This window comes from bacterium, assembly GCA_014360495.1.
Taxonomy (GTDB): Bacteria; Armatimonadota; JACIXR01; order JACIXR01; family JACIXR01; genus JACIXR01.
In genome coordinates, this window is sequence record JACIXR010000007.1 from 57,672 (window position 1) to 115,342 (window position 57,671).

A 57,671-nucleotide genomic window follows, 5' to 3' on the forward strand; every position below is an offset into this window, starting at 1 on the left:
CGATGTCCTCGCCCAAGAGATGAGGAAAATCATATCAACTCTTCTGAAAGAAGGGAGGGAAATCATACGAGAGGAATGGGTTGCGGAAAACGGAAAAGCGAAGGGGGAGATAAAGGTCGCCAATCTACCCGAAGGGGAATATATCCTCCAATTGAGAGCCTATGATGAAAAAGGGAATCTCATCGCCAGCCAAGAAGAAAAAATCGCAATCCCTCCGAAACCGTCCTGGCTTGGCTCCAAGGCGGGAAGGACAGACGAGGTCTTGCCCCCCTGGACGCCTATAAAGGTAAAGGGAGATGAAGCGGAAGTGTGGGGAAGGAAGTATAAGTTCTCTAAAACCGGTCTTCCTTCCTCCATCATCTCAAAAGGCAAAGAGCTCCTTTCCGAGCCCATCCAGTGGGAGATTGAAGCCGAGGGGATAAGGATAGATTTAAAGGGGTCCAAATCGGTTGTAGAACAAAAACCCTCAGTTTATACCCAAATCTACTCCACGCCCACCTATTCCTGCAAAGCTACGCTTGAATACGATGGAATGATTAGATTTGATGTCTCCTTCCATTCCCCTACTGGCGATTCTTTTATCCTGAAGAAGCTTCGCTTATTCATCCCCCTCAAAACCGCCTACGCTAAATACCTCCATTATTCTCCCGGTATGTGGGGGTCATCCTCAAATTCCTTTGGCATCAAGGGAGACTGGAATAGTCCGTTCCGCCCCCTCATATTCATCTCAGATGAGGAGAAAGGGCTCTGCTGGTTCACGGAAAGCGACGAGAATTTCCGTCTATCCCAGCCCGACAGGGTTATAGAGCTTAAGCGTCAAGCAGATAAAACCTTTTTAATCATTAATATAGTGGATGTCCCAAGGGAAACCTCCTCCTATAATTTAACCTTCGGAATTCAGGCAACTCCCGTTCGCCCCGTTGCCGTTGCCTGGTGGCTGAGGGAAAGAATCTGCCACTGGGGATATTACGGAATGGAGAAAGCACCTGCCTCAGGTAGCCTGAGCATAACATATCCCGCAGAAGGGAATATAAACCCCAAGCAAGGCTCAATTCAAGCCTGGTTGCGAATTGATTTTGATACCCAGGAAGAGGTAAAGGATGAAGCATCTCGGGGAAGTTACAACCGCAACTTCCTTGCCATCTATCTTCCCAACGGTGATACTGCCAGTCTCTACTGGAATATAGATGATAGGGGGATGCGATTCTTTGTCTACGACGCATCTCAGAAAAGCTATCCGATAATCCTCGGAGCGCCAGCGAAGCTAGATAAGGGTTGGCATCACATAGCTCTGAGTTGGGGCGATAAGATAAAAATTTTCGTTGATGGAGTTGAGACAGCGGAGCGAGAATTCTCGGGACTTTTCGGCAAGGATGTCAGCTTGGATGAAGCGAAGGTAGTCATTGGTGGAGGAAGGTGCGAGATGGCGATTTCCCAATTTGCCATTTACAATAAACCCATAGAGAGCGTTTCTCCCGCAAATCCATTGCCAATCCAAAATGCCCTCCTTTGGGACAGCTACGATAAGCTCGTCCCCGGCGAGGGCAAGACATTCCCCGCCATCGGAAAGCCGGGAACGATAAACGCGACAATAAATTTAGAAGATAGCCCCTATGGGAAAGCCCTCTGCCTTTGGAGGAAGGATTTGCAAGGCAAATTGATGCTTGATGTTGCGAGGGAAATGGGAACAAGGACAATAGTTTTCCACGAGCATTGGACTGACATCCAGAATTACACGGAAACAACCCATTCCGAGGAGCTTCGCTCTTTAGTTGATGCGCTCCATAAGCGAGGGATGAGGCTCGCAGTCTATTTCGGCTATGAGATGGCGGACATCGCTCCTGAGTACCCTTTCTACAGCCAGGAATGCCTTCGCTGGCGTCCTGGGCAGTGGTACTACACCCGCCAACCAGAACAGAAGGATTACGGTGTCTGCTACAACAGTCCCTGGGCTGATTTCCTCGCCGATGGTATGGAGAAAGTACTTAAGAAATATGATATTGATGGCGTCTATCTTGATGGAACAGCAGTCCCGATGGGATGCGATAACACTCTCCATGGCTGTGGCTACTATGATGAGAAAGGAAATCTACATCCGACATTCCCAATCTTCGCCGTTAGAGATTTGATGAAGCGAATCTATACAATCTGCTATAAACATCGCCCCAATGAACCATTCGTCAATGTCCACAATTCAACATACCTTGGTCCGCCGACCCTCGCCTTCGCCACCTCCTATTGGGATGGGGAACAGTTCGCAGGGGCTCAAAGAGACAACAAACATCCCCTTGAGCTTCTCCCTCTTGATTCATTCCGCTGCGAGTTTATGGGACACAATATAGGAGTTACCGCAGATTTCCTGGTATACGAGGGCAATCCCTTCACTTATCAAGAGGGACTCGCTATCGCTTTGATTCACGATGTATTTCCCCGCCCACCAGGATTGGGAAGCGAGGGATTCGAGCTTGCGAGCAAGATATGGAAAGCTTTTGAGAAGTTCGGGGCGACGGAATCCGAATGGATTCCCTATTGGAAAGAGGATAGACCCGTTAAGACGAACAGCGAAGAGATATATGCGAGCACATACTTGAAGAAGGGGAAGGGAGCGATAATCGTCGTATCAAATTTGGGGAAGAAGACCCTACAAGCAGAGTTGAAATTGGATGAGAAGAGGCTCGGATTCCGCCCAAAGATAGGAGAAGAGATAATCACGGGAAACAAAATGGATATCAAGGAAAATTCCCTCATCTTATCGCTCCCACCCTTCCGAGTGAGGGTAATATCTTTGAAGTGAGGAATATGTAATAAAAATATTCTCATTCACCGGAATTTTGACGAAGGAATGGTAAGCGTAACAAAAGATTGCTCGGGAAAAAGACAGACAATCTACGCGGATGAAATAACCGATGAATTGAATGCAAGGCACTTCCTTCGGCTCGAAATTCACTCTAATAAGGGAACTGCCCTCTCAAAGAGCTCGTTCAGAATGTTTGTAGGCAAAAGCGAGGAAAACAATCCACGGGTTCATTTAGAACCTCAAAAGACCGCAGAGGATATAGAATACGAGAAGCAATTAAATTTCTCCCTTAGTCTAAAGAGGGATATTTGGGGAGGGGAAGTGGAGGAAACCCTGAGTAGCTACATTGATTTGTATCAGTCTGCTGAGGGTAAATCTTAAATATGACACCAAGGGAAAGATATAGGAGAACGCTTCTTTTCCAACAAGTTGACAGGGTTCCCTTTCAGCCGGGCGGTCCAAGGGAATCAACCCTTAAAAGATGGCAGGAAGAAGGCTTGCCGAAGGATAGAAACTGGTTTGAATACCTCTGCGAGATATTGGGATTGGAGATTGAAAAAGCGAAAACCCCTTATGTGAGCCTGAGGATTTCCTTCGACCCCTGCCCTCCCTTTGAGGAGAAAATCATTGAAAGAAGGGGAAACCATCTGATAGTTCAGGATTACAAAGGGGCTATAGTGGAGATAGAGGATAAATACGATTTCTCTTATTTGAGATACGCTAAGGATTTTGTGACGAGGAAGTGGCATAAATTTCCCGTTGAGAAAGAAGAGGATTGGGATGAGATGAAGAAGAGGTTCAATCCCGATAGTCCGGAGAGGCTTGATGAGGAATTGGAAGAGAAAGCGAAGATTTTGAGAGATAGAGACTGGGTTCTGACGATTAACATCCCTGGACCATTCTGGCAGATGAGGGATTGGTGTGGATTGGAGAACCTCTGCATATTTATGATTGAGAAGCCCAAATTCGTTCACGAGATGAGCGAGTTCTGGCGCAATTTCGTCTCAACTATCTTGAAGAGATATGTTGAGAAAATCCAGTTTGATTCGGTTATCATAAGCGAGGATATGGCGTATAAGGGAAAATCCATGATTTCCCCTCAAATGGTTAGGGAATTCTTATCTCCCTGCTGGCGGGAATGGAGCGAGATATTGCGGAAAAGCGGATGTGACATAATCATCCTGGATTCCGATGGCTATATCGCCGAGCTAATCCCTATTTGGATAGAAAACGGGATAAATTGCACAATCCCCCTTGAGATAGCCGCGGGAAATGACCCCGTTGAGTTTAGAAAGAGATTTGGCAAGGGCATATCTTATATCGGAGGAATAGATAAGAGAAAAATCGCAAAAGGAGGCAAGGATTTAAAAAAAGAGATGGAGAGGATAATACCATTTATGCTTAAGGATGGCGGCTATATCCCCTCCTGCGACCATGGAGTGCCTCCCGATATATCCTGGCACACCTTCCTTGAATATTCCTATCTCCTCGCGAAATACACGGGCTGGCTCTGAGGCGATTCCTACTTCAATCTATAGGCGAAAACTTCACATCCGCAAGCGAGAATCGCCTCGTCTCCCTCCCAATTCAATGGATAACTCCTCAACACCTTCCCCTCCTCATCTATTTCCTCAACGCTTTCCGCCCTCTTCACTTGCCAGGGAAGGGCGTTCCAATTGATTCTCACATTGAATTGCTGACTATCGGGAAGGGGCACGAGGAGAAGTGCATCTCCTTCCTTCGTCAATCTGAAAGCCCCATTCGTCCTTATACCCTGAAAATCTATCATCTTGCCTTGCGGGTTCAATCTCGCCAAAACGGGGTCCTCTTTCTCCTCCAATGGCGCCCAGCTTATAGAAGTTATCTCGCTCCCGCTTCCCTCCAGCTTTATCTTACCAAGCCTTATTCGCCTCGTTCCATCATCAAATCCCTCCAAACTCGCCCTCTCTCCCGTCTTTGGATCCCACATCCCTACCCTAATCTCGAACTCCTCGCCAGCCTTGAACTTCTCGGGAATGGAAAATCTCGCCGAGCTCCTAATCTTTCCCTCCCATTGGGTCGTGGGAATGGGAGGCTTATGGTCCGCTTGGAACATTATCTCGCCAGCTTTATCAACGAAATGAACGAAGATATGCATATCTTTGGGCATCGGCTTTCCCGCCTCCCAAAGTAGCGTAAGCTCCGCCTCCCTATTTCCCACATATCTCAAAGATTCCAAGCTCACCTTCACCGGTGACCTCCCGCTGACTGGGCGGGCATTTACGAACAACATTGAGGGAGAACGAGACCAATCAACAATCACTCCCTCTTTCCTCTCAATTGCCATTTCCACAACCCCACCTTCAACCGGCACCCTCGCATAAACCCCATATTCGGGTAGGATATGCCCCTCTACCTCCCAATCCTGCTTTCCCCTGTTAACCCATACCTCCCCTCCGTTGTTCCATCTGACGAATTGCCTGTGAATATCGCCATTTACAAATTGGACATCCTCAATATCTTTCAAGGCAAGAGCTCTCATTAAATCATGGAGAAGCCAATATTTGCGAACGACATCCCTTCCGAAGGGAGCAGGAACCATAGCGGGATGTCCAGTGAGGACTTCGGTAGCGATGTAATCGTCGCTATAGATTCCGTGCAAGCGAGAATCAAGACCCGCTACATAGCGCCCCTCATAGCCTGCGCCGTGAAGAGCGAACCTGCTGTGATGCGCCATATCATACCAGGGAATTCTCTCCGCATCCCTGCATCGTATCGGCCAAACAGCCCAGCCATAATAGCCTGGCGGAGGTATATCAACCCTCAAATGATTCGTCTGTCCGCCATCAAGCCAACCAATCAACTGGTCGTGTCCGCTCTCGGAGATTTGGGGAGCGGAATCGCCGAGAAAATCCCTTATCCATGCGAAAGCCTTCCCCCATACCTCTTTTGTGTATAGCCTCGTATAGAACTTACCATCGTGAGTCCAATAATCATAAGGACAAATAGAGGACCAAACATCTATGAAATAGGCTGTGGGAGCGAAGCCCTCCTTTATGAGCTTGAGATTCCTCTCCAAGAAGGGGAAAACCTGGTCCGCTCGCCAGCGATAGGATTGCGCCTTTCTCCCTTCATTGAACCAAGCAGGAACGGGATTGCCCTCGTGGGTGAAAGCTATCTTCTTATAGGAAAAACCCTCCGCATCGGGGTAGAAGTCAATGTAATTATCGTGAGGAGCGAAGAGAACACCATGGCTCTTACAGGTATCCACGAGATAGAGGAAATCTTCAAAGGTGCCTAAATTGGGATTGGGTGGATAGATATCGGGGAGGCGATAATCATATCCCCACCTCTGCCAATTGTGCCAGACGACGATTGAATCAGTCAATCCGTAGCGGAAAGCTCTCTTCAAAGCTTCAGCGCTATCCCTATACATCCCTCCCCATAAATCAAAGACAAAGCGTCCAGCGAGCTTGTTAACTCCTTCCGCAGGTTTCAATCCGTTTATCTCCCGCCAGAGTTTCGCTCCCCGCCAGGCGGTTTCCGCGGGGATGAGAGAAATGACTTGATTATGGGGAGTGTGGAGGGTATAGACCTTTCGCTCTGGTGAAACTTCAAGATTGCTCGGGACCGCATCTACCCCCTCAACCAAAGATAGACCGTTTTTGAAATCTAAGCCGACGAATGAAGTTGATAGCTGATGCCCATCAAACCATAGATTGAAAGCCTTAGGCTCGACGATGACATTTCCTACTCCAGCATAGATTTTCTCCGCCTCCTCGCTCCATTCCCCAAGGGAGATATCCTCAATGTAAACCACGAGCCAGGGGCGTGCGGAAGGCACATTCTCAAGCCAGAACTTAACCCGTAGGGCTCCATTCTCCATCCAGATATCCGTTAATAGGTCGTAATCCCCCAGCCAATTGGAGAATGAATGCCTATAAATCAAATGCCCATCCTTCTGAGTTTTCTTTACCCCTTTAAACGAACTCGCCGAGCGCCAATCGCTAACATCATCTCCTAAGACCCTTACCCTAAACCCATTGAATAAAAGGCTCTTGGAATCGCTTATGAAACCGATGACGGAGTCAAGGATTCCCTTCTTCCCCTCCCAAATCCTCACCTCATAACCTCTTCCACCTATCTCAATACTTCCCAACTTAAGATATTTAGCATCAAGGGGTGGAGGGAAAACAGCCCTTTGTGGCGGTGTGCCAACCAATAAAGTTGGCTCAGCCCAATAAGAATCGTCGCAGGTAGTATCCTTTTTCGGTCCGGGATGGGATTCCAGCTGAAGGCGAATCGCCTCTCCAGCGTATTCGCTCAAATCCACCTCTCCTTCATCCCAAACCTTCGCCGATGTATGTCTCTCATAGACAATCTTGCCCTCCTCTCCATCCGGTGCGGAGAAGGGAAGGACCCTGACCCTGAATGTTACCCCGTCGCTTGGAGGCTCAGTGGGGAGGTTATCCCTTATCGCATTTGCGAAGCGGAGAACAATCGGCTTGCCTTTAGGCAATTTGATGGGAAACTCAATCATTATAGTCCCGGCGAGATTATTGAACCAAGGCGGATGCATCCCAATTACTTCCCTTTCATCTCCCCTTCTCACACGCTCCCTAACTCTACAGCTCGCCCTCGTCCTTGGGTCGGTTCCTGCCATCCCAACAGGGGAAATCTGGGGTTTCTCCCCGAACACCCTCAAAATCACCCTGTAAACGGGAAGACGCCAAAGGGCGAGAGCGCTATCTCTCTTCACCTCAAATGGTTTCCAGGGAATATTTATTTTCGGTTTTGGCGGATTGGGGATATTAGTCCTCAATATGAGGATTGGATGCGCCTCATATTCTCTCCCCTCTACTTTAAAACGAACAAATGCGTGCACGGGATAATGAGCATTGTAGGTTTGGGGGGAAGGCGCGATTTTGAATTCAAGTTTAGCATTGCCCTTGGAAGATACACTGAAGGAAGCCCTTTTAGGCTCCGCCTTCCAATCATCTATCAATCCAATCTCCACATCCCCTTTTATCTCGTTCTCCCCTTTGTTCTCCAATACAACAGAGACCGAAAAGGGTTTCTCAATAGTCGTCAGCTCGGATGGACCTTCAATCCTTGCCGTTATTGGACCCGCTGTATCAATCGGTGGGTCAAAAGCGGCAGCTTGCACAGCTAAAAGTAGCAAGCTTAAAAATGCAAATAAATAAACCTGCATTCCTATCACCTCTCTATCTCAATATTATAATCAATAAAGGATATAACGCTATCCTTTTTTGAACTTCTCTCGCGCTTTCTCATAGCCTCCGGAATAGAGATATCTATGCCCCTCAAATAAAGCCTCAATTTCCCAAAATTCGTTTTGGGGATACCACCAGTGGTCGCCCTCAAAGGGTATCCTTATGTCCCTTATCGCCATCTCCTCGCCGTATCCCCATAATCTCAGCTCCATCTTCTCGCTCTTTAGGTTTAGCAGGGATACTTGTTGGCTTTTTGGATTCTCCCCATCAAAGTAAATCTCATCAGAACTCATTTTTCCGTTCTCCGTTTCCACAATCACCTTATACCACCCGCTCTTGTCCATGGGATAATCAGCCTGGAAGTGAAAGGCTCTCACTGGATTGGGATGCCATACCCATCCCTCTTGATATTCGCCATCCATTTCCATGACGGGAAGCTTGCCAGAGGGAGTAAAATTTCCCCCTTCAGGACTGAATTCCCTCAAGATTTCCCCATCCCGCATAAGCAGAACCCTCTTCAATTTCCCAAGAGATGTGGTTATTATGATATGGGCATAGAATTGAGGACGGAGCTCACAAAGGCGGGTGAAATTTCCAATTTCCATGGCTATCAAGCTCGCTCTTGGATTTTGAGAGTTTGGCTTTGAGAAATAAATTGGGCTTGTTATCGCCCAATTCCCCCTTTCATCCTCAACCCTCGCGATATACCAAGCGCTTTCCCCTTCCTCAATATCAAAAATAAATGACGTCGTGTATTGAGAATATGATACGAATTCCGCCTCCTTTAAGAGGTCAGCGTAAATTCTCCCCTTCCTGATTATCTCAACTGACTTCAAGGGATGAAGATGATGGATTTCCAACTTGCCTCTGTATTTATACTTCGCGCCGATTTCTATGACCTCGCCAACCTCTTTGCCCTCAATATTTAAGAAAGGGAAAATGGGACCGCCATTTGTTGCAAAGGTTCTCCCTTCGCGAATAGCATCAACAATTGATTTGTAATCCAACTTCCCTGCCTTAGCGTAAACCCTTCTCGCCCCCGGCGGTATTGTCTCTTTCCTCAAAAGGACCGCATCGGTGGAACCGCTGACCGCGACTTTATTCCCGAGATTCAGTATGGCGAACCAAATCAATTCCTCCGCTCTATTTGATATATCAAATGCATCGGCGCACTTGCCCAGAATCGCATCGCAAAGGCTCTCCGTTGCCCCCATCCAGTGAAGACGAGGAAGGGGCGATGTATGGGTGTAAATCACCGCTCCTCCAAGCTTGTGAACGATTTCGCAGAGATATTGAAAGGGAAGCACCGTTCGCCTCATCTTGCTTAACTCCTCATTGGGGATGGGGTTCTCTATCCCTGGAGTGTTGGCGTGTCCGGTGAAGACGCCGGTGTGAATCTCGCTTGCGGAACGGAAAAGGAAATCTGCCCTGCTCAACTCCTCCTCAAATCCCCATTTCCCATCGGATTCCGTGATGTAATCCAAGCCCTCTGCCCTCGCTTGGAGGGCGGTGTAATGCTCGTCCACTTTTATATCTCCTGTAGGGTCGTGCCTAGTGTGAAGATGATTGTCCCCACAATACCATCCTTCTCTCTCGGGCGAAAACCATTTTTTCAGCTTAGCGCGAATCAGAATCTTCTCTCCTGCTTTAACGGATATCTTCATATCCAAGGGTAGATAATTTGGACCGCAGTAGATGTTTATTTCCGTTTCTCCCGGCGGTGATTCCAGGCTGAACTTCCCCTCAACATAAAATCTTCCATCCGAATAGAGCCCTCTTCCCACAACATCTATCTTTTTCCCATCGCTCGCCGTCGCTATAACCCTTGCGGGAAGGGGAAAAAGCTTTTCTGTATCCAAAATCTCCACTTCTATTAACCCCTTATCCATCTTTTCAAATCCCTCTTTCCCCAGAACTTGAAATTCGCTTTTGGATGCTGAAACATCACCCATCCCCTTGAACTCAATAGAGAAGGCGAAAAAGAGGAAAATCAAGAACATCGCTCAACGGAAGCGTAGGGAATAGATATCCGCATCAAGCATTACGAATCTCAACCTGATGATTTTACCCTCCAGTGAGCTCAAATCCTTCCTTCCCTTCCACCGCACAACGCCCTCTATCTCGTCGCCATATATCGTTTCGCAATCCTTAAGGGAGAAACCGGGTATAGGCTCGCCTCTCTCGATTAGGATTTCCACAAGGATTTTGCCTCCCGCCGATGTTGAGTAGTTAAGAACAAGCTCCTTACCCTTGAATTTTAACGGATGGGTGATAAATTCTCCCCCGGGATAGGAAGCGTGGACTGAAACGAAGCCATCCATTCTAAGGGTGAAGCGCCTGAGACAATTTCCCTCTTGAGAATATCCCTCGCTGGAGTAAATAGAGAGCTCGTCGGGGGCATTGGCAAGCTTTGATTTCGTCACCAATATTCCCCAGGCGGTCATATTGTTCCGATTAACCCACCGCTGGGGTTGAGGTCCAGGGCGAATGAAAGCTTCAAGCCATCTATGCCAGTGAATTCCATCCCTACTCGTCATAAAGACCCCATCTGATAACCCTCCGGGAATCTGCTTCTGACGCTCGGGGAAAAATCTCTTGGGAAAACCGAGGTAAATGTGGGGAGCGCGGAAATAGGGAATGATTGCGTTTGTATAAAGATGCTCTTTTGGAACGGAACCGTAATCAAGAAATTGTGGCTCGCTCCAATTGAGAAAATCCTGGGAGGTAGCAACCATTATGTCCCTATAGCCCTCGCGAAATGCCCTGTAATATGCGACATAACATTTCTTCACTTCGTCCCAAAAAGCAAGATTTTGGGAATCAAAGGCACCCTTCATTAAGACGGGTTCATTTTTCATCAGCCTCCAATGGATTCCATCGGGAGATTGGAAAGCATAAAGTCCTCCCTCGCCCAATCCCAGAGCCTTATAACGAGCCTCAGGAGGGCAATTGGGGGTTTTATCCTTGAAAGGAGTGAAATTGTGGGTGCCTATTCCCTGCCAAACGATGTTGTTTTTCTTTGACCCGTTGAACTCAAACAAACCTAACTCGGGTTTAACCCAGTGAATTCCATCTTTGCTTTCAGCATAACAGGTGAACTCGGGATGCTTTTTCTTAGAAGTCTCCGGGTCATGGGAAGAACCTCTATAATACATGCGAAAAATGCCATCATCTTCAAATACGGTTACATATGCTGAGGTATTTCCTTCCCAGGGCTTATCAAAGATTATGGCGACCTCCTGAGGTATTGGATGGTGTAGTTTGAGGGAGACTCCTTCCATCTTAGCTATGAGCCAATCGTCAACGAAGAGCTCCAAATTTGAGCCTATATCTCTTACCGGTTCCTCATCTTGAGGCTTAGTAGCTCCCGCTAAGGAAAGGAACCAAAAGCAAGCAAGCATTATACTTTTTAAGGCATATCCCATATTTGATATATATTATATCATAAATGAAAATAGGGGGGCTCCCCTTAAGGGGAGCCCCCTATTTTCTGATTTAAAGCGGGATAAACTCTCTACATTCCATAATCCTCAGCATTTCTGCATAGAGGGTCTATGTAGATATTAGTATTACGATTTCCACTTGCGTCCATCTGCCCATCCCAATCGGGAACCTGCTCCCGCTTGAACGACTTCACATGCCCATCCACAAAGGCAATGTTAGCGGTATCGTTATGGCGAAAAGCAACCAAATGCCTCTGGTGGTCAGGCTCTTCCGGCAATGTTTGCCCACCCCAACAACAGCCATTCCTTTGAGAAATGGGATGCCATACCACATGGCATTCGCCAAACATCAATACTTTGGATGGTTGTGCGATTGAGGCAAGCGATACACCATGCGGGAACCAAAAATCCGGACCCAAGCATTTGTTCCAACCATAGCTCCAATCTTGCAATTCTAAAGGTGGCTGACCCTTGCTGGGGCATATCATAATCGCCTCGTTCTTAATGTAAGGGTAAATCCCTGCGTGCCGGTAGAGATATTGAACCGCCCAGCAACCAGGAGTTGGAGAACCACAATAAGCGTCAGCTGTTAGGAAGAAATGCTCGTCCCAATCCTGAGCATACATCAACGCAGCGGTTGCCAGGTTCCTCATATTGCTCATACATTGGCTCTTCCTAGCCATCTCTCTCGCCCTTGAGAAAACCGGAAACAGAATGGCGGCGAGAATTGCTATGATAGCTATAACCACTAGTAATTCAATTAAGGTAAAACCTCTCTTTTTACTTTTCTTTATCACTTTCTATAACACCTCCTTTTTATTCTTTATTGCCCCCAATCTTCAGTTTCTCCGGTCTTTCCGGCGAGGGAGAAGCAGGGGCAAAGGCTCCTCCCTCCTTTCTAAACACTTGCTTGGCACCACCCCTTTTCATCTACGCTCATAAAAGAAGGGGGTCCAAGCCTATCTGATACTCGGACCTCCCTTAAAACCTTTGAGGAAAGAACAAAGATATCAGAAAGCGAGTTCTCTCCCCTTCTTAGAAGGGTTCTTCTTCTCCAATTTTTAAAAATATCCATAAACATTTTTTCATCTACTAAAGTATAGGTACCTCTTTCTTTATCCCGGATATATCTATAAATATCTTACAACACGAAAACACCCTACGCAACTTTTTTAATATTTGGGCTTTTTAAATAAAGCAATTTTGAACTTGTATGCTAACTATTAATTCCTCACCTCGTTATTTTTTCTTTTAAAATGCTATCAAAGGATAAAAGAATAGCCCGATTTGTTATAATTGATTCTTTAAATAACCTTTTAAAGGCAAGGTAGAAGTTCTTGGCGATCCCCTTTTTCTAACCCACTTCCGCTTTAGGAAACAAACTTCAAATCATTTACCCTTCCCTATAATCTCAAAAAGGGTAATCTCAGGGCGGGAGCAGAAGCGAAGGGGTAGCCCTTCAGTTCCTATGCCGCGATTCACATACAAAAGCGTCTCCCCAACCCTATACAGTCCCCTCTCATATTTTTTCCCATATTTTGAAAATGTCAACACTGCGCCATAAAACGGGATAGCAACTTGACCGCCATGCGTATGTCCAGCGAGATAAAGGTCTATATCGTAAGCATTTAAATCCTCAATCAAATCGGGATAATGAAAGAGTAGAATAGTGAAATCGCCACGAGCTCTCATAGCAAGGGCTTGGAGCAAAGCCGAATCATCGTTCACATCCAATCCCGCTATGTAAATATTATTGCCCGAAATGGAAATCCTTTCCCCTTCCCCCATCAGCATTTTAACTTTTAATCCCTTGAAAATGTCAACATTGGACGCAACCCCCGCATCCCAATTTCCCCTAACAGCATATATTCCGTATTTTACTTTTAGCTCTCCAACCATCTTTCTAACCGCATCAAGAGCCTCTATTTTATTTATATAATCGCCGGTTAGGCATATTATATCGGGATTGAGAGCATTCACAATTGAGGGAAGCCTCCTCTCATTCTTGTTCCATCCCTTGCTATGGATATCGGAAAGCTGAACAATGACTATTTTTGAACCAGTTTTGAGCTTCGGAGTTTCAATCCTAATTCTGCTCACATCTATCCAATATGGCTCAACGAAATAAGCATATAGGAGGCTTAGGATGAGAAGGGAAAATAAAAAGGTGAAAATCCAGCGAAGCCAGGGATTGGCAAATTGGCTCTCCTGCCTTTTCCCAATCCAAGCCCACAAAACCGCTATCTCAACCCCTATTATCGTGAGAACTCCGAACAAAACCAGGAAAAGCCTTATCCTCTCCTCAACTGACAAACCAGTTCTCCATCATTCAAGTTTCATCAATTTATCCAGATAATTCCTTGCCTTTTTTAAATCGTCGCTTAGGAGAACGAGGGAGAATCTCTCAGCGGGAGAAATCTCTACCGCTATCTTACCTTCTTTCTGGCTTATTCTGGGAGAGGAAATCTTCCTCCAATTCCCTTTCTCCACCTCCCCACTCTCGCCAATCAGTTTCGTCTCATCCCTTCGCAAAATCTCCACTTTCCCCTCCTCCAAGGGGATGAACAGAAGAGCGGAGGAGGAATCAATTCCCTTCCCATCAAGGGAGATAAGGATGAAATGCCCCTCGCCATTGACGATTTCCCTCCCCTTGATTTTAACCTTTCCTTGCCCTTCCACAGCGAGAGGTTCACCCTTTGATGATAAATGGATGAATCCCGTTGAACGCTCGGATAGCTCCATCTCCACTCCTTCCCATTTGTAACTTCCCGCTTTCCCATAGTTCACTAGGGTCAAAGTCCTCCCACCCTCAAGCGTAGGGATGGAAAAGGCAAGAAGCTCGGGATTCTCGGGCTCAACGGCTAAGCCCTCTATTTTTGCCATCCGCAAAACATCTTTATAAAGTCCATAAACCTCCCCCTTCATCTCCACAGGTTCCTCCACATAAAATATCTCCCCCTTCCCCAATCTAATTCTTGTAATGCCATTTTCTTCCTCCCCCTCAATCCCTTTAAGCCTTTCACCTTTCGCCTTCTTGAAGTTCTCATCTCTATCAATCTCTCCGCTAATGTAAAGCTTCCCTCCACCGCGAACGAAATCCATCAGGATGGTAAACACTTTATCGGAGATGGCGTAGGGGGAAGGATAGAGGATAAGTTCCGCATCTTTTAAGAGAGGGAGTTTGTCCTCGGTTATAATCTCAAAATCCACTTTCAATTGGAGAAGCGCCTTTATAGCTCTGCGGAAGGCATCGTGAAAGCGCATCCTCTGGCCTGAGAAAAATCCGATTTGAGGAGTGAGGAGATAAACTTTGGGCTTCTGGTATTTCGGCTGAATTGAACCGAAGAGAAGCGCCATAGCGCGCATAATATAGCCTGCCTGGCGAGGGGAGCGGTCGGCGTGAACGAGACCACAGGGGAAGATTCCCTCCATAGGGTCTCGCCAATGCCAACTGTTGAGGAAAGAAGCTCCTTCCCCAAACGCTATATGAGTTAAAAAGAGAAAGCGACGATTATATTCGTTGGTCGGCTCGTGTCCATATCCCTCAAAACCGGGATGGTTTTTTGCTCCGCACTCTCCAACGCTCAGCGGCTTCCCTAGCCACTGCATATCTATTTCCTTTAATTCCAGAGGGAAAACCGTTAAATCGCCATAGTAGTGGCGGTTGGTATAATCCATATCCTCAGAGAGCAAAATCGGGTCGTGGATGACATCTCCCCAGCCAAATCCCTGCAAACAGCCAACTGTTATGAGAAGCCAAGGGTCGGATTTCTTCATCGCTTCATAAAGCCTATCATACCAATTCTTCTCCCAGCGAAGATAGAATTCCGCTGTATCCCTTGCCCTCACATCGTTAACATCGGATGAGAGGGATTTTACCGCTATCTCCTCAAAGCTCTTTTCCTCCAATTTATCTCCCCACACCTCTTTCAATTTTTCAAAACTTCCATACTTTTCCCTCAGATATCTTTGAAACTCCATTCTATGCTGGGGTGAATCCTCCCTCCGCAGAGAGGGTTCATTGCAGAGGTCAATGGTTATAAGCTTGACCCTCTTATACCTCTCAGCTATCTCCCGTGCGGTTTTCTCCTCTTCCTCCAAAGCGTTCCTATCAAGGGAGTTCCAGAGGTTAGGAGAAGCGAAGAAAATTATGTTGTGCTTTTGGGCGAGATAGACAAGAGCGTCATTAGCCCTCTTTGCCCTCTCTGTTTCCCTCTGAGTGAAAGGCCAGAAGACACGGGATATGTGGAAGCCCCAGTCCTCCATTAGCTGGAAATCCCTTTCCCAAGCAAGCGGAGAACAGGCGGTCACGCTATCAATCTGCCCCCACCACTCCTGTGCCCCCACTATGAATTTTGGCTTACCGCCGAAAAATAAATATGAATCTTTTATAAGCGGTCTTTTGCCCTTCATAAGATTTTCCTGCCAAATGACGAAAGCGTCCTCCATTTCGTCTATCTTGTTCCCATTCTCCCAAAGCTCGCATCCAAGATAACAGAAATCCCTCTTTTCCTCTTTGGAAATGGGATATTCTTGGGATATCTGCCTGATTTCTCCACTCTTAACCTCCACATCCATTTCCCTCACCCATTCTTCTTTTCCTTCCTCAAACCCCAATTTAAATCTCACCCTGAATTTCCCATCATTTCTTCCCATATTCGCTATCCAAACTCTCAAATTAGCCGTTTCACCCGGACGATAACAAGCCCATTCCGTTCCCGCTCCATATAGATAAGTCTTCTTTATCAAGCTCTCCGCTAAACGAGGGAGGTAGGGAAGAAGGGCGTCCTTTGTGAACAGATTCTTGTTGTCCACACCGAATATAGCCCAGCTTGAGCCCTTATAATAGCCATCGTAGTTATGGATTATGCTGGCAAGATATCCCCTGAAGCGTCCCTGGGAATCAAAGGCATAAAGGAGCGGTAGAATGCGAGCGACATTGGGACCGAAGCCGTGCCCCGCTCCCTTGCCAATTGGTCCCACAGCAGCGAAGCCAGTGAATGGTCCCTTTAAAGCGAAATCGCTAGGGATAATCATCTGCAGGGAAGCTGGTTTAGCTAAATCGGCGTTCTCAAGGGGATGGGAAGGGTCGAAAACCCCTATCTGCTCGGGATTTGGCCACATCGCATCCTGAAGCCTTCCAAAGCGGGTGTTAATTACCTCCTGAAAGAGGATTTCCTCACCCCTCAAATCTGCTAAAATATTTATGTCCTTTATAAAAAATTTGTAAGCTTTCCCCTCTTGTTCGGTCTCCACGGAGATGCCGAAGGAAAGATGGTCGGCATTCTCCGGGCGGAAATGGTCCCCCGCTATACCTCTTCCCACTGAGGGATTATCTGGCCAGTATTGAAGGTCGGCTATTGATATGTAATATTCCTTCCATTCTGATGTAAGCTCAACCCCAGAGCGCCAGCGAGAGCCATCCTTTTCCTGCCACTCAAAAAACAGCTTTTTAACCCCTTCTCCCTTCGCCTTGAAATTAGCGATTATGAAATTTGAAGGAAAGGCAGAAGGATTGACCGGTGGTGAGGAAATCGTCACCCAACCCCTCAAATCATCCACATCTACTTCCAAGAAGTTCTCGCCCTCTTCATCTTTATCCAATTTGAAGGAGGCTTCTCCCGCTGGGAAGCCCAAAGTCCATTTCTCATCTTGTGATAGGGAGAAAAGGGGATGTTTTTCCCCCTTGGGGATGGGGAGTTTTTCCTTCTCATACCAATTGCCGTCAACGAAGAATAGGGGCTTATCAAAGGCATATCCTCCAATAGTTATCATACTTCCGCCCTCGCTCAAGAACTGCCTCACTGCTTGGGTTGCCTTGGCGGGGAAGTATGGACCATAGGGGAGGATTAAGAGGTCGAAATTTTTGGCGGAGAGAAGCGAGGGGTTTGAAAGCTCCTCAGCACCAAGAAGATAGGGGGAAAAGCCAGCCTCTTTTAAAGAGGAATATAATTCTTCAATGGAGGGAGTTCCATCAGTTTTGGGGAAATTAATTTCAGAAAAAATCGCTACATCCTTACCGATTTCCCTTTTAGATTTTATCCTCTCCATAAACTCACTCCCTTTCTCTTCCATTTTCCTAAGCTTTTCGCTGATTTCCTCATCGTAGATTGAAGGCGAATACTCACTCGCTTCATCTCCCATCTCCAATTGAACATCGTCAAACCAAGCGGTGCCATAGCCGTGAATCAGAAGGATAACCGCCACCTTGTTCGCTCCTCTGGGAACCACCGCCGTCGTCTCTATCCGTTCCCAGTCGCTATCTCCAATAATTTTCTTCTCGCTATCCTTATAGGAAATCCTTGTATCACCTGAGAAGAAACTGATTGAGCAATAAGCCCCTACTCCACCTCCTACGCCACTCGTCTTAACGAAGGCACTGAAGGTCAAATGCTGATTTGAGGCACGAATGGGAAATTCCTGATAGGCTGAATACCAACCAAGGGGCGCATCCTTAGGGATGGAAATGCGAAGTGAAAATCTTCCCGAGTGAAAAACGCTTGCATCAGTAACCGCTTCGCCGTTAGATGGTAGATTGAAACGCCAATTAGTGGGAGGAACTCCTTTTAGAGGGAATTCAAAGCTTGAGTTAGGGAGCAGATTCAATGGCAAGCAATGAAACGAAGCAACAACCAACAATAGGGCAATAAACCCAAAATTTGCCCTCATCAACCTCGCCATTCCTTACTGGCTAGCTCAAGAACGATATTCTATACTCCCTTTGAGATGATGAGCATGAGGGCTTTGTAGAGCCCGAAGCCGAAGAAGAGGAGCCCGAAACCCATTAAGATGATAGGTAGAACGATGCTGGGAGCGGTTACACGACTGCGAGGGAAGCCGTATACTTGCACGCGCAATATCAAAATCAAAACCAAGAGCACAAGACCTAGCGCCAATATCGTGAAACCTTGTGCAGCTATGATAAAAGCCTGTAGATAATTCATGTGGTTAAACACCCCTTTCGGGTAATTTCTGAATCTATTTTACAACAAATGATAAATCAAGCAAGAAAAATTTCACTTTGTATATCATTTCGCTTCCTTCAACTTTAAAACTGTAAGGGAATAAGGAGGCAGGCTGATTGTAAATCTATTGCTAACTCCCTCTATAATCTTGCTTATCGGTGCAACACGCCTCGGCTGGGAGAAGCTGTTCTCCTCATCGGGGGAATTGCCCGTGAGGATTACCATTTCCCCTTGCTTCTCCAGCCTCCCGCCGTTGAGTTCGAGCTCGCCGTTCTGCCACTTATCGCTCGTGTTCACTATTTTGATGAAGACCTTCCCGCTATTTGTATCTTTTGTGGCGGAAGCAAGGACAGGAGAAGGCATTCTCTCCTCTATCTCGTGTATTAGCTTGCCATCCAGATAGCAACTTATCTTATTGCCCTTTATCTCTATTTTGATGTCATACCATCGCCCAGTTTCCACGCTTCCCTCCACCGTCTCGCTGACAATGCTCTTGCCTCCACCCACACATCTCTCTATCGCATGGCGGGTATTCCCCCAACCACCTATATTCCACCAATACCAGTTGTTATCATCCTTCACAGCGAACATAATGAGGAATCCCTCAGCACCACCCAACTTCCTCGCCTTTAGGCTTATCGTATAATCGCTCCAATTGACATCTCCATAAACAATTCTTACATCCGTTTCAAGGGATTTCTGTTGGAGAGAATAATCCCTCACTTCCCAATCGCCGCGCACGACCCTCCATCCTTCCAATCCCTTTGAGAAATCTGCTCCAAATATCAATTTATCCTCTTTATACACCTTCAAATCCTTGAATTCCGCTTGGGTAAGCCAAGTTCCCAAGCCAATTGCTCCCTTTAGAACGGGCTTCTCATCCTCCATTCGCACCTCAACGGGAAGAACAACATCTCCCCTATTTTCGCTGAACAACATCTGAACATAATAGGAGGGAGTGCCGTAGACATTCGCGTTATCAAAACAGATTAAGTCAGGATTCCATCTTCTGTCGTTCACATTGACGAAAAGGGGAGCATAAGAAGCCATGATAACAATATCGCTGTTTCTCTCCAATCCAGTCATAAAGGCAGCCTCGCCTATGGCTGCCCTCAAATTCCCCGTCCCGCAGTTTTGGGTTACCGCATACTCTCCGACGAAAATGCTCGGTCCATTGCGGTCGTATTTATCATAACGAGTGGAATTAGCTATGAACCACTCAGGGGAATTATAATAATGCTCATCAACGATTTCCATAGGAGCGCTTTTAACTGGCACATTCGCGATTAAAGTCAATTTAGGATACTTCTCTTTTATGGCTTTATAAAATAAAGCATATCTTTCCTCATAAGCTGGTCCCCAATTCTCGTTTCCGATTTCAACGAAGCGTAGCTTGAAGGGATGGGGATGCCCGTTCTTCTCCCGTAGAGCCCCCCATTTGCTCGTGGTCGGACCTATGGCATATTCAATAGCCGCAAGGGCATCCTCAATCCATTCATCCATCTTCTCAAGGGGAGCAATTTCCTGATGGGACATCCCACAATTGACAGCGAGTATCGGCTCCGCTCCCAGCGCCTCGCATAAAAGCAGATATTCGTGAAGCCCGAGCCCCTCCGTCGTCCTATAACCCCAGAGATTCCATCTTCCCGGTCTTTCCGCTATATCCCCGATGGTATTCCGCCAGCGTAACGCATGGTCAAGCCGCTCTCCCTCAACGAAACAACCGCCAGGAAATCTGACGAAGGACGGCTTCAAATCCGCAAGCATCTGCATAAGGTCGGAACGAAAGGGCAGACCCTTCCACCTATCCCTTGGCATAAGGGAAACTACATCCAGCCAGAGAGTTCCCAGAGAAGTCAAATAAATGACCAGGCGTGCGGAAGGGAAGGAATCCTCAGCGTGAAGGACAACCTGAAACTTCTTCCAACTTGAATCAATCCCCTGAATGCGGGACTGAGCGTAGACTATTCCGCTTGGATGTTCCAAACTTACAAGTATATCGCCCCTATAATTCCCATTACAGCGAGCATAAAGGGATAAATCGTAGAGCTTCCCTTTTTCTATCTTTATTCCCCAAAAGCCGGAGTTCGCAACACCTAGCCGTCCTCTCCCCAATTTTTTAACCGAAATCTTTAAGGAGCGAGGATTAGAGGGATTAAGGGGATGAGAGGAATCAACGGATATTTCTCCTTCTGCTTCCCCCTCCTGAACTATATACCAACCAATCGGGGCATCTCCTTCTTCAAAATCCCTGTTTCTCACCAATTCAGCATAGAGCCCACCTTCCCCTGCGTGATTGATCTCCTCAAAGAAGATACCCCAGAGAAGAGGGCTCACTTTATGCAGCGGTTTCTGTATATCAACCGAGATAACCGCTTCTCCTGCGAAAAGGGATAAGCCGATTATCAGCAGGAATATAAAGACAAGCTCTCCCATTCTCTCAACTCCTTTTGCCGGGGAATTTTTTCCATTATATCAAAGAAACCAAAATGAGGAAAGAAATTTGTATACCTTATACATTTATTTCAAATGAGTAACAGAATTAGCCCTAAGGGTGTCTAAATTAGTGAGGTAAATGGATATGAGCAAAAATTTATTTGCTAACATTCTTCTCTCTTTGGCTGTAGCATTATCAGCCCAAAAAGTGAAACAAGCGAACCACCTTACGCCGTATCCAAGAAATCCCTTCATTATCAAGATAGATTTCCCTCCTGTTGAGGATAGCGGCGGTGGCATTATCGTGGCGGATTTGGATGGAGATGGGAAAATGGATTATCTAATCACACGCAAAGGCTATGTAGCAGCCTATCGCTGGGACGGCGGAAAGCTCTGGGTTAAGGAAGTGGATATCCAAGTAGGTGGACCGGCGGAAAAAGTAGGATTGCCAGGTCATCACGGTCCCGGTGTGCAGGCAGGAGATATTGATGGGGATAAAAAGACGGAAGTTCTCTTTCTCACAAGGGATAGCACTCTCCATATATTGGACGGAGTTAGCGGGAAGGGAAAATACGCGATAAAGATTCCCAACCCCGAGGGAACGGATAGATGGGAGCACCTTGTGCTGGTGAATTTGAGAGGCAAAGGGGATAAAGATTTAGTACTACAAGCCACAAATAACAAAGGATACAGGATGGGGCGCTATGTATCAGCTTTTTCCTTGGACGATTTGCTTAAAGGAAGGGTAAAACCTATTTGGCAAAGAAATGATTTCCTCGCTTGTGCACACAACGGACTTAGAGCGGTTGATTTAGATGGCGACGGAAGAGACGAAATCATAAGCGGCTCCATTTTATCACCAGATGGTAAAGAGCTATACAGATTAGAGGTGCGAGGTCATCTTGATAGCGTTTATTTTGGGGATGTCCGCCCCGATATACCCGGCTTAGAGGTAGTTGCGCTTGAAGAAGGAGGAAATCGAACCTTCCTTTACAATGCTAAGGGCTTGATATGGGTAAAGGACTATAAAGGGCAAGAGCCTCAAAACGCAGCTATCGGTGAATTTGACCCAAAGCGTCCCGGCTTGGAGATTTGGAATCGCAGTAGATACAACACTTATCAGAAGCCATGGGTATATGATGCGCTAGGGAATATAATCGCCTCTTACGAATTAAGCGAAGTAGCTCCCCCGGATTGGCCGAAAGAGGGAATAGAGGTAATCAATGCGATTCATTGGGATGGTAGCGGTCGCCAACTTTTATGTGCTATGGACAGGCAAAAGCCGGGTGATGTTGCAATTATAGACCCACTAACTGGTAAGTTCATAGCTCGCTTCAAGGAAAAAGCCGACCGTTTATATGTAGCTGATGTTGCTGGCGATTGGAGGGAGGAAGTTATAGTCCTTTCGGGAAAGGAGCTTCATATCTATCAAAATACCGCCCCTAATCCCAATCTCAAGAGGGAACGCCTCTGGAAGAATCAATGGTATAGACGAAGCAAAGCGGTCTGGAACTACTATTCGCCTTGATTTAAAGAAAAGAGCCCGCTCCTATAGATGGTCAATATTCTATCCCTTTACGGGGTGCGGTGCCCTTCTGGTAGGGATGCCTTACCATCTTCATCTCCGTTATGAGGTCAGCGATTTGCAAAATCTCCTCAGGGCAATTCCTACCTGTTATCACTATGTCCATCTTTCCAGCGAATTCCTTCAAAAAATCCAAAACCTCTTTTTTATCCAAAAGGGAGAGATTTATCGCCCAAGTCAGCTCGTCCAAGATGAGGAAATCGCATTTTCCCTCTTCCGCCCATCTTCTCGCTAAAGCGAAACCCACCCTCGCCAATTCCCTATCCTTTTCGCTTATCTCCCTTAATCCCTTGAAATCCTTCTCCTTTTCCAAAATCTCTTTTGGGACAGCGAAGCCTTTTTCTCCAAAGGTTTTTAAAAAGAAATTATCCAAATTTGACAAAACCTTCGCCTCGGATGTTGGGAACTTAAGAAATTGAACCATTAGCACTTTCCTCCCCGCCCCAAGCGCCCTTATCCCCATTCCTATTGCGGATGTCGTTTTGCCCTTTCCTTCGCCAGTGAGAACGAATATCATCCCGCAGCGCAAACGCTCCAACCACAATTAGGGCATATCTTACATCCCTCCTGCTGAAGCAGTGGCGTCTGACATACGGGACAAAGCTCCTCATCTTCCGAGACGCTCTTTCCCTCGCTGGGACCAAGCTTCAGGTAAATGGAGGGACCCTTTGCCTTCACATCCCTCATATCCGCCAGCTCTTCTGCTTTCCCCCTGCTCTCTTTCTCCCCACCAAAGGCATAAACGCCCTTTATTGACTTGTATCTGAAAACCGTTATATCCTTACATCCGAGCTCATGGGCAAGAAGGTAAGCCTTCTTTATATCCTCAACAGTTGCACTTGCGGGAAAGTTTATCGTTTTTGAAACGGAAGAATCGGTCCATTTCTGTATCTCAGCGAGCGCCTTTATGTGGTCCTCCGCGGAAATATCAAGGGAAGTAACGAATACACGCTTCAAATGGGGCGGAATATAGGGGAGATTCTGACAGGAGCCCTCGTTCTCTGCGACATCTCTAATTAGCGCCTCGTCAAAAAGCCCTTCCCTTTCCATCAACTTCTCAAACACAGGATTCACATAGTAGAATGTGCCGATTGAAACCCTTTTCTCATAAACGAGGCTGAAATTCGGCTCTACTCCAGCTGAACACCCAGCAATCATAGAGATGCTACCCGTGGGAGCAACGATTGTGGTATAGGCATTTCGCAAGCCATAAGCCTTTATCCCCTCCACAATGCTTTGCCAATCTTGACGCCAGCTCTCCTTTTCATAGAATCCCCTAAAGGGAAGCTTCCCCTCGGGGAAGAAGCTCTTCTTAAAGTAAGGGAAACTACCCCTTTCCTTAGCGAGTTGAATAGAAGCCACCTTTGAGTGGAAGTTGACGAACTCCATCAACCTTCCCATCCAATCCCTTCCCTCTTCGGAATCATAGGGAACCTCTAATTCATAGAGAAGGTCGGCTAAACCCATAATCCCCAAGCCTATTTTTCTCGTGTTTAGGCTCATTTCCTCTATCTCTGGGAGAGGATAATGATTGACATCCAGGATGTTATCAAGGAACTTGGTTGCCAGTTTAATAACTCTTGCGAGGTCATCCCAATCTATTGATACCTCCCTGACTCCATTACGCTCCCTAACCCTTACGAAAGCCCAGAGGTTTATTGAACCGAGGTCGCAGGATTCGTTGGGATATAAAAGCGATTCCCCACAGGGATTAGTTGTCTCAATTGGACCCAGGGTCTTGAGGAAAGGATTGTATTTGTTCGCGTTATCGGCGAAGATGACACCCGGCTCGGCTGATTCCCAGGCTTGATAGGCGATGAGGTCAAACAACGCATGCGGGTCAATGTATCTCATAACCTCACCAGTGCGGGGATTGACAAGTGGGTAAGGTTTTCTCTCCCGATAATAATCCCAGAACTCTGGCTTTATGAGGACGGAGATGTTGAAATTCCTCAACTGAAGATTTCCCCTCTTCGCGGTTATGAATTGCTCTATGTCGGGGTGGTTGGAGTTCAAAATCCCCATATTCGCTCCCCTTCTAATTCCGCCTTGCTTTATTACCTCCGTCATCTTATCAAAGAGGGTCATAAATGTGACTGGTCCGGAAGCTGTTCCCGCAGTGCTCTTGACGAAATCTCCCGCTGGTCTCAGCTTGGAGAAGTTATATCCGACTCCACCGCCGGATTTGAAAATCAAGGCTGCGTTCTTAAGCGTCTCCATAATGGAGTAAAGGCTATCATCTATATCCAAAACGAAGCACGCGAGCCCCATCCCTAATTCCCTGCCGAAGTTGGCGAGAGCGGGCGTATTGGGGAAAAATTTCCTGTCCACCATTATCTGATAATAATCCTCCAGCTCCTTCTCATAATCATCAAACTCGCCCCTGCTCAACATGTCAAGCAATTGGGAAAGGGGAATCTTCACCTTCCCCTTTTTATTAAATCTCTCATACATCCTGAAGAGCGCCTCTATATGAAAAGGATTAAGGAGATACTTGCCTATCCTCAATTTCCCCTCATATTGCGTTGGAGAAAGCTTCTCCTTCGGCAGTGGCTTTCCACCCCTCTGGAAAACCCTCTCATCATACATTATAGATGGCAAAACGACATGGGTCGCCACCCTCTGGAACAGCTCCTTAGGGGATTCTATTACCTTCCCTTGAGGGTCTTTCCTAAGATATCGGGAAGCGAGAACTCTGAGCCCATTTATATCAAACCTCTTATCAACCTCGTCTATCTCTGTTTTATTGAGGATTTGCTGCTTCTCCTTGCGAATTTCCGCCCTTTTCCTTCTATATAAAATATAGGCTTTAGCTACCCTCGCCTTCCCTTCCTCTATTAGGACTGCCTCAACTATATCTTGAACCTCTTCAACTTTAGGAATTTGCCAAGGCTGAAGCTTCTTCTCCAATATCTCCACAACCCTCTTGCTAAGCTTATCAGCGAGCTCGTAGTCGGGCTCTCCCACCGCCTCCATAGCCTTGAAGATAGCGTTTGTTATCTTCTCTCTCTCAAAAGGGACTACCTTTCCATCTCTTTTCTCAATTTTCTCTATTCTCACTTAAAGCACCTCTCTAATTCTATTTCTTGAATATCTTCAGAAGTTCGTCAAGCGGGAGGCAGTTCACGATGTCCTCCTTTTCGAGCCAACCCCTCCTCGCCGTGGAAACGCCATACTCTATGAGATTTAACTGGTCTATGCTATGCGCATCCGTGTTAATTGCGAACTTCACCCCTTTGCCCTTACCAGCCCGGCAGAGTATGTCGGGCAAATCCATCCTATCAGGGAAGGCATTTATCTCCAAAATCGTCCCCGTCCTTACTGCCTCATCTATCAATATCTCACCATCCACCTCGTAAGCATCCCTCTTGCCGATAAGCCTCCCAGTGGGATGCCCGAGGATATCCACGACCTCCCTCTCCATCGCCTTGCAAATCCTCTCCGTCATCACCTCTTTCGGCTGCTTGAAGGCGCTATGAACAGAGGCTATCACGAAATCCAACTGCTCCAAGACCTCCTCATCTATGTCAAGCGTCCCGTCCATCCTTATATTGACTTCAACCCCTGCAAGAACCCTTATCCCTTCCAACTCCTCATTTAATTTCTCTATCTCCTCTTTTTCCTTCAGGATTTCCTCCTCATCCTGCCCTGCTGCCACCCCCAACCCCTTCGTGTGGTCGGCTATCCCTATATATTCATAGCCCATTTCCCTTGCTGCCAAAGCCATCTCCTTAATAGTGAAGTTCCCATCTGAATGTTTTGTATGGATATGTAGGTCTCCCCTTATATCCTTAATCTCCACCAACTTGGGAAGCTTCCCTTCCGCAGCCGCTTCTATCTCCCCTCTATCCTCCCTCAGCTCGGGAGGAATCCATGGCAAATTTAGTGCACCATAAACTTCCTCCTCGGTCCTTCCCGCTATCTTCTCATCCCCTCTAAAAACTCCATATTCGCTGATTTTCAATCCCATATCCTGGGCTATCTTCCTTAAATGAATGTTATGTTCCTTCGAACCAGTGAAGTATTGGAGAGCGGCACCGAAGCAATCCGGCTCCACCACCCTCACATCCATTTGAATGCCCATCTCAGTGATAACGCTCGTCTTCGTCTCCCCTTTAGCTATAACCTCCCGCACAACTGGGAGGGAGACGAAGGCATCCATAACCTCCAAGGGCTGAGTAGAGGTAACCAAAATATCTATGTCCCCTATAGTTTCCTTCATTCTCCTAACAGAGCCAGCGGGCTCTATCTTATCTATTGGCGCCCTTTCCTTCAACCATTCCACTACTTGACGGGCGAATGGCAAGGCGATGCCCAAGGGAACACGCTCACCAAATCTCCTCAATCTCTCTATTCCCTTTAAGATATTCTCCTCCGTCTTCGGACCGAGTCCAGGGAGTTGGCGCAATTTCCCCTCCCTCGCCGCCTGCTCCATCTCCTCTATTGATTTTATTCCAAGCTGATTATAAACGAGCCATGCGGTTTTAGGTCCAACCTCGGGAATCTTGAGAAGTTCAACCACTCCCGCGGGAATGCTTGCCTCCAACTCCTCGAGATAGGAAAGCCGCCCCGTCTCAATGAGTTCCCCTATTTTCTCCGCTATGCTTTTGCCGATGCCGGGGATTTCCTTGAGGCGCCCCTCCCGATAAACCTTCTCTATCGGCTCGGAAAGGGACTCCACAACCAAAGCCGCTTTCTCGTATGCCCTCACTTTGAAAGGATTCTCACCCTTAATATCCAATAGCTCGGCTATGCGATAGAAAATTTGAGCGATTTGAGCGTTGGATATGGGCATAGCCAATCCCCTCCCACATTAATCCTCCGCTTCGCTAAGGAAGGAAAGCCGCTCCAAGAGGAGCTGCTTCCTCTCCAACAGTTCCTGCCTTATCGCCTCCTGCTTCTCTAAAATCGCCTGCGGCGCGCGGGAACGGAACAGCTCGTCTTGGAGCTTCTTCTCCACCTTCTCCAACTCCCTCTCCACTTCCTCCAATTCCTTTTTCGCCCTCTTAATTTCCTCCTCCACATTGGCTGTCTTCTTCACCTCAAGAAGCAAATCCACACTCCCCACCCTTGACCTCATATACTTCCCCTCCGAAGGTAAGCTCTCCAAAACGCTTATATCACTCAATGTGCAGAGGTTCTTTATTATCTCCTTCTCCTCCTCAGCGATATGCGGAGTCTCTGCCTCGTTGTAATAGAGGAGAAGTTGGGGCTTCGCGCGATGGACGAATCCCAACACTTTCCTCATATTCCTCGTTTCCTTAACCACCTCTTGGAAGAACTTGACCCTCTCCTCAATCTCCTCATCAAGTGGATATCTCTCCTCGTCAGGCCAATCAGCAAGGGATATGCTATCTCCTTGATGGGGTAGCTTCTGCCAAAGCTCCTCTGTGACAAAAGGCATAAAGGGATGGAGTAAACGAAGGGAGGTGTCCAGCACTTCTACAAGGATTGAGCGAACAACTTCATCTTCCATTCTTTGCTTTGATATCTCAATATACCAGTCACAGAAATCGTCCCAGAAGAAGTTGTAAATTGCGAGGGCGGCGGAATCGAAATTATAGCTCTCCAATCCCTTTGTCACTTCCCTAATAGTCTTGCGAAGCCTCGTCAGTATCCATTTATCAAATGTATCCTTAATCTCTAACTCTTCTATGGGCTTTACCTCTCCAGTTATGTTGAGGAGAACGAATCTCGTGGCGTTCCATATCTTGTTGCAGAATGTCCTCGCCATCTCTATTCTGTTGGTAGAGAAGCGGAGGTCCTGACCGGTTGAAGCCTGAACGGCGAGACCAAAGCGAACAGCATCAGCACCGTATTTATCAACGAGCTCAAGAGGGTCAATTCCCGTTCCCAATGATTTGCTCATCCTCTTCCCCTTCTCCGTGAGAACTGTGGGATGAACATAGACCTTCTCAAAGGGGATATCCCCCATAAACTCCAAACCCATGATTATCATCCTACCAACCCAGAGGAAAAGGATATCCCTCGCGGTAAAAAGAACATCCGTAGGATAATATTTAAGAAGGTCGTCCGTTTCCTCCGGCCAGCCCAAAGTAGCAAAAGGCCAAAGAGAAGAGGAAAACCAAGTATCCAAAACATCTTCCTCCTGCCTCACCCTCTTTCCGCATTTCGGACACTTCGTCATCTTCTCCACAGAGGCAAAATATTGGTTGCAGGAAACACACCTATATAATGGCAAGGGATGCCCCCACCATATCTGACGAGATATGCACCAGTCCTTTATATTTCTAAGCCATTCCAAAAGTATATTCTTAAACCTCTCAGGGATTATCCTTACCTCTTCCTCCTCCAAAACCTTAATCGCCGGCTTCACCAATTCGTCCATCTTCAGGAACCACTGCTCAGATAAATATGGCTCTATGACGCTTCCACATCTATAGCAATGCCCTATTACAGTAATATAGGGCTCGCTCTTCTCCAATAAAGCCACCTTCTCCAATTCCTTCACAATCCTCGCCCTGGCGGCGAACCTATCCATCCCCTCATATGCCTTGACCTTAACAATCCTTCCCCTCTTATCCATAATCACGAACTTCTTCAATATATCCTTCGGCTCAAAGCCGTGCCTCAAGGCAACCTCATAATCATCCATATCGTGGGCGGGAGTTATCTTAACCGCTCCAGTCCCGAATTCAGGGTCAACGAAGGGGTCAGCTATCAAGGGGATCTCCCTTCCCGTAAAGGGGAGGACGAACTTCCTACCAACCCATTCCTTGTATCTTTCATCATCGGGATGCACGGCAACCGCTACATCGCCCAGCATTGTTTCTGGACGAGTCGTGGCAACGGTTATGAAGAAAGAGCCATCATCCACAGGGTACTTTATGTAGTAAAGAGTTGTCTCTTCCTCCCTGTTCTCAACCTCGAGGTCGGAGAGGGAAGTTTGACAGCGGGGACACCAATTGACCATCCTTAACCCCTTATATATAAGCCCTTTCTCGTAAAGCCTAACGAATGCTGTTCTGACCGCCTTTGAATAATCCTCATCAAGAGTGAAGCGGAGCCTGCTCCAATCAAATGAATAGCCCATCCTCTTGAACTGCTTTATAATCGTGTCCCCATATTTTTCCTTCCACTCCCAAACCTTTTTCAAAAAGGCTTCCCTTCCTATATCAAATCTCGTCTTCTTCTCCTTAGCTAACTCCCTCTCAACCACATATTGAGTGGCAATGCCGGCGTGGTCGGTGCCGGGGAGGCAGAGAGCCGAATAGCCTCTCATCCTTTTATACCTAATAACGATATCCTGAAGGGTGTAATTGAGGGCATGACCCATATGGAGGGAGCCGGTTATGTTTGGTGGGGGAATCGTTATGCTGAACTTCTTCCCTTCGCCGGAGGGACGGAATAAATCCTTCTCCTCCCAATACTTATACCATTTCTCCTCTATGGATAAGGGGTCATAGCGAGTGGAAATGCTCACTCTTCATCACCCCTACTTGCCAAGGCGGGTGCTTTATCCCTCGCCAAGGCGATTTCTAATACCTCGTCCATATGCTCAACGAATTTGAAATCCAATTCCTCAAGCACCTTCGGGCTGACCTCGGCAAGGTCCTTTTGATTCTCCTTGGGCAAGATAACCGTCTTTATCCCCGCTCTATGAGCGGCAAGAACTTTCTCCTTCACACCTCCAATTGGCAAGACTTTCCCTCGGAGGGTGATTTCTCCCGTCATAGCGACATCCTTCCGAACGGGGATTCCGCTGAGGGCTGATGCAAGAGCACAGGCAATCGTTATTCCTGCGGATGGACCATCCTTGGGAATAGAACCTTCGGGAACATGGATATGAATATCGGTCTTCTCCTGAAATCTCTCATCTATCCCCAGCTGTTTTGCCCTTGAGCGAATGTATGAAAGAGCAGCCCTTGCTGACTCCTTCATAACCTCACCTAACCTACCCGTTAGAATAAGCTCTCCCTTTCCCTTGAGGACGGCAACCTCAACTGAGGTAGTATCCCCTCCCACAGGAGTCCAAACCAAAGCCGTCGCCACTCCAACCTCGTCCTCCTTCTCAGCCACTCCATATCGGAAGCGAGGGGCACCAAGATATTCGGGTATTGCCTCCGCATCTACAATCGTCTTTTCCTCCTTCCCCTCCGCCACCTTTACCGCCACCTTCCTGCAAATATTCGCAATCTCCCTCTCAAGATTCCTCACTCCCGCCTCTCTCGTATACTCCCTTATGATTCTCATAAGGGCATCATCGGTTATCTCCAACATATCCTCCTTCAAACCGTGCTCATTCCTCTGCTTGGGAAGAAGGAAATATTTAGCGATGTTTAGCTTCTCCTCCTCAGTATAGCCGGGAAACTCTATCACTTCCATCCTATCCTGAAGGGCAGGTGGGACGGTATCCAACACATTTCCCGTGCAGATAAACATAACCTCCGAGAGGTCAAAGGGAACCTCAAGATAATGGTCGGAGAAGGCGTAATTTTGCTCGGGGTCGAGCGCCTCAAGGAGGGCTGAGGAAGGGTCGCCGCGAAAATCTATTCCTATTTTATCAATCTCGTCAAGCATAAAGACGGGATTTTTCGTCCCAGCTGTCCTTATCCCCTGGATTATCCTTCCCGGCAGGGCACCCACATAGGTCCTCCTATGCCCCCTTATCTCGGCTTCATCCCTCACTCCACCGAGCGATATCCTGACGAACTTCCGTCCCATTGCCCTTGCTATTGAACGCCCTATGGAGGTCTTTCCCACACCGGGCGGACCTATGAAGGCGAGAATGGGTCCTTTCGTTTTATCCCTCAACTTCCGCACGGCGAGGAACTCCAAAACCCTTTCCTTCACCTTCTTCAATCCATAATGGTCCTCGTCCAAAACCTTCCTCGCATATTCTATATCCAAGTTATCCTCCGTGCGTTTATTCCAGGGAAGCTCAACAAGCCAATCCAACCATGTCCTAATGACCGCAGCCTCGGGAGCGATGCTCGGCATCTTGGACAATCTCTCCAACTCCTTCATCGCCTTCTCCTTCACTTCCTCCGGCATCCCCGCCGCCTCTATCCTCTTCTTATATTCTTCATACTCCGATACCCCCTCCTCCTTCATCCCCAATTCCTCCTGCAGAGCCTTGAGCCGCTCCCTCAAAATAAATTCCCTCTGCGATTCCCCTATCTCTTTCTCCACCTTGCTCTTTATCTTACCCTCTATCTCCTGCACTACCAGCTCCTTCCTCAGAATGGTTGCGAGCTTCTCTAAACGCTCCCTCACGGAAAGAGTGGCAAGAAGCGCTTGCTTATCCTCTAAGCTTATGGAATAAGGCGGTCCAAGATAATAGGCAATCAAATCCGCTACCCTTGATGGGTCTGTTATCGTCTTTATCTCGCCGACCAACTCGGGTGGAATCGTCTCAGCCACAGGTGAGATATTCCTGCTCATCCTCCAAAGCTGTTCAAAGAGGGAAATCACAAGCCTCCTGTTCGCCTCAAGCTCCTCCGGCGAATCCTCAACTATATCATTAAGCTCCTGAATCCTAACTAAAAAATAGGGGTCGGTTTGCAAGAACTCCTCTATCTTTACCCTCTTAACTCCACCAATAAGCGCCCTCACAGTATTGTTGGGAAGGGGCAACATCCTCACTATCTCACCCACAACCCCTATATCATAGAGGTCCTCTGGACCGGGGTCGTCCTCATCGGGGTCCTTTTGCGCCACCAAAACAATGAGCTTGTCCTTTTGAACCGCTTCCTCAATTGCTTTATATGAGCGCGGACGCCCAATCTCAAGGGGAGCTAAAATGTTGGGAAATATCACCGTCCCCCTCCTCAGAGGGATGAGGGGAAGTTCAGAAGGAATTTTCCTTTCTTGCTCTTTTTCCTCTGGCATATTAGATTCACTCCTTACGATACCGCAGTTTCGCCTTCAAATTCAATAAGGGGAGGATTCAAACCCCTTACCACATCTTTATTGATGATACAGCGTCTCGCTCCCTTCATAGAGGGAAGCTTGAACATAACATCAAGCATAATCTCCTCCAAAATGCCCCTCAACGCCCTCGCGCCCGTTCCTCTCCTTATCGCCTCCCTCGCAATCTCATCAATTGCCTCCTCCTCAACTATAAGCTCAACCCCTTCCATCTGAAAGAGAACCTGATATTGCTTCAAGAGGGCGTTTTTAGGCTCTGTGAGAATCCTCTTCAGCTCTTCAATTCCCAAGGGGTCAAGCACAGCGACGACTGGCAATCGCCCTATGAGCTCGGGAATGAGCCCAAACTTATGTAAATCCTCGGGGAGGACCTTATGCATAATATCCCCATGCTCCTCTTCCTCCTCAACCGCTCTAAAACCTATAGCGGAGCTCTTTGTCCTCTGCTCTATTATCTTGTCCAATCCCTCAAAGGTCCCACCGCAGATGAACAAAATATTTGTGGTATCAAGAGGAATGAACTCCTGATAGGGGTGTTTTCTTCCGCCTTGAGGAGGGACATTCGCTATCGTTCCCTCCAATATCTTGAGAAGCGCCTGCTGAACTCCCTCACCGGATACATCCCTCGTTATAGAGGGATTCTCCGATTTCCTCGCTATCTTATCAATTTCATCTATATACACAATCCCCCTCTTTGCCGCTTCAAGGTCCCAGTCAGCAGCTTGAATAAGACGAAGAAGGATGTTCTCCACATCCTCGCCCACATAACCTGCCTCAGTTAAAGTAGTGGCATCGGCGATGGCAAAGGGAACATCAAGGCGCCTCGCAAGTGTTTGGGCAAGGAGCGTCTTGCCTACCCCTGTGGGACCTATAAGCAAAATATTGCTCTTCTGAAGCTCGACATCGTCCCTATTAGAAGAGGATATCCTTTTATAGTGATTATAAACCGCGACCGACAAAATCTTCTTCGCTCTATCTTGTCCCACGACATACTGATTGAGGAAATCGTAAATTTCCTGGGGCTTGGGAAGCTTTCCGCTATAGCTAGTCCTTTGCGGTCTGAAGCCATGCTCCTTCAAGAGCTCGCTCGCTATCTCAACGCAATCGGGGCAAATAGCTCCTTTCTCCCCTATGATTAAACGACCTACCTGGCTCTCCGTTCTTCCGCAGAATGAACATCTTCTTTCCTCAAGCCGGCTCATTTCGCCACCTGAAGCTCCTTCGTCTTGTCCCGAGGATAGATTATGTTATCAATTAGCCCGTATTCCTTCGCTTCAAGAGCTGACATATAATAGTCCCTCTCCGTATCCCTCTCTATCTTCTCAATCGGCTGACCGGTGTGATGAGCGAGAATCTCGTGGATTATCCTCTTTAGCCTCATTATCTCCTCAGCCTGTATTTTTATATCCGTAGCTTGCCCGAAAATTTGCCCCCAGGGTTGATGGATGAGTATGCGGGAATAGGGAAGGGCAAATCTCTTGCCCTTAGCTCCTCCGGCAAGCAGGACAGCAGCTATGGAAGCAGCCTGTCCAATGCATATCGTTGAGACATCCGGCTTGATGAACTGCATAGTATCGTAAATCGCCAATCCGCTTGTTACCTCCCCGCCAGGGGAATTGATATAGAGGTCTATATCCTTCTCCTTGTCCTCCCTTTCCAAATAGAGAAGCTGAGCAATGACGAGATTAGCTACCTCACTGTTAATCGGCGTCCCGATGAAGATAATCCTATCCTCTAAAAGGCGAGAGAAGATATCGTAAGCTCTCTCTCCGCGCGCGGACTGCTTTATTACAATGGGCACAAGGCTCATTTCTCTTCCTCCTTTTTAATTTTAACCGATTTCTTGAGAAATTCAAGAATCTTCCTCAAATAGATACCACCGACCACCTCATCCATCCTTCCCGTCTCCTCCAGAAGGCGCCGCATACTCTCCTGCGGCACCTGATTCGCCTCCGCAAGCTCCTCAACTCTCTTATTTATGTCCTCTTCGCTGACAGAAATCCCTTCCCTCCTACCAATTTCCTGCAGGATGAGCCTCCTCACAAGTATATCCCTTGCATCTCTTTCCAGCTCCATCTGCAATCTCTCCAAAGTCATATTATTCTCCGAGAGATAGGTATCCAAATCATATCCCCGCCTCTCCAAGCTCTCCATTAAGCGAGCGAACCTTTCACTCACCTCCTCCTGCAACATCGGCTCGGGAAATTCAACTTGAGAAAGCTCTACGAGGCGGGTAAAGATTTCCCTTTCCAGCTGCTCCTCTGCGAGCTTCCTCGCTTCTTCCTCCAATTCCTTCCTTATGTTCTCCCTCAATTCATCCAAAGTATTGAACTCGCTCGCCTTGCGAGCGAACTCATCATCCAATTTGGGAAGAACCAGCTTGCTTATCCCCTCCACCCTCACCCTGAGCACGGCACTTTTTCCCGCCAGCTCGGGATTATTGAAATCGGGAGGATACTGCACTTCAATTTCCTTCTCCTCTCCCACCTTCATCCCCTCAAGATGGACATCAATGGGAGGAATGAGGTTTTCATCTCCAACTATTATTCTATCCTTCTTCTCCTCCCTGTAGGGTTGTCCATCAACATAAACTTGGATAGCAACATCCACCACATCTCCTCTTTTCACTTGCTTTCTTTTCAGAGGTTGCGTCTCCGCAAAGCGATGGCGAAGGACATCCAATTTATTCTCAATATCCTTTTCCTCTACCTTTATTGGCTTATATTCCACCTCAATGGTATCGTAGGGAGGGAGGTTTACGGTGGGTTGGGTATAAACTTTAGCGTTGATGAGGACATCTTCTCCCTCATCAAACTTCTCAATCTCTATCTCGGGATTGGTATAGGGATGGATATCCTTTTCCTCTATAACCTGCTTATAGACCTCTTCAGCCAATATCCGACCGGCTTCCTCCTTGAGGTAAGTCTCCCCGATGTATCGGCGGACCAAGGTCAGGGGGGCTTTGCCCCTTCTGAAGCCAGGGACCTGCACTCTTTTTCTAAAATATTCAAGCGCCTTACTGATTGCCTCCTCCGCTTTTTCCTTTTCAACCTTGATATTGAGAGAGATATAGCAGGGGGCTAACTTCTCAAGGGATACATCCATAATTGGCTTTTCCTCCTTCTAAAAAATTTGGAGCGGGCGACGGGACTCGAACCCGCGACCTTCGGCTTGGAAGGCCGATGCTCTACCATGTGAGCTACGCCCGCTCTGGTGGGCGAGGGGAGAGTTGAACTCCCACAGGTGTTGAACCCATCGGATCCTAAGTCCGACGCGTCTACCAGTTCCGCCACTCGCCCCTATTTTATATTATAGTATCATATAATATCAAGAGACAAGCTAATCAACAAGATGTATGATTCCATAACATTTGAGACTCCTTAGGAAATCCTCCCGCACACCCACTTGATAACCTCTATCCACAAATTTCTTTGTCCTTTAATTTGTTCTTCCCGAAACACCGAAAGCTTCCTTTGTCGATTCTACTCCTACTCATATCTACCAAGTTAACTTCTTAATATCCAAAATCGCCTACCATCCATTCTTTTTATATATTCCTTTATTTTTCGCAATTAATCGGCTTTTTTACAACTTACATCGTGGGGATATTTCCCGGAACGGGTTGGGACTGCTGAGGACCTTGTGGCTGGGCTTGCGGATATTGTGGCTGAGTTTGAGGACCTTGCGGCTGGGCTGGTTGTGTTTGCTCTGGTTGAACCTGCTGAGGCAGGGCTTTCAACGCCTCCTGCGCTCTCTTTATCGCTTCCTCTGGGGATATTATCCCTTGAATTGCGGAGGAAATGAATCTCGCCACAACTTGGTTCTCGCTAGGATATTGACGAAATGAGGGACAGGGATTGGCAAAAGAAAGAGCCAAAGCCTCTATATCCTTGTTGTTCATCTTCTGAAGATATGACACTAACTTGATGAACGCCTTCCCCTCCTTCACCATAGGGGAACTCGCTAACAAAGCTATACCCTTTACCCTGCCAAGCGAAACAGCAGGCTTTTTCTCTAAATCGTAGGTATCTTGGGAGGGAGGAATCAAGGCGACCTCCACTCCCGCGGGAAGCTCATCTCCCCATACAACAGCGAAAGCACATCCACCTCCCTTAACCGCCTGCTTGGCTTCATCCTCTCCCGCTTCATAGGATAATGGGTCTATTAAATCCTCCTTAGCGAGAGTAGAAAGGGCTATGAGCGCTCGCCTTGAGACATCGCTGAAGTTAGGCTTATCCTGGAAATAGGAGCTTCCTCCATAAATTGCGGAGAAGAGCTCAAAATCCTCCAAGAGATTATCGCCCCTCATAGGGAGGAATAAGGGATAACGCACTCCCCTCGCCTTGAGCAAACGCATCATTTTCGCCCACTCCTCAAAGGTTGCAGGAGCCCTGGGAGGCACACCTTTTTCTAAAAGGAGGGATGTATTTATCAGGAGGACTTTCCCCTTCCCTCCCAAGGGGAGGGCATAGATGTTTCCGTCCTGGGAGAATGCGGAGGCAAGGGATGAGGCTGAGCTGGGCAAAATGTCCCCAATTGGCTGAAGCTTTCCCTGCTGAGCCATAGCGGTTATCTCGCCCGCCGTTCCCACATAGAGGTCGCAGTCGCTTTGCATGGAAACGAACTGGACATCTATCCCCAATGCATCTCTTAAAATGTTCGCCGCATCGCTCAAAACCCCATAATCCGCGAGGTCCTCGGGGAGAACAGCTATCCGCAAACCAGTGGGCGTAGGAGGGGAAGTGGGTGGAGAAGAAGGGAAAAACTCACTTGGAGCTTTCGTCTCGGGAGTCTGGGGCGGAGATACAGTGAACTTCTCCACGCATCCCATCAAATCCAAGAGCAAAATAAAGATGAAGAGGAAGAGAAACACTCTCATAATCTTCATTTTTCTTTCACCTCTTTCTTGAATCTTTCCAATAGATTTAATGTTATTGCGTCGTCAGGGTATTTCTTCACCGCCTTCTCCAAAACCTCAACAGCTTCTTTTATCTTCCCCTGATTGTAGAGGGAATGGGCAAACATTCGCCAGACATAGGGAGGAGGTGAATAATCGGTGCAGGCTTTTCTGTAATATTCCTCCGCTTTTTTGTAATCCTTTCTCCTGAGATAGAAAAGCCCGATGTCGCTATAGGATTCCCAGGAGGGCGCCTTCTTCACCGCTTCCTCAAGCCATTTCCTCGCCTCCTCTTCCCTTCCCATACTATCGGCAAGCCAAGCGGATGTCAAATAAGCATCAACGAAGGAGGGGTCTAAAGTGATGATTAGCCTGTTTATTTTTATGCAGTAATCATATTCTCCCTCATGCCAGCAGTCGTCGCATCTTGCCCAGAGATAATCAACGAACTTATCTCTCATAGAGAGGAGAGGCTGTTTCATTTCCTTTGATTGGAAAAGGGAGAAGAGGAGAAGCCAAAAGGCACCTCCTCCAGCAAGGCAAAAGAGTTTTATATTTCCTTTCTTCATTTTCCTCTCCTTCCTTTCAATTATTAGAAATATTTTAAATGAAAAATAAATAAAAATAAATAGTTTACTTGGTTTTGTTGCAAAATTGATATAGCCCCATAGGTACTGCTCTAATCGCCCCAAACTCGCTCAGCACATTTACAAATTTTCCGAACAATATTTATCAACAAAAACCTTTGACCTCTGTCCGAAATGCTTTAATAAAAGGTGTGCCCGCCCCCTGGGGGCGGGCACACTTGAAAGGAAAGGAGGTGAAAAAGATGAGGAAGAGGCTTCACGCTTCATTTTTATTAGACTATTAAGAGGGAAAAATGTTACACCCAAATAAAATGAAAGTTTTCGTTTCTTAATGTTTATTTGGGAATCTCTTTAACTCACCCCAGAATTTATTAAAGCAATTATAATCACCATAAGCGTATATTCAACCAACCTTCCTCTTTTCTCAATATTTACATCAATACCTAAGAATAAATTTTTTGACGACGGATAGATTTCCTACTAAAATAATTCAAAAATTTAGGAGGTTGATTTGGATATGAGTAGTATGGTTTATGAAAATTGGCAGGAGATGCTCTTCGGCATCTCAAAAAAGCCGATAAAGTGTGGCTTAGGCTTGGAGATTGGTTCAGGGGAGGTTATCCCCGAGATTAAGCCGCATCCTCGCCCCGGAATGGAAGCCAGCCTTGATTCACTGCTTGAAGAATACAAACGCATTACAAATGATATAATGGAGAGGGCAATAAAGCTTGGATTTCCCTCCATAATGTTGGAAATAGAACATGTTGCCCAACTCACCCTTAACCCGGCTTGGGGTGAAGAGGTCGTAAAGATTTGTAAGGATATCCTCCATAAATTTCATCAAAGATACGGGATAAAATGCGCTCTACGAGCCACGATAGCTGATGTGAGGAGGAGTGAGCATAATTTGAGGAAGAGCAAGGAGACAGACCTATTATTTGAATCTTTTGAAAGATGTGCCCGAGCGGGAGCAGATGTCCTCTCTATTGAATCAATAGGGGGCAAAGAGGTCTTCAATTACGCTCTCACTCGTCAGGATTTGCCAGGCATTCTCTTCGCCATAGCTGTATTGGGAAGCAGGGATATGGAATTTCTTTGGGATAGAATCGTTGAGATAGCGGAGCAATACGAATCCATCCCGGGTGGAGATACGGATTGTGCCCACGCTAACACCGCGATGATGCTTGCTGGCGGGATGGTAGGGGGAGACTTCCCGCATACCGTTGCCGCTCTAATTAGAGCAATGGCGGGAGCCCGCTCTTTGGTTGCGGTGGAAAGGGGAGCTAAAGGACCTCTTAAGGATTGTGGATACGAAAACCCCATAATAAAGGCAATCACTGGTGTCCCAATATCCATGGAAGGGAAAACAGCTGCTTGCGCTCATATGGATTTAATGGGAAATCTCGCCGCCTCGGTATGCGACTTGTGGTCTAATGAGGCTGTTGAGTATAGAGATATGTTTGGTGGCACAACGATTGCCGTCTTCACGGAGATACTTGGCTACGATGCTTCTCTGTTCAACACAGCCCTCGCTACAGGCTACGCTGAGTGCTTAAGAGATTTGCTGGTTGCTTCTGATAAATATCGTGACCCTCAAGCATTGGTCATCTCACCAGATGTAGCCTGGGAAATCGGAAAAGTAGTAGCCGATACCCAAGGATATTACTTAAGGGCGAAAAGGGCTGTTCTTAAGGCTGGCGAAATAATTAAAAGAGAGTTAAAGGAAGGGAATTTACAAATTCCCCAACGGGAATTAGACGCCTTAGATTCCGCTCTCCTGCAACTTTCTTCCCTTCCTGACGATGAGGAGAAATTCACTCACGATATGAAGGGCAAATACGAAACACTTGTTGAGGATTTCCTTCCATCTTCCTATGACATCTAAAAGGAGGTAATGCAAATGTCTATCTTTAAAAATGTTTTAGCTTCGCTTTTGAGGGAAAGAAAAAGCTTTTACCCCTGCCTCTCCGCTAATCCAACGCCTACATTTGAGCAAATGAAGGCAGTTAATAGCTTCTTCCCCGCTGCTCATAAAGACCCCGAGAAGATGTCCCATTTAGCGATTGCAGGTCATAAATTAATCGGATTTGACGCAGTAAGAATCCCCTTCTGCCAAACTATTGAAGCGGAGGCGCTTGGTTGTGAGGTTTTCCTTGGTAGCGACAACATACCAACTGTCATATCCCATCCTTATCGCATAGGGGATAAGTTTATCCTTCCCGACGATATCTTAAAAAGGGGAAGAATACCCGTCCTCTTGGAAGCAATTAAAATTATCAAAGACGAAGTTAAGGAAGTGCCCCTCATAGTTGGACTTGTTGGCCCTTTCACAATAACCGGCTATCTGTTTGGGATGACCCAACTTCTTATGCAGATGGCTATTTCACCCGAGGAGATTCTTCCTTACATGGAGATGGCCCTACAGGTGAATGAAATTCTTGTTAAAGCTGTTGAGGAGGCGGGTGCTGACATAATCTGTGTTGAGGATATGACCGCCTCCACTGATATGATTAGTCCAGATATGTATAAAGATTTTATTCTTCCCTATCACGAAAAACTTTTTTCCTTTATATCTCTCCCCTCAATTCTCCACATTTGCGGGAATGTTACCCCTATAATCGGATATATGGCTGAAACTGGTGCTGACGCCTTAAGCATTGATGATAAAACAGACTTGAGGAGGGCAAGAGATATTACTAAAATGAAAGTTACTTTGCTGGGTAATCTTAATCCTTCCACTACCCTTCTTCATGGGGACGAGAAAAAAGTTAGGGAAGCAACAAGAAAAGCCATCCGGGATGGAATCGACATAGTTGCTCCTGGCTGCGCCCTCCCCCTTGGTACCCCCTCTTCTAACCTGCGTGCGATGGTTGAGGAAACGCATAAGGCAAGCCTACCAAAGACCTTCACAGGAATATCTGCTCCCATCTATCCCTTCAGACTCTACGGAATTGAAGAGAAAAAGGGAAAAGAAATAACCCCCGAAGTGGAAACTCCCTTTCCCCGTATAAGGGAAGCAGTGCTTAAAGGTAATAAAGAAGAATGCAGGAAGGCGACCGAGGAAGCCCTTTCAATAGCCAATCCCGAAGAAGTAATAGAGAAGGGATTGGTTAAGGCAATGGATGAGGTAGGGAAATTATGGGAAGAAGGCTACTTCTTCCTTCCCCAAGTTATGCTCTCCGCTGATGCTCTAATGGAGGGGTTAGAACTATGCGAGAGGAAAATGGGGGCAAGGTTGAAGAAAAAGGGGAAAGTGGTGCTTTTTGTGGCTAAAGGCGATATTCATACCATTGGCAAGAACATAGTGAAAGCACTCCTTTCTGCTTCTGGGTTTGAAGTAATAGATTTAGGAGTGGATATTGATGATGAGGAGGTTATAAGGGCAGTGAAGAAGCATAAACCGGTTCTTTTGGGGGGTTCGGCACTTATGACCACGACTATGTCTGCATTTCCCCGCATCGCCAAAAGACTTCTGGAGGAGGGTATAGAAATCCCCTTTGCCTGTGGAGGAGGAGCAGTTAATGAGGAATTTTGTGATACATTCCCCCTGGGCATATATGGAGGTGAAGCGAGAAGGGCTCCGCTGATTGCTGAGGCAGCGTTAGAGGGTAAGAATTGGAGAGAAATCAAAGAAATGTTTCGTTAAATTCAAAGAATGAAAAAGTTGCAACTAATTAGAAGGAGCGGGTGAGGTCGAGCCTGAGACCGACATTGTTCTTCCCCTTGAAGTTATCGGTGTAGTAGCCGGACAAGCTGAGGGAGTTCTCAGGATTTATGTTGCGAGAATAGGAGAACCTGTAGGTTATTCCACCAACCTTGTCTCCCGCAATTGAGGAGTAGTCAAGGCTAACAGAGGTATCAAGCGTCTCATAAGCGGAAAGCTTGCCGGAGATGGCAAAAAGGCTCTTGTAAACTCCCTTATTTTCCCTCTCTATGAAGTTGTATTCGTGGCATCCCTTGAAGGAAAGCTTATCGTTGAGAGGGAATGCAATCTCCCAATTGAGCTTTCTGGTAAGCTTCTTATTTGGGTCGGGAACATTATCAAGAAGCGCAATCTTCAAGTTGAACTTCGGGGAAGGAGTGTATTGAAGTGCATACTGCTTGTTCATCTTTCCATTCATATAATTGCTATCCAGAATGTATTCACCAGAAAGGACTGGAGAGCCCTGATATTTCAAGACGACCCTCTTGGTATTGAGGACATTTCCCTTTTGGTCCTCGGGATTTCTCAACAAAGAAAGGGTGAAGGTCTTCCCATCAAAGGGATAGACGATATCCAATCCCCTCGTCGTCTTGTCGTTCTGCCCGCTCCTATCCTTGAAGGTGAAGCTGAGCTTATAGGGGGCACCTTGAGGTTGATAATTAGCCTGAAGCAGGCGGTAAGAGTTGGATTTATCTCCGAGGGACTGGATTCCATATGCGAGATTGCCAGTTAAACCTGGGATGAAAGTCCTCGTTAAGGAGAATTCCTGCTTCTTTCCGTCCTTCCCGTTTTGCGTCATCTTGATGTTCTCCGCTTTAAACTGGGATTGGGAATCAAGTTTTTGAACAAGAGCTATCCTCCTGAAGCTGTGCTCCGCGCTTTCCTTAAAGGAAAAGCTCAAGGTTCCCGCTTTTCCTTTAAGCAAAGGAGAGTTGATATCAATGCTTCCTTCGTCAATTCTCTTGCCATCCTCCAGATTTTTACGAGAAAAGTTAAGGGCGTAGGAGAAGTTTTTCTTCAAAGACTGGTTAAAGTTTATAACGGTCAAATCGGACTGAAATTCCTTATCCCCTTCCTTCCTGTATCCCTGCATCCTCTGGAGTTTGAGGTGAGCATTGGCGAAGGCTTTCTCAACTATCAGGTTATAGATGTCGTTGGAACGATTAACATCGCTAACCTGCTTGGTGGAATCCAAAGTGAGATAGGCTTTCAGATTATTCTTGCCGGTGAATGCCAAGTTATGGACGCTATGGGTTGTGGATTTGCCCCACATCCCGTCGCTCCTCGTGATATCCAAGCTCTCTATCTTGGTGATGGAGGTGGAGAAGGCAAGATTCTTTGAGAGAGGCAATGCAAGGAAGAAGTCCTTCTTCTCCGCGGACCTCTCCTGGGCAAGGCGTCCCTTGTCAGCCTCTGCTAAATCCGCAAATCTCGTGAACGATGGGTCTATGGTTTGAGTTGCGAAGCGGAAAATAGGCTGGTCCTTCACTTTCAGCTCTATGCTCTTCCCGTCAATTGAACCTTGAGAGTCCCCTATCTTGCGAGAGGATAGAGAAAGGGTCAAGCCCGGCAGGAGGTTATCAAGCTTGAAATTACCGCTCAAGAGGGATTTCTTTATTCCCCATTCATTGGCAAATCTCTTCTTTTCCGGGTCGGTCAAATCTCCGAAACGCCTGAACCCCTCGCTGAACTCACTCTTATAGAACGAGATTTGCCACTTATCGCTCTTCAATTGTAGGCTGTTGCCCTTCCAACCTTCTTTCCCATCCAATAAGCTAGCGATGCTAAAGGAAGTCTGCAATTTAGGCGAGAAGTTGAACGAACCCTCAATGGTCTTCCTCGCCAACCCCTTTTCCTTTGCGAGCTGACCAGCGTCGGGCTCAGTTAAATTGCCAAAGCGAGCGAAATCCCGTCCAACTTCCTGCTTGCTGATTGAAAGGGAGAAATTCTTCCCCTTCAAGTCCAATTTCCCCCTCTCAATTCCATCCTTCTCATCTTTTATCCTCGTCTGGGAAAGGTTGAGGGTAATATTGGGGAGAAGATTCTTGGAAAGTTCCAGTGAATTCCTGCTTATCCCAATCTCCTTCGCCCATATTTTCGCTTCCGGCTCGTTCAAATCCTTCCCCCTCACGAAATCGGAGGTTATGCTTTGCTGGGTTAGACGGAGGAACTCGTTGTTATTGCCCTTTAGCTCTATCTGCCTCAATTTTCCCTCCCCTTTACCGTCGGTGGCGGATTTGTAAACAGTGGAAAGGGAAAGCGAATCGGAGAGCTTTATCTGCCCAGAGATTATCTGCTTGGTGATTCCCTTCTCCCTTGCCACTCCTTGGTTGCCCTTCGTTTGGGGGTCAACGGTTTGGCGAGTGAAGGAAAGGGAAAAAGCGGAGCTTTGGTAGCCAACTCCAAACTTCTTCGTGCCCGCCTCCTGCTTGAGGAAGGCAACATCCTTGCCGTTTAGATTATCGGGAATTCCCTGAGCGAGGAAATCCTTGTCTATCTCCTGATAGAAGAGGGTCAGCTTCCCCTTCCCCAAGGAGTAATCCAACCAGTTGGCGAAAGCCTTGCCTTTCTGGGAGGGAGCAGGGGCAGCGTTATCCCTTGTCATACCAGCAAGATAGTTATTCGTTGGTGATGTTCTGCTGAAGAAGAGGAGTCCCCTCCAAGTCGCATTGGAGCTCAACTTTGAGGTCAAGTCACTGCCGACAATCCAAGTCTCCATCTTATCCTGACCCGCTACAGCGGGGCGGAAGAAAGTAAATAGGCTGAGGGTAGATGAACCGCCGTTGAACGCAAGCTGGAGAGGCAGTCCGCTTGGAGATTGATTCTGCTTATTCGGGTCATAGTGATAAGAGACGATGAGGGTTCCCGATTTTATGTCCCCAGGGAGGAGAATCGTTCCATTAGCGTAATCAATGATATAATCTACATCCCGCTTGAGGAAGCGCCCATTTGCGATTACCTTCTCGCTTCCCTCCACTATCCCCCTATGGGAGAGATAGAATACGCCACCCTTTACCACCTTCAGGGTGTCTGTGTAGAAAAGGGCTCCCTGTACGGCTGGCGCCTCATTCTGAAACCTCAAGGCTCCATTGGGCGCCGGCAATTCAAGGGAAAAAGCAAGGGAAGCTATCAAGCTAATTAAACTCAAAAATAGGAAACGCTTCATAGTTTCTCTCACCTCCTTGGGGACCACCATCGGGGTTCAACTCCCAAATTAGAACTCAATCCTCGCTACCCCGATGACAATGCTTTTGTCCAAACGCTCACCTATCTTGGAGGGTAGAGAAGGTTTCTGGAAGGAGCTCGTTGCTTCCTTGAGAAGCTCGGAAACGGAGGTTTGGGGCTTAACCGCTACCTTTATCCCTTCAGCTGGAGAGGTTTCCTTAGCGGGTTGGGGTTGCTCTGCGACCTTTACCTCTTTCTGATTTGTCTCCACCTGTGCGGGTTTTTCGCTCGGCTGAGTTGAAGAAGTCTGGCTAACGGTTGGCTGGGAAACTTCCTCTTGTGGAACCTGAGGAACTACAACGGTTGCCTCTTGGGGAGCTTGGGAAATAGCTGGTGGAATCACAGCCTTCTCCCGCCTTGTGGTTTCCTTTACCTTCTCTTTAGGAACCACCCTAGCCAACCTCTTAGCAGTAGCAGCAGGCTTGACCTCCCTTTTTACGGGTTCACGAGAGGACAGGATTCTTTGAGCGACTGCAGGAGTGGTGGGCGAGGTCGTGGGGTGATGGATGGGGAGAGCGAAGAAAACGAGGGAAGCGGCAGCAGCAAGAGTGGTGAAGCCAATCGCAATGCGACGCAAGAAGATGGGTCTCCTCTCTATTGCGGCGTATATCCTCTGCCTGAGATAGCGAGGAGCTTCCACCTCGGGAAGGGAATGGAGAAGCTCTTGCAGCTTCTTTTCTCCTTCCAGCTCTTCCTTGCAATCCCCGCACATAGCGATATGCTCCTCAACCTTCTCTTTCTCGGCTTCGGAGATATCGCCATCCGCATAGAGGGTCAGCAAGGGGCGAACGACCTCGCATTCCTGCTCCTTCGCAACCCTTGCCATAATCCTCTCTCTGAGGGAGATGGGAGGCTGAACCTCCTCAACCTGGCGGGCGAAGCTCTTTACACTCTCCAGCTCCCTCAACTCGCTCCTGCACCTCTCACACTCTTGGAGGTGCCACTCAACACTTTCCCTTTCCGCTTTGGAGAGTTCTCCGTCCAAGTAGGCGGAAAGGATGGGAGAGATTTGCTCGCAGCTGATTCTTCTTGCCATTTTGCATAACCTCCTTTCATTTACATATGACTATAAATTCGTTATTTCGTTACAGAATCACCCCAATAAGGAGGCTCAATAGATCATCTTTTAAATTGAAATATCGCAAAAATCTTGTATAATTAAAAAACCAGATGGAATTCCAGACCCTTCTTCGAAAGTTGGACGAGTTTTGGATTAATCAAGGTTGCCTCATCCTCCAACCTTACGATGTAGAGGTTGGAGCGGGAACTATGCATCCCGCCACTTTCTTCGGCGCCCTTGGCGATTATCCTTGGCGCGTCGCCTATGTCCAGCCCTCCCGCAGACCACAAGACGGTCGCTACGCCCAGAATCCCAATCGCTTGCAAAGATATTATCAGTATCAGGTCATCGTTAAGCCCGCACCCCACGATATCCAAAACATCTACCTTGATAGCCTTGAATTCTTGGGCATCCACCTCAAAAAACACGAAGTTCGCTTCATAGAAGACGATTGGGAATCCCCTACACTCGGCGCCTCGGGCGTCGGATGGGAGGTCTGGCTTGACGGATTGGAAATCACGCAGTTCACCTACTTCCAACAAATGGGCGGAGTGGAGCTATCTACCATCTCCGTTGAGATAACCTACGGACCGGAAAGGCTCGCTATGTATCTTCAAAAAAGCGATTCCATTTTGGATATTGAATGGGGAAGAGGAATTAAATATGGAGATATCCACACCGCTATGGAAGTAGAACACTGCAAATACAACTTTGAATTGGCTGATATCTCTTCCCTCCTCTCCCTCTTCAACCATTATGAGAAGGAAGCCCACTCGCTTTTAGACAAGAAATTGATATTCCCAAGCTATGACTTGGCTCTTAAATGCTCCCATATCTTCAATATCCTTGATGCGAGAGGAGCGCTAAGCGTTACAGAAAGAGCTTCCTTTATAGATAGAGTGCGAGCGATTGCAAATAGGTGCGCCCAACTTTACATCCAACAGGAGGCATCGGTATAAATGGATTTCCTCTGGGAAATAGGATGTGAGGAACTTCCGCCTCACTTCATTCCTCAGGCGATTAAACAATTAAAGGAAGGAGCGGAAAAGCTTCTCAATCAAAAAGACGTCTCTTTCTCAAAGATTTCCGCCTATGGAACTCCAAGACGCCTCGTCCTTTACATTGAAGATATCGCCCCAATACAAAAAGAGAAAATCTTGGAGATTAAAGGTCCTCCTTATCATATAGCATTTGATGATAAGGGAAATCCAACCCAATCTGCATTTGGTTTCGCGCGCTCCCAGGGGGTGAATGTTGACGAACTGATTGTTAAGGAGGATAAACAAGGGAAATATGTTTACGCCCTGAAAAAAGAGGCGGGACGCCCCACAGGCGAAATCTTGAAGGAAGTCTTACCGGAGCTCTTCTCCTCTGTCTTCTTGCCCAAATCTATGCGCTGGGATGCCTCAGGGCTGAGATTCATCCGTCCCGTCCGCTGGCTTCTCGCCCTCTTAGGAAATGACATCCTTGAATTGAGATTGGGCGATTTGCTCTCCTCTAATAAAACTTATTTGGAAAGATATCTCAAAGAAGAATTCACCCCTAAGAGCATTGAGGAATATTTTGAAAAATTGCGAGAGGTAGGAATAGTATTAGAACCTATTAAAAGGAGGGAAATCATCATTAATGGAGCGAATGAGCTCGCTGAAAGCGTGGGAGGAGAGATAGCTTCCAACGATGAGTTGTTGGAGAAAGTTACCTTTTTGAACGAGAAACCCCGCCCATTCCTGGGCAGGATAGATGAACGCTTCCTCCATCTGCCCAAGGAAGTTATCATAACCGCTATGCAAAGCTATCTCAACCTTTTCCCCATTGTGGATGAGGAGGGAAAGCTTCTACCCTATTTCGTTGGAGTGAGGGACGGTGATGAGGAGGGCTTGGAGAATGTAATAGAGGGATATGAGGAGGTGTTAAAAGCTCGCTTAGCGGATGCTCATTTCTTCTTCGAAGAGGATTTAAAAGTTTCCCTTGAGGAGAGAAGCAAACAGCTGAACGGGATAATCTTCCTGGGTGGATTGGGCACGATAGCGGATAAAGTGGAGAGGATGATATCCGTTATATCCTCCCTTTCCATAGATGGTGATATTAAGGAGAAAGCTATAAGGGTTGCGAGATTATGTAGAGCGGACCTAACCACGAATATGGTAAAGGAATTCCCCGACCTCCAGGGAATTATTGGCAGATGTTATGCCCTTCTCCAAGGGGAAGAGGAGGAGGTAGCGAGCGCTATTTACGAATCCTATCAATACAACCTCTCTCCCGATGGTATATGGACACCGCTCGGCAGGTTAATCAGTTTGGTGGATAAAATGGATACGCTCGTGGGCGCATTCAATCTCGGCTTACAGCCAACCGGGTCTTCAGACCCATTCGCATTGAGGAGGGCTTGCCAAACTGTAATAGATATCCTGCGGGATGAAAAGAAAATCCAGTTTAAAGATTTATTAGAAAAAGTTATACAAACTTATACAGAAAAGGGAATAGAACCAAAGGGAATGGACGAGCTGCGGGAATTCATCAAAAATAGGATTGGGCTCTCCTTGAGGGATATGGGGATAAGATACGACATCGTAAACGCCGTCTTGGCGGGAGAATTAGAGGATATAAGAGATGTCTTCCAGAGAGCTCTTGCCCTTGAGGAGCTTAGAGAGAATGAGGAGTTCATACCCGCTGTTATGGCGTCGGTCAGGTTAATTAATATACTTCGTCAGGGAGAGCGGAGGGGGGAGAAAATAAGGGAAGAAGTGAAGGAGGAACTGCTTCTCCTCCCCGAGGAAAAAGAGCTTTATGAGCAGGGGAGAAAAGTCAGGGAAAAAGTGGAGGAACTCAGGCAAAATGAGGATTACAAATCCATTTTCCTTGAGCTTTCTTCTCTAAAGGATTTGATAAATAGATTCTTTGATAAGGTTTTGGTTATGACGGAAGATGATGAGTTGAGGGCGAATAGGCTTGCCCTCGTCAACTCAATCTGGAAGATGTTTTTCCTCTTCGGCGATTTATCTCAAATCGTTATTGAGGGATGAAAAGGATGCTCCCAAGGGAAGTTACAGAGGAGAGGGAAAAGCAATTTCTTTCTCCTTTCGCCACTCTTTCCATCAATAGCAAAGGAAGGCAAAAGCCAGAGGAGAAATGCGATATAAGAACGGATTTTCAGCGGGATAGAGACAGGATTATCCACAGCAAGGCATTTAGACGGTTAAAGCACAAAACGCAGGTATTCATCGCTCCCGAGGGAGACCATTATCGCACCCGCTTAACCCATACGCTTGAGGTCTCCCAAATAGCCCGAACGGTGGGAAGAGCACTAAGGCTTAACGAGGATTTAATTGAAGCGATTTCCTTGGCTCACGACATCGGGCACACCCCCTTCGGGCACGCCGGGGAGGATGCACTGGATTCCATAATCAAAAAATATATTCCATCGGCAAGCTTCCGCCATAACGAGCAAGGATTGAGAGTGGTTGATTTCCTTGAGAAAAACGGAGAGGGATTGAATCTGACCTATGAAGTAAGGGAGGGCATCCTCTATCACAGCAAGGGGATGGAGGATTTGCGGAAGGCTTTAAGGGAAAAAGGAAAAGTTACTTTAGAGGCGCAAGTCGTGATGGTCGCCGACCGCATAGCGTATATCAATCACGACATTGATGACGCTATACGAGCGGAATTGATTAAAGAGGAGGATATCCCTCAAGAATGTTTACATATATTGGGAAGAACTCATTCAGAAAGAATCGGAAAAATGGTACGAGATGTCATAAGGGAGAGCGAGGGGAAACCCTATATAGCTCTCTCCGAGGAAATCCTCAATGCTATGGAGCTGATGAAGAACTTCCTTTACGAAACCGTTTACCGGCATCCCCTTATTTTACAGGAATTGGAGAAAGCGAAGAGATTGCTATATCAGCTTTTTGAATTCTATATGGAAAACCCTTCTCTCCTCCCCGCCTTCCTCCAGCCAGAGGAGGCAAAACAAGAGGATATCGCGAGGGCGGTATGTGATTTCATAGCGGGGATGACCGACCACTATGCCTATAGAATGTTCGCCACTCATCTTCTGCCCCATAGATGGGAGGAAGGGATATGAAGAGATTATTATGGGATGTATCCCACAGCGAATTCAGCATAACAGACCACTATTACTTCTCGAAGCTTGAGAATTACCTCAAGCAATGGGGAGTGGAATTAGAGGAGAGGGAAGAGCCTTTGACTTTAAAAAGGCTTTCTAAATACGATATTCTCGTCCTCTGCTATCCAGAAAAGCCCTTCAATCTGCGGGAAAGAAGGGCTATAAGGAGATTCTTAGAGAGGGGCGGAAAAGTGATAATAGCGAGCTATTATCGCTGCTCGGATAGGGTTGCCACCATCTGCAATAGCCTCACAGCAGAGTTGGGTATTAAGTTCCACGAAGATGAGGTCTTAGACCCCGTCAACTGCTTGGATAACGACCCTCTTTTATTATTGACATCCAGAATATCCCCGAAATTGAAGGGCATTTCCCGCGTATTCTTCCCCTGCAGTGCTTCTTTGGAGATAGAGGAGGGAATAGAGCCTTTGATTTTGGGTGAGGAAACCGCCCGCAGCGCGGTGCGGGGAGGGGAAGTGATTTTATCCGCAAGGGTGAGAGTGGGTAAAGGAGAGCTCGTAGCGCTCGGCACCTGCGTTTTCTGGGATAATTTCGCGATAGAGAAATTTGACAACCTCAAGCTTTGCGAGATTTTGCTCTCAACTTAATAGATGATAAAGGAAACCACGAAAATCAAGGAGATAATGAACATCAAGGGGTGGACTTCCCTCGCCTTGCCGAGGAGGAGCTTGACGAGGGAATAAGCGATGAAGCCGTAGCCAATCCCGTGAGAGATGCTGTAGGTTAAAGGGATGGTAAGGAGAATCACGAAGGAAGGGAAAGCCTCTTCTATATCATTCCAAGGTATATCCTTGACAACCGTCATCATCAGAAAACCTACTATTATGAGGGCAGGCGCAACAGCCTCGCTTGGAACTATTGAGAGAAGGGGAGCGAAGAAGGCAGTTATTATAAAGAGTATCGCAACGACAAGGGAAACAAGACCAGTTTTTCCTCCTTCCCCTACCCCAGCAGCCGATTCAATATAAGTCGTGACCGAGGAGGCGCTACATAGGGCTCCCCACATCGCTGCGAGGGAATCAACGAGTAATACTCTATTTAGCCGAGGGAGCTTTCCATCTGGTGTGAGAAATCCTCCCTGCCCTCCTACCCCTATCACCGTCCCCATCGTATCAAAGAAATCCGTTATGAGAAAAGCGAAGATTATAGGGATAAGAGCCAAGTTGAGGGCGGAAGCTATGTCCAGCTTGGCGAAAGTCTCAAAACTGGGAATGGAGAAAACCTGCTCGGGGAACCTGGCTAAACCCAAAGGTATCGCCACTATCGTTGATATTATTATCCCCAGTAAAATCGCTCCCCTGATATTTTTGGCCATCAAAAAAGCGGTTAGAAAGAGACCGAAAAGGGAGAGAAGGGTTCCCTTTGACTTTATGGTGCCGAAAGTTACGAGGGTTGCTGGGGAAGAGACTACGAGATGCGCATCCTTCAGCCCTATGAAAGCTATGAGTAATCCTATCCCTACGCTTATAGCCCTCTTTAAAGAGAGGGGAATCGCGTTCATAACCATCTCCCTCACCCTCGTGAGAACGAAGAGCGTTACTATTAACCCCTCAATAAAAATCACTCCCATACCGGTTTGCCAGCTATATCCCATCTTCTTGCAAACTTCAAATGCGAGGAAGGCGTTTAATCCCATCCCAGGGGCGAGGGCAAAGGGATAGTTTGCCCATAGTCCCATAGCCAATGTGGGGATGGCAGCTGCGAGGGCGGTCATCCCGATAGTCGCGGTGAGGGGTAGCCCGGCGTTCTCAAGGATATGGGGGTTAGCGAAGACGATGTAGGACATCGTCATAAATGTTGTCAAGCCAGCGATTATTTCTGTACGAAGATTGGAACCTGCCTCTTCAACCTTGAAGAAGGAAAGCAATTTATCCCGCATAGATGGCTATTTTATTCGGTTTCCTCTCCAAGGAAGGGCAAGGTACTCTCGCCAATCAACCACTTCGGCTGAAGTCTCCCCTCCGTCAACTCCTTTCTTATCTTCTGCTCAAGCGATTGGAGAATGTCGGGATGCTCAATGAGATAATTCCTCGCAGATTCCTTTCCCTGTCCAATCCGTTGGTCGCCGAGAGTATACCAGCTCCCGCTCTTGGTTATGTAGCCGATTGCTACAGCGGTTTCCAAAACATCTCCCACCTTATCTATACCAGACCCGAATAGGATATCAAATTCCGCCGTTCGGAAGGGGGGAGCAAGCTTGTTCTTAACGACCTTAGCCCTTACCCTTATGCCCACATTTTCCGCTCCTCGTTTTATATTATCAATCTTCCTCATATCAATCCGAACGGAAGACCAGAACTTCAAAGCTCTTCCTCCTGGAGTGGTCTCGGGGTTGCCGAAGAGAACGCCAATCTTCTCCCTCACCTGATTGATGAACACACAAGCAGTGCGGGATTTGGAAACGGAACCGCTTATCTTCCTCAAAGCCTGCGACATCAATCTTGCTTGCAAACCCATATGAGCATCCCCCATCTCCCCCTCAATCTCAGCCCGCGGAACTAGCGCCGCTACGGAATCCACAACTATCACATCCACCGCCCCGCTTCGCACCAAAACATCCACTATCTCCAAAGCCTGCTCACCGGTATCCGGCTGAGAGACGAGGAGATTGTCAATATCTATTCCCAGTTTCTTTGCATAGAAGGGGTCTAAGGCATGCTCGGCATCAAGGAAAGCGGCGTTTCCTCCCAACTTCTGTGCCTCAGCGATGATATGAAGGGCGAGGGTTGTTTTTCCAGAAGCCTCCTGCCCATATATCTCGCTTATCCTCCCTCGGGGAATTCCACCAATCCCCAACGCTATATCCAAAGCAAGGGAACCTGTGGGGATGACATCAACCGCTAAGCGGGTAGCCTCCCCAAGACGCATAATCGCTCCCTTGCCGAACTGCTTCTCCACTTGGGATAGCGCCAACTCAAGTGCCTTTTCCTTATCCATATCTCTCACTTCCTTTTCATGATATCAATTAAAAATTTAGACCATCTATATGAACTTGTCAACTCATTTGACTGCTTGCGCCTAAAGTAGAACTTGAGAACACTACCTACCTCACAAATAACCACTTTGGCGTTTTTAGTGAGGGGACAAACCAGGGAAGACTTTTAGAGTTTAAGTTCTCAAAATTCGCTTCTTCAAGTATCCCTCTTGCTCTCTCCTTAGACAATTATGACGAAGTAATGCTTCAAAGGCATCGGTGGCAAGCACAAAGCCATCGGTGATATTGAAAATTTATGAGAAATTCACCCTCTCTTGAATTCTACCTCATAGATGATTGAGTATTGGGGTCCTTGTGGGAGGAGGATGCTTCGCATAAGCGTCATCTTCTCCGCCATCATCTCGCCTATGTGAACATCGCCTACCTCGCCCATAAGCTTCGTCAATTGTCCCAGATTCCTGGGGGAACGCACCCTCCCCAATGTCAGATGAAAGGAGAAGGGCTTCTCAGGAGGTATTCCAATCTCCCTAATTCCTGTCTCCAAATCCTCCGCTATTTTGGAAAGGGAATCTCCTTCTCCACCAATCCAAATGACCCTTGGACGCTTCAAATCAGGGAACGCACCCACCCCCTTGAAAACAAGCCTTTGCGGGCTAAACCTCCCCGCCACATCCTCCATCAATCTCTTCACTCTTTCAACCTTAGCCTCTTCTATCTCCCCTAAGAAGCGAAGCGTTATATGAAGGTTTTCCCTCTCCACCCATTTTACATCAGCATTCGCCTTCCTCAATCTATTCTGAATCTCAACCGCCTTCTCCTTTACCTCCTCGGAAAGGAGAACCGCTATGAAGCATCTTATCTTTTGGGATGTCTTATCAGCCATCTTCTCACCATATCCAAAGCGGTTTGTGAGGAGCGCCAGCGAACCATCTCTCTATCCCCAGGGAATATATTCCTTTGGCAAATCGTCTCCTCGGGAGTTGCCAGCGCTATATAAACCAAGCCAACGGGTTTCTCAGGCGTCCCGCCAGTGGGACCAGCTATCCCAGTTATTCCCACTCCCAAATCCGCTTTTATCACTCTTCTCGCTCCCTCAGCCATCTGCCTCGCCACTTGCTCGCTCACCGCTCCATATCTCTTCAAATCTTCCTCATTCACCCCTAAAACATCCCTCTTAACCTCGTTAGCATAAGATATCACCCCCCCGAGAAAATAATCCGAGCTTCCCGATATCTTCGTTATCCTATAGCCCAAAAGCCCGCCAGTGCAGGACTCAGCAACCGCCAATGTCAACCCCCTTTCCCTCAACATCCTCCCCACTACCTCTTCCAATTCCTCCTCGTCAACCCCATATATATCCTCCCCAAGCCTCTCCCTCACCTTCCTCTCATACTCCTCCACCATCTTCTTCGCCGATTCCTCATCCCCCTTTGCTGTTATTACGAGATGAACCTCTCCCGTTTTCGCAAAAGGAGCGAGGGATGGATGACCTTGAGGAGCCATCAAATCTTGCAATGCCTCCTCAACATAGGATTCCGGTCTCCCCACAACCCTCAATGTTTTATGGATTATCACATCGCCGGGATTCTTCTCCCTCAAATATGGTTTCACCACCCCTTCAACCATTGGGATGAGCTCGGAGGGTGGTCCGGGAAGGGCTATGATTATCTTATCGTCTTTCTCCAAGATGAAGCCGGGGGCGGTGCCTACCTTGTTTTCAATAGGGGCAGCCCCCTCCGGAAGATAAGCCTGCTTCAAATTTATCTCAGCCATCCTTACTCCCCTTCGCCTGAAGAACTCCCTTATCTTCTCCGCAAGCTCCTCTTTGAAAACCAAGGAAATTCCCAAGGCTTCGCAAATTGCCTCCCTCGTCAAGTCGTCGCTCGTTGGTCCGAGCCCTCCCACTGTTATCACCACATCACAACGAGAAAGAGCCCCTCTTAACACATCCACTATTTCCTCCAAACTATCTACAACCGCTGACTTCCTCAACACTGTTATACCGCATTCCATAAGGATTCTTCCCAAATAGGCAGAGTTCGTATCTATTGTCCTTCCAGAGAGTATCTCGCTCCCGATGGAGACTATCTCCGCCTTCATCACAACCTCCTTTGCTGAATGTATTCCTCCTTCGTATCCCATTCCCTAAGATACGCGATATATTTTTCAAAAAGCTCCTCCGCTTTGGCTCTGTAGTCATCTATTACATTTATTTCCTCATTGGGGTCAGAGGGAAGGTGATAGAGCTCGGGATGCATATCTCCCGCTCCTACGATGAGAGCCCATACGCCATCTGTTATCGTGCTTGGCTTTAGCCTCCAAGCATACTTAGCCCAATTATAGGGATTGAGGGAGACCCTCTCCTCCGCGGCTGGTCCATGTATTATCGCCCAAGATGAAACAGCGATTTCTCTTCCCTTTTCCTTTCCTTCAATTATCGGGAGAAGCGATTTTCCCTGAACGGTTTGGGGAATCTCAACTCCGGCGAGCTCCAAGATTGTTGGCATCAAATCGGGAGGCTGAGTCAGGGCGTCTACTTTAAGATGTTTCCCTTGAGGGAAGCGAATGAACAAGGGAATCTCTCTCACCTCACGATAAAGCTTCGTTATCTTCCCCACCAAATTATGCTCGCCCAGATAGAATCCGTGGTCGGTTGTAAAGACAATGACCGTATTATCCAAAAGCCCCAAATCCTCAATCTTACCAAGCAACTTCCCTATCCATTTATCAACCATCGTCGCTTCCCCAGAATATAGGGCACGCATATGCTTCAATTCCTCCTTCGTCAGATAGTCCGCCGGACCATAAACGGGATAGATTACCTCTTCGCCTTTATAATCCGGGTCGTAGAGGTCTACATACCACTTTGGAGGGTCCCATGGCTCGTGAGGGTCAAAGGTATCAATATAGAGGAAGAATTTCCCATCTCTATAATTCTCCTCAAGCCAGTGGATGGCTTCAATCATAGTTTGGGCGCAGAAATAATCCTCCTCATATTTCCTATGATGGACATTGCGAAGATATTGGGTCACCGTTCTCGTTGTATCCCTTAGTTTCTCAGGTGAGCAGGGGAGTTTGACATCCTTTGGGGCAGTGCGATATCTATCGTTCTCCTGCCCTCTTATCCAGGTCCATGCGGAAAATCCCCTCGCGTAGTTGTAGCCCTGATTCATAAGATGGGGAGTATCTACGATGAACATCGTTGTATAGCCGGCTGACGTAAGCAGTTGGGAGAGGACGATTTCCTCTTGAGATAAGGGAGCCCAGTCGGTGTAGGTGAAGGTGAATTTGCCGGTGAAAAGGTCCCGTCGGTTGGGGATGGTGGGGAATGAGGCAGTGAAATGTTTCATAAATACAACCGATTCCTTAGCGAGCTTATCCAAGTTGGGGGTTTGCGTTTTGAGGGAACGATTTCCATAGAAAGAGAGGTTGTCTCTTCTAAATGTATCGGAGACGATAACGATAAAGTTTAAATCCTTCATAACCAATCACTCCTTTATATTGTTTTTAAGATTTTACAACTATTAACTTTTAGAGGGCAAGCTTTTTAGGTTTTAAGAGTGGTTTGAAAATTAACGGTTTTATTGTCAGCCCGGATAAAAGGGAGTGACAATCTACTCCTCTGTCATTGCTGGCATGGGTAAAGGTTTTTGAAAAATATGGTGGATTTAAAATAACGAAACACAAAATGGCTCATATAAAAATCTATATCCAAAGAAGCGAGTCCGACAAAGGAGGACCTGACAATTTCATTCCTTGACCATGATTAAATACGAGATTGCTTCGTCGCTTCGCTCCTCCCAATGAGAAAAAATCCCCCTAACAAGGACAGAAAAGAGTTATATGCTCTTAAAAAACCTTCCTTTTCTAAACTTCCCTTCTTCCTTCCAAAGATTTTATAAGAGTCGCTGGGTCGGCGTAATCAAGCTCGCCTCCAACGGGAATCCCTGGCGCTATCCTCGTTACCTTCACTCCCAAAGGCTTCAAGAGATTCGCCAAATATAGCGTCGTCGCCTCACCCTCAACTGTGGGATTTAAAGCCAATATCACCTCCCTCACCCCCTCCAACCTTCCCAAAAGTTCCCTTATCCGCAACTGCTCCGGTCCTATCCCATCTATAGGAGATAAAACCCCGCCCAAAACATGATACAATCCCTTGTATTCCCTCGTATTCTCAATTGCCATAATATCCTTTGAATCCGACACTACGCAGATTATCCCCTTATCCCTTTGAGGGTCGGAGCATATATCGCAAATTTCCCCATCGGTGTAATTCCCGCAAATCGCACAGGTTTTCACGCTTTCCCTCGCCCTCTTTATCACCTCAGCCAATTCCCTCGCCTCTTCCAGCGGCATCCTTATGATATAAAGGGCGAGCCGAGTCGCCGTCTTAGGACCAATCCCTGGGAGCTTTGAAAGAGCTCCAATCAGATTGTTTAGACTCTTGCTCGGCATTCTTAAAAGGGCAATATTCCTCCCGTGAATTGCGAAAGAACTTCAGCCCTTTTCTTCTCCGCTTCCTCCAATGCCTCCCTCACCGCCGCCACAACCAAATCTTGCAACATCTCAACATCGTTTGGGTCAACGACCTCTGGAGCTATCTTAATCTCCAAAAGCTCCCCTTTCCCCGAGACAACAGCTTTCACCATTCCTCCACCAGCGCTCGCCTCTATCCTCTGTTGCGCTAATTCCTCCTCCACTTTCTGCAATTCCTCCATCATCTTCTTATACTGCTTGGCGAAGGAAGCTCCTAATGGTCCCAATGATTTGAACATATCCTTCATTTATTT

At 47.2% G+C, this 57,671-nt stretch carries 37 protein-coding genes and 2 tRNA genes (1 of these 39 only partly in view); 10 read left to right on the forward strand and 29 right to left on the reverse strand.

Annotated elements, in window-relative coordinates:
• The 3 genes in view from H5T88_07115 to H5T88_07125 are tightly spaced (at most 48 nt apart) and all read left to right on the forward strand, a layout consistent with a single transcriptional unit that may run on beyond the window.
• On the forward strand, window positions 1–2,794 hold the 3' portion of the coding sequence (locus H5T88_07115; protein MBC7330113.1) for a hypothetical protein. 998 nt of this gene lie to the left of the window's left edge; the window shows 2,794 of its 3,792 coding nt (coding positions 999–3,792); the start codon falls outside the window, past its left edge; the stop codon is at window positions 2,792–2,794.
• A 48-nt stretch (window positions 2,795–2,842) separates the two neighbouring features.
• A complete protein-coding gene (locus H5T88_07120) occupies window positions 2,843–3,178 on the forward strand; it encodes a hypothetical protein (GenBank protein MBC7330114.1) in 336 nt (111 codons plus the stop codon).
• 2 nt (window positions 3,179–3,180) lie between these two features.
• Complete coding sequence (locus H5T88_07125) at window positions 3,181–4,311, forward strand: hypothetical protein (protein MBC7330115.1); 1,131 nt, start codon at window positions 3,181–3,183, stop codon at window positions 4,309–4,311.
• A gap of 8 nt (window positions 4,312–4,319) precedes the next feature.
• Here H5T88_07125 and H5T88_07130 read toward each other — a convergent pair whose 3' ends face one another.
• The 8 genes from H5T88_07130 to H5T88_07165 form a co-directional block, all read right to left on the reverse strand.
• The gene (locus H5T88_07130) at window positions 4,320–7,988 is read right to left on the reverse strand and encodes a hypothetical protein (protein MBC7330116.1); all 3,669 of its coding nucleotides are present in this window, start codon (window positions 7,986–7,988) and stop codon (window positions 4,320–4,322) included.
• A gap of 48 nt (window positions 7,989–8,036) precedes the next feature.
• Window positions 8,037–10,010, reverse strand: a complete 1,974-nt coding sequence (locus tag H5T88_07135; GenBank protein MBC7330117.1) for a CehA/McbA family metallohydrolase — start codon at window positions 10,008–10,010, stop codon at window positions 8,037–8,039.
• 3 nt (window positions 10,011–10,013) lie between these two features.
• Window positions 10,014–11,411 (reverse strand): hypothetical protein, encoded by a 1,398-nt coding sequence (locus tag H5T88_07140; protein ID MBC7330118.1) that lies wholly within the window; start codon window positions 11,409–11,411, stop codon window positions 10,014–10,016.
• A gap of 113 nt (window positions 11,412–11,524) precedes the next feature.
• Entirely contained in the window at window positions 11,525–12,250 is a 726-nt protein-coding gene (locus tag H5T88_07145) for a prepilin-type N-terminal cleavage/methylation domain-containing protein (protein ID MBC7330119.1), read from the reverse strand.
• Between the two features lie 592 nt (window positions 12,251–12,842).
• The gene (locus H5T88_07150; protein ID MBC7330120.1) at window positions 12,843–13,766 is read right to left on the reverse strand and encodes a metallophosphoesterase; all 924 of its coding nucleotides are present in this window, start codon (window positions 13,764–13,766) and stop codon (window positions 12,843–12,845) included.
• 12 nt (window positions 13,767–13,778) lie between these two features.
• The gene (locus H5T88_07155) at window positions 13,779–18,122 is read right to left on the reverse strand and encodes a beta-galactosidase (GenBank protein MBC7330121.1); all 4,344 of its coding nucleotides are present in this window, start codon (window positions 18,120–18,122) and stop codon (window positions 13,779–13,781) included.
• A 41-nt stretch (window positions 18,123–18,163) separates the two neighbouring features.
• The gene (locus H5T88_07160) at window positions 18,164–18,397 is read right to left on the reverse strand and encodes a hypothetical protein (protein ID MBC7330122.1); all 234 of its coding nucleotides are present in this window, start codon (window positions 18,395–18,397) and stop codon (window positions 18,164–18,166) included.
• 84 nt (window positions 18,398–18,481) lie between these two features.
• Entirely contained in the window at window positions 18,482–20,854 is a 2,373-nt protein-coding gene (locus tag H5T88_07165) for an alpha-N-arabinofuranosidase (GenBank protein MBC7330123.1), read from the reverse strand.
• A 145-nt stretch (window positions 20,855–20,999) separates the two neighbouring features.
• Here H5T88_07165 and H5T88_07170 point away from each other — a divergent pair, with 145 nt between their 5' ends.
• Entirely contained in the window at window positions 21,000–22,382 is a 1,383-nt protein-coding gene (locus tag H5T88_07170) for a VCBS repeat-containing protein (GenBank protein MBC7330124.1), read from the forward strand.
• Window positions 22,383–22,413: 31 nt separating this feature from the next.
• Here the strand turns inward: H5T88_07170 and H5T88_07175 are convergent, their stop codons facing one another.
• The 12 genes from H5T88_07175 to H5T88_07230 form a co-directional block, all read right to left on the reverse strand.
• Complete coding sequence (locus tag H5T88_07175; GenBank protein ID MBC7330125.1) at window positions 22,414–22,956, reverse strand: cob(I)yrinic acid a,c-diamide adenosyltransferase; 543 nt, start codon at window positions 22,954–22,956, stop codon at window positions 22,414–22,416.
• Window positions 22,953–25,499: an adenosylcobalamin-dependent ribonucleoside-diphosphate reductase gene (locus H5T88_07180; protein ID MBC7330126.1), complete on the reverse strand. Its 2,547-nt coding sequence runs from the start codon at window positions 25,497–25,499 to the stop codon at window positions 22,953–22,955. Before H5T88_07180 ends, H5T88_07175 begins: the two co-directional genes overlap by 4 nt.
• 19 nt (window positions 25,500–25,518) lie before the next feature.
• Complete coding sequence (polX, locus tag H5T88_07185) at window positions 25,519–27,228, reverse strand: DNA polymerase/3'-5' exonuclease PolX (protein MBC7330127.1); 1,710 nt, start codon at window positions 27,226–27,228, stop codon at window positions 25,519–25,521.
• 24 nt (window positions 27,229–27,252) lie between these two features.
• On the reverse strand, window positions 27,253–29,883 hold the full coding sequence (locus H5T88_07190; GenBank protein MBC7330128.1) for a valine--tRNA ligase: 2,631 nt from the start codon (window positions 29,881–29,883) through the stop codon (window positions 27,253–27,255).
• On the reverse strand, window positions 29,880–32,291 hold the full coding sequence (gene lon, locus H5T88_07195) for an endopeptidase La (protein MBC7330129.1): 2,412 nt from the start codon (window positions 32,289–32,291) through the stop codon (window positions 29,880–29,882). The genes H5T88_07190 and lon overlap by 4 nt, the downstream gene beginning before the upstream one ends.
• A gap of 14 nt (window positions 32,292–32,305) precedes the next feature.
• A complete protein-coding gene (gene clpX, locus H5T88_07200) occupies window positions 32,306–33,532 on the reverse strand; it encodes an ATP-dependent Clp protease ATP-binding subunit ClpX (GenBank protein MBC7330130.1) in 1,227 nt (408 codons plus the stop codon).
• Window positions 33,529–34,140, reverse strand: a complete 612-nt coding sequence (gene clpP / locus H5T88_07205) for an ATP-dependent Clp endopeptidase proteolytic subunit ClpP (protein MBC7330131.1) — start codon at window positions 34,138–34,140, stop codon at window positions 33,529–33,531. Before clpP ends, clpX begins: the two co-directional genes overlap by 4 nt.
• Entirely contained in the window at window positions 34,137–35,435 is a 1,299-nt protein-coding gene (gene tig, locus H5T88_07210) for a trigger factor (GenBank protein MBC7330132.1), read from the reverse strand. The genes clpP and tig overlap by 4 nt, the downstream gene beginning before the upstream one ends.
• 28 nt (window positions 35,436–35,463) lie before the next feature.
• Window positions 35,464–35,539, reverse strand: a tRNA-Gly gene (locus H5T88_07215).
• Between the two features lie 2 nt (window positions 35,540–35,541).
• Window positions 35,542–35,629, reverse strand: a tRNA-Leu gene (locus H5T88_07220).
• Between the two features lie 293 nt (window positions 35,630–35,922).
• Complete coding sequence (locus tag H5T88_07225) at window positions 35,923–37,218, reverse strand: extracellular solute-binding protein (GenBank protein ID MBC7330133.1); 1,296 nt, start codon at window positions 37,216–37,218, stop codon at window positions 35,923–35,925.
• Complete coding sequence (locus H5T88_07230; protein MBC7330134.1) at window positions 37,215–37,796, reverse strand: tetratricopeptide repeat protein; 582 nt, start codon at window positions 37,794–37,796, stop codon at window positions 37,215–37,217. Before H5T88_07230 ends, H5T88_07225 begins: the two co-directional genes overlap by 4 nt.
• Before the next feature lie 535 nt (window positions 37,797–38,331).
• On the opposite strand from H5T88_07230, the gene H5T88_07235 reads away from it, so the two are divergent.
• Together H5T88_07235 and H5T88_07240 are read left to right on the forward strand one after the other, a co-directional pair.
• A complete protein-coding gene (locus H5T88_07235) occupies window positions 38,332–39,699 on the forward strand; it encodes a methanol--corrinoid methyltransferase (GenBank protein MBC7330135.1) in 1,368 nt (455 codons plus the stop codon).
• A 15-nt stretch (window positions 39,700–39,714) separates the two neighbouring features.
• Window positions 39,715–41,460 carry an MtaA/CmuA family methyltransferase gene (locus tag H5T88_07240; GenBank protein ID MBC7330136.1) on the forward strand — a complete coding sequence of 582 codons (1,746 nt, stop codon included), beginning with the start codon at window positions 39,715–39,717 and terminating at the stop codon, window positions 41,458–41,460.
• A 28-nt stretch (window positions 41,461–41,488) separates the two neighbouring features.
• On the opposite strand, the gene H5T88_07245 is transcribed toward H5T88_07240, so the two are convergent.
• Together H5T88_07245 and H5T88_07250 are read right to left on the reverse strand one after the other, a co-directional pair.
• A complete protein-coding gene (locus H5T88_07245) occupies window positions 41,489–44,683 on the reverse strand; it encodes a hypothetical protein (GenBank protein ID MBC7330137.1) in 3,195 nt (1,064 codons plus the stop codon).
• A 48-nt stretch (window positions 44,684–44,731) separates the two neighbouring features.
• Window positions 44,732–45,778, reverse strand: coding sequence for a zf-HC2 domain-containing protein (locus tag H5T88_07250; protein MBC7330138.1), 1,047 nt, complete (start codon window positions 45,776–45,778; stop codon window positions 44,732–44,734).
• 134 nt (window positions 45,779–45,912) lie between these two features.
• Here H5T88_07250 and H5T88_07255 point away from each other — a divergent pair, with 134 nt between their 5' ends.
• Genes H5T88_07255 through H5T88_07270 form a run of 4 tightly spaced genes read left to right on the forward strand, consistent with a single transcriptional unit; the run spans window position 45,913 to window position 50,533 of the window.
• Window positions 45,913–46,761: a glycine--tRNA ligase subunit alpha gene (locus H5T88_07255; protein MBC7330139.1), complete on the forward strand. Its 849-nt coding sequence runs from the start codon at window positions 45,913–45,915 to the stop codon at window positions 46,759–46,761.
• Window positions 46,762–48,825 (forward strand): glycine--tRNA ligase subunit beta, encoded by a 2,064-nt coding sequence (locus H5T88_07260; GenBank protein ID MBC7330140.1) that lies wholly within the window; start codon window positions 46,762–46,764, stop codon window positions 48,823–48,825.
• Between the two features lie 5 nt (window positions 48,826–48,830).
• Window positions 48,831–49,886, forward strand: a complete 1,056-nt coding sequence (locus H5T88_07265) for a deoxyguanosinetriphosphate triphosphohydrolase (protein ID MBC7330141.1) — start codon at window positions 48,831–48,833, stop codon at window positions 49,884–49,886.
• Window positions 49,883–50,533 carry a hypothetical protein gene (locus H5T88_07270; protein MBC7330142.1) on the forward strand — a complete coding sequence of 217 codons (651 nt, stop codon included), beginning with the start codon at window positions 49,883–49,885 and terminating at the stop codon, window positions 50,531–50,533. The genes H5T88_07265 and H5T88_07270 overlap by 4 nt, the downstream gene beginning before the upstream one ends.
• On the opposite strand, the gene H5T88_07275 is transcribed toward H5T88_07270, so the two are convergent.
• The 7 genes from H5T88_07275 to H5T88_07305 form a co-directional block, all read right to left on the reverse strand.
• Complete coding sequence (locus tag H5T88_07275; protein MBC7330143.1) at window positions 50,530–51,825, reverse strand: NCS2 family permease; 1,296 nt, start codon at window positions 51,823–51,825, stop codon at window positions 50,530–50,532. The genes H5T88_07270 and H5T88_07275 overlap by 4 nt on opposite strands.
• An 11-nt stretch (window positions 51,826–51,836) precedes the next feature.
• A complete protein-coding gene (recA, locus tag H5T88_07280; GenBank protein MBC7330144.1) occupies window positions 51,837–52,883 on the reverse strand; it encodes a recombinase RecA in 1,047 nt (348 codons plus the stop codon).
• Between the two features lie 302 nt (window positions 52,884–53,185).
• Window positions 53,186–53,764 (reverse strand): RNA 2',3'-cyclic phosphodiesterase, encoded by a 579-nt coding sequence (thpR, locus tag H5T88_07285; protein ID MBC7330145.1) that lies wholly within the window; start codon window positions 53,762–53,764, stop codon window positions 53,186–53,188.
• Window positions 53,737–54,981, reverse strand: coding sequence for a competence/damage-inducible protein A (locus H5T88_07290; GenBank protein MBC7330146.1), 1,245 nt, complete (start codon window positions 54,979–54,981; stop codon window positions 53,737–53,739). Before H5T88_07290 ends, thpR begins: the two co-directional genes overlap by 28 nt.
• Window positions 54,981–56,363, reverse strand: coding sequence for a sulfatase (locus H5T88_07295; GenBank protein MBC7330147.1), 1,383 nt, complete (start codon window positions 56,361–56,363; stop codon window positions 54,981–54,983). Before H5T88_07295 ends, H5T88_07290 begins: the two co-directional genes overlap by 1 nt.
• 385 nt (window positions 56,364–56,748) lie before the next feature.
• Window positions 56,749–57,336: a recombination protein RecR gene (gene recR, locus H5T88_07300; GenBank protein ID MBC7330148.1), complete on the reverse strand. Its 588-nt coding sequence runs from the start codon at window positions 57,334–57,336 to the stop codon at window positions 56,749–56,751.
• A gap of 2 nt (window positions 57,337–57,338) precedes the next feature.
• A complete protein-coding gene (locus tag H5T88_07305; GenBank protein MBC7330149.1) occupies window positions 57,339–57,656 on the reverse strand; it encodes a YbaB/EbfC family nucleoid-associated protein in 318 nt (105 codons plus the stop codon).
• Window positions 57,657–57,671: the final 15 nt, after the last annotated feature.

What these genes read in the sequence shown, in the direction of transcription:
- H5T88_07120 (MBC7330114.1), top strand. Translation starts at nt 2,843, where the DNA reads ATGGTAAGCGTAACAAAAGATTGCTCGGGAAAAAGACAGACAATCTAC.
- H5T88_07125 (MBC7330115.1), top strand. Translation starts at nt 3,181, where the DNA reads ATGACACCAAGGGAAAGATATAGGAGAACGCTTCTTTTCCAACAAGTT.
- H5T88_07130 (MBC7330116.1), bottom strand. Translation starts at nt 7,988, where the DNA reads ATGCAGGTTTATTTATTTGCATTTTTAAGCTTGCTACTTTTAGCTGTG.
- H5T88_07135 (MBC7330117.1), bottom strand. Translation starts at nt 10,010, where the DNA reads ATGTTCTTGATTTTCCTCTTTTTCGCCTTCTCTATTGAGTTCAAGGGG.
- H5T88_07140 (MBC7330118.1), bottom strand. Translation starts at nt 11,411, where the DNA reads ATGCTTGCTTGCTTTTGGTTCCTTTCCTTAGCGGGAGCTACTAAGCCT.
- H5T88_07155 (MBC7330121.1), bottom strand. Translation starts at nt 18,122, where the DNA reads ATGAGGGCAAATTTTGGGTTTATTGCCCTATTGTTGGTTGTTGCTTCG.
- H5T88_07160 (MBC7330122.1), bottom strand. Translation starts at nt 18,397, where the DNA reads ATGAATTATCTACAGGCTTTTATCATAGCTGCACAAGGTTTCACGATA.
- H5T88_07165 (MBC7330123.1), bottom strand. Translation starts at nt 20,854, where the DNA reads ATGGGAGAGCTTGTCTTTATATTCCTGCTGATAATCGGCTTATCCCTT.
- H5T88_07170 (MBC7330124.1), top strand. Translation starts at nt 21,000, where the DNA reads ATGAGCAAAAATTTATTTGCTAACATTCTTCTCTCTTTGGCTGTAGCA.
- H5T88_07175 (MBC7330125.1), bottom strand. Translation starts at nt 22,956, where the DNA reads ATGATATTCGTTCTCACTGGCGAAGGAAAGGGCAAAACGACATCCGCA.
- lon (MBC7330129.1), bottom strand. Translation starts at nt 32,291, where the DNA reads ATGCCAGAGGAAAAAGAGCAAGAAAGGAAAATTCCTTCTGAACTTCCC.
- clpX (MBC7330130.1), bottom strand. Translation starts at nt 33,532, where the DNA reads ATGAGCCGGCTTGAGGAAAGAAGATGTTCATTCTGCGGAAGAACGGAG.
- clpP (MBC7330131.1), bottom strand. Translation starts at nt 34,140, where the DNA reads ATGAGCCTTGTGCCCATTGTAATAAAGCAGTCCGCGCGCGGAGAGAGA.
- tig (MBC7330132.1), bottom strand. Translation starts at nt 35,435, where the DNA reads ATGGATGTATCCCTTGAGAAGTTAGCCCCCTGCTATATCTCTCTCAAT.
- H5T88_07225 (MBC7330133.1), bottom strand. Translation starts at nt 37,218, where the DNA reads ATGAAGATTATGAGAGTGTTTCTCTTCCTCTTCATCTTTATTTTGCTC.
- H5T88_07230 (MBC7330134.1), bottom strand. Translation starts at nt 37,796, where the DNA reads ATGAAGAAAGGAAATATAAAACTCTTTTGCCTTGCTGGAGGAGGTGCC.
- H5T88_07235 (MBC7330135.1), top strand. Translation starts at nt 38,332, where the DNA reads ATGAGTAGTATGGTTTATGAAAATTGGCAGGAGATGCTCTTCGGCATC.
- H5T88_07240 (MBC7330136.1), top strand. Translation starts at nt 39,715, where the DNA reads ATGTCTATCTTTAAAAATGTTTTAGCTTCGCTTTTGAGGGAAAGAAAA.
- H5T88_07245 (MBC7330137.1), bottom strand. Translation starts at nt 44,683, where the DNA reads ATGAAGCGTTTCCTATTTTTGAGTTTAATTAGCTTGATAGCTTCCCTT.
- H5T88_07250 (MBC7330138.1), bottom strand. Translation starts at nt 45,778, where the DNA reads ATGGCAAGAAGAATCAGCTGCGAGCAAATCTCTCCCATCCTTTCCGCC.
- H5T88_07255 (MBC7330139.1), top strand. Translation starts at nt 45,913, where the DNA reads ATGGAATTCCAGACCCTTCTTCGAAAGTTGGACGAGTTTTGGATTAAT.
- H5T88_07260 (MBC7330140.1), top strand. Translation starts at nt 46,762, where the DNA reads ATGGATTTCCTCTGGGAAATAGGATGTGAGGAACTTCCGCCTCACTTC.
- H5T88_07265 (MBC7330141.1), top strand. Translation starts at nt 48,831, where the DNA reads ATGCTCCCAAGGGAAGTTACAGAGGAGAGGGAAAAGCAATTTCTTTCT.
- H5T88_07270 (MBC7330142.1), top strand. Translation starts at nt 49,883, where the DNA reads ATGAAGAGATTATTATGGGATGTATCCCACAGCGAATTCAGCATAACA.
- H5T88_07275 (MBC7330143.1), bottom strand. Translation starts at nt 51,825, where the DNA reads ATGCGGGATAAATTGCTTTCCTTCTTCAAGGTTGAAGAGGCAGGTTCC.
- recA (MBC7330144.1), bottom strand. Translation starts at nt 52,883, where the DNA reads ATGGATAAGGAAAAGGCACTTGAGTTGGCGCTATCCCAAGTGGAGAAG.
- thpR (MBC7330145.1), bottom strand. Translation starts at nt 53,764, where the DNA reads ATGGCTGATAAGACATCCCAAAAGATAAGATGCTTCATAGCGGTTCTC.
- H5T88_07290 (MBC7330146.1), bottom strand. Translation starts at nt 54,981, where the DNA reads ATGAAGGCGGAGATAGTCTCCATCGGGAGCGAGATACTCTCTGGAAGG.
- H5T88_07295 (MBC7330147.1), bottom strand. Translation starts at nt 56,363, where the DNA reads ATGAAGGATTTAAACTTTATCGTTATCGTCTCCGATACATTTAGAAGA.
- recR (MBC7330148.1), bottom strand. Translation starts at nt 57,336, where the DNA reads ATGCCGAGCAAGAGTCTAAACAATCTGATTGGAGCTCTTTCAAAGCTC.
- H5T88_07305 (MBC7330149.1), bottom strand. Translation starts at nt 57,656, where the DNA reads ATGTTCAAATCATTGGGACCATTAGGAGCTTCCTTCGCCAAGCAGTAT.